The following is a 57,671-nucleotide window of genomic DNA, read 5'->3' as shown; positions in this document are numbered from 1 at the left end:
AGATCCTTTTGATAGACAAGAAACACATCGTTTCTTGATCGTTTTGTAATAATCTGAGTCTCCACGATAAGATTTTCATTTTTAATCTTTTTACGGATTAAGGCAATATTGTCAACTACCTTTTCGTTAAAAGCTTCTTTTGCCCCTTTTACAATCACTTCATTATCTGATTTTTCAATAGAACGGCCATGGGTTTTCGTGGTTTCAAATAAATAGCATTGAGAATCGCCTTCCACAAAGAGTGCAGTGATTCCACCACAGATGAATTCAGTAATTTCTCCAATATTGGAGGACGTCCTTGCCATTGGGTATGAAACAATATCTTGAATCTTTGCTGAAGGTTGCTCGTTTCCCAATAATTTTTCCAATATGCTTTCTTTAATATGCTCTAAGTCGACCATTGTACTTATGAAAATAATAAAGGCACGGCAATTTAGGGCACGGATGGTAAACTCGCGAACTTTGATATCCGTATTTTTAGGAACACTGAAAATGGACTTAAATGTCTCTAAATTTTGATCATAATTGCTATTAATATCTTGTTTTTTTAATTCAATATCCTGTGCATTGGACTGTTCATGAAATTGTGGTTCCGTATTGAGCTTCTTAAAAAGCGGCTTTAAGATCCTTTTCTTCAACTTGAACCACCCCCAATTTTTATATAGTTTTCCAGTTCTAGGGGTCTTTATGTACGAAGTATAAAAACAAACTTACTTTATTTTCACAGTTGTTCAGAAGGTAAAATAGGAGGGTCTAGTTTGATTTTTCGATTTAGAGATATTTTTGAAATGACCGAAGAGAATTCTGCCAACCTTTTAATTTCATTTGCGGGTAATTCCATAGAAACACCGTTAAAGGCAGTTTTATATTTGTGTCTTACGGTATAGGGGACTTGGTTCTTATCTAATAACTCGTGAAGTTCCTTTTGAAACGTTTGATGACTTTCTTCTACCTTCTCCTTCGCTTCCTCTATTGCTAATGGAATCCCCTTTGCTTCAGCTTCAATAACAGCTACTTTCGCTGGTTTTGTTTTAAATTCAATGATAATCGAGGTGGTTTGTTCGCTTGAGAGGTCAATTTCAGGATCTACATGAATTGAAGGGATCATCGTTTCCTCCACCATCTTTCCTTTATCTATAGTGTGATTGTTCTCAAAACTACTTTCCTGACATCCACTCATGATAGTAAGGATGATGCCTGCTGTCAAAATGGCTCCACTATAACACTTCTTCATCATCATTGCGTCTCCTTTTACTGAAGGGAAGTTTTTTTACATTTTATCAGTATTATATGCTTTAGTATTCACCTTTAAGGTCGAAAAAGATAACTGCCTGTCTCTAAAAAATAAGAAACAGGCAGCAGTCGTTTAATAATATTTATGTTTACTGAATCCCTAAGGTCAGCCTCCTGGAAAATCAGTATAGATACGTAACTGTTGAAAACTTACGTAGTTTTCTGCCGACTATCATCCATCTGGTGATTTACAGAGAGTTTGATTTTTTTCTCATTGGATAATAGTAAAGGACGAAAGGAGCAACTAAACCCATAATCAAGCAATATCTGTCCCATCCAACGCTTTAGAAACAGGACCCACATACATGGTTGTATTCACAAATGGAATTTCAAGAATAAACGAAACCAGGTAAGTCATAATGGCAACCCAATTAAATTTTCCATACTGCCCATTTACATCAAAAACATCCCAAACATTGTATTCCCCTCGACGGAGAAGATAATAGTCAATTAAGTTAATAGCAGTCCATGGAACCATAAAATAGGAAAGTAATAAAATAAAACTCTCAAAATTACTTAATTTGTTGGCAGGTACTTTCAACGCTACTCCGTTGAATACGGTCTTATATTCACGTTTCACCTTATAAGAACCAGCTGTGAAGAGGATGAAGAAATTGATGTAAAAGAAATGATACAAGAGAAATCTCTTTTTGAAGCTTTTGGTAATAGGGCTTTAGATGGCGGGAAGGTTGCTCTAATTGTTGGAGCTATGCTGATTACCTATATTGGGTTGCTATCAATGATTAACTACATCTTTGATGGAATTTTCGGGATGAACTACCAAGAAATATTAGGGTATGTGCTCGCACCGATCGCTTTCATAATGGGTATTCCAACAGATGAAATTGTTAGAGCAGGATCAGTAATGGGTTCCAAAGTACCCGCTAATGAGTTTGTCGCTATGCTTGACTTTAAAAAAATGAACCCTCATTTGTCAGTAAAGACTGTAGCAATCGTATCTTGTTTCTTAGTATCGTTTGCTAACTTCTCATCCATCAGTATCATCCTTGGTACTGTCCAAGCTATTAATGGTGAGAAGGCAAGTATGTTAGCTAAAGTCGGTTTAAAAATATTGTTAGTAGCTACTTTAGGCTCTGTTTTGACTGGAACGATTGTTGGCTTGTTCGTCAAGATCAGGAGCGCCTTTAGGGCGCTCTTTGGTTTTTGAAAACATTTTGATTATTTACTTGTTCTTACCGCAAAGTTAAATATAGGATCTACTAACTCAAATTCATAGGTTATTCCATCAACTTTTCCTACTACTTTATTACTATCATATAGATCAAGAAGAAATCCTGCCATTTGCTTTGAGGTGTGAAACTTTGGTACAGCACCTTCATATTGAAATTCATCTATATCTAAAGATCGTTTTGCGAACTCTGTTTCAGTTGCAGCAGGAGCCAAAACTTTCACCTGCATCTTCTCACCTTTTAACTTAAGTTCGTGTGCAAGACCTTCTGTAAATGCACTTACGTAAAATTTAGTAGCACAGTAGGTAATAGAATTTGCAATAATTGTATAACCGCCGCCTGATGAAACATTAATAAGCTGAGTCCCTTCGACATTTGCATAATCACGAACATAAAGAGATGTGAGTATGGTTAATGACTCTATATTCAAGTGTAGCATAGCCTCAATCTTGTTTAGATTTTGTTCAGCAACTGAAGCAAAGTTGCCAAATCCTGCATTGTTAATCCACGTTTCAATTTTGAAATCACGAAGACTTTCGTATAGCTTATACGCATTCTCAGTGACTGATAAATCAGTTGCTCGAATAACAACATCTAGGTTTGGATTGATATCCATGATCTCTGACTTTAATTTTTCCAAATTATCTTTCCTGCGTGCTACAACGATTAAGTTTTTTCCCCGAGATGCAAAAGCTAATGCAGCTTCATAACCAATACCTGAGCTTGCACCAGTTATCACAGTATATTTCATATAAATTCCTCCTGAAAATTTTTTTAGAAATTTGTAATCTTTGCTTGATTTGTTCATTATATTCGTTAGAGTTTACTCTAAGGCAAGCACTTTTTTATCTCTTAAGGCTTATTCTTCAAATTAATGAAAGGAGATTTTTATGTACCAAATTAGCGAGATTGCAAAGTTGTTGGGGATCACTCCTCATACGTTACGATATTATGAAAAAGAAAAGATTATTTTTCCTAATCGAAATGAGAACGGAGAAAGAGTGTATGATGAGACGGATCTACTATGGATGAAATTTGTTATGAAATTAAAGCAGACACAAATGCCGATTGCACAAATAAGAGAATATACTGAATTAGTAAGACAAGGAGAAACTACCACTCAAGCAAGGCTTAAACTACTTGAAGAACATAGAAGTTCCATTAAAAATCAGATAAATAACTTATTATCCACAGAAAAGATGCTTGAAAATAAAATTATTGGTTATAAAGATTACATTAAAACTCACAAACCAATCCCGACCAACAGTCCTTATTGATTTATTAAGAGTGCCCTCTTAGTTTTTTGTATATTCAATAAAGAAGGTGTCCCAAGTATTTAGGGGCACCTAGGGGTAGAAATTAGATTGAAATCTTATTGTACTCTGCTACAATACGTTTCCAAGTTGCTGGACCAATAATCCCATCAGCGAACAAACCAAATTGTTTTTGAAAGGCGATCACAGCACTTTTGGTTCTTCTACCAAAAATACCATCAGCTGCAAGCTTTGGAATTGCTGGATAAACCTTTGAAACAACATTTAGATATTGTTGCATGATCAAAACACTCTCACCCCTAGAGCCTACACGGAGAAGCATTCCAGGATAAGGTGGACCCGTTTCAGGTGGTGGTTCGACTGGTGGCGGCGGTTCAGTTGGTGGAACAGTCCCGGGAAGGGGCTTAGGAATTACCACATTATTTTCAATCCCCTTATAAACCTTATAAAGCATATCCCAATTGGCACGACCAACAACTCCATCAGCTGGCAAATTAAATGTTTTTTGAAACTCGATAACTGCTTTTTTTGTTGTAGCTCGAAACATTGCATCTCGTATGACAGAAGGTACAGTAGGGTAAAACCATGAAATCGTATTTAGAATAAATTGCAGTTGAGCGACAGGCGCACCTTTTGAGCCTTCTATTAAAACGACAGTTGGCGGAACCTCGCCTATATCGATCCATTCGCCTTCACTTTCAAGTTCTCCAAGTTTCTTAACCGCTACATACAAATAAGATATTTTATACCATGTTTCTTTACCGATTACCCCATCGGGCGTTAGTCCAAAAATACTTTGAAATGTTTTTACTGCTTCAGTCGTATCGCTTCCGAACATTCCATTCGGATTTGCGATTTGTGGAATAAGTGGATAGTTGACTCGTATTCTGTTCAAATACCTTTGCATGATCTCAACACTAGGACTCTGACTTCCCTCCCTTAAAGCTACACCGGGATAGGACTCAACTACGCTAATCGTATTGTTCGTTTCTACTATCTCAATGTCATCAGGGTAGTAATGGTCAAGTATTTGAAAAGGATTCATCCCTTGTTCTGCAAGGTCAACTGTACCCCACTGTGATAGTCCCCCTGGGCATGTTGATGTTGTTCCATTGCAGAACATGGTAAAGAACGGTTCTTTATGCCCCTGTCTTCGAACGTACTGGTTAAATATTTTGTCAACAATCACACTTATGTTTTCAAATATTTCTCCACCATCTACAAAAGCTTGGTCAACACTTGTGGAATTTGATATATCAAAATCGTAACCTCTCGACCTATACCATTCTGTGTACACTCTGTTTAAGGCAAAAGTGATTTGAGCATAGATGTTGGCTTCAAGAGAAGCCTGTGGCCAAGTTGGATAGATCTCGCTTGATGCTACGTTTTTGATATAATCAATAAATTTGACGCGAACATTTCTTGCCCATGAGTCAGGGTGAGCAAGATGTACTGTAATGTATTCAGGAATAGCTACATCATGAAGTACTTGAGGTTGTACTTTAGGCCCTTGTTGTTTCCGACCTACTTGAGTTAGAAGTCCGTGTGACGGAATATTTACTTCCCTTTCCAAATTGCTTTGTTCAAACGTTCTCAGGACAGGCGCCATACTCACAGGTAATGTGGATGTTACAGTGTCAAATACCTGCACGCCACGAATTATATTCGAGATAAATCTATCGTGACGAATCTCCACATCATATGTTGAATAATATGGACCTGGATTGTTAGTTCTTAACGTACTAGCTTTATCTGGAGTGTTCAATGGTACCGCTACAGTATTTCCGCTCTCATCGGCTTTCAGTTGGTTAAGAATTTTTCCACTGGAGTCTCTAATAATAATATTTGCACCACTTACCGGTAAAGCGCCACCACCGGTACGCATTTCTATTTTTAAATATCCTACCCCCATTATTAGCCTCCCAGATATTAGTTTTTATTTAATTTTCGCCCTCATTATTCATTATATTTTACGAATCAGATTATATTATTTGATATTCTTTAAAACTTGCTTATTGTGAAATTTGCCAAATAAAAAACCTGAGTTCATATGAATATCGAACTCAGGCTACTGCTTTATATTACTTTTTTACTGTCTACTTGACAGGGTTCACTATATTATCAATGTTACTCAACCACTGCTTTGGTTTTTGGTTGTGTTAAAGTGATATTTTTTGTCATCAAACTCACAACTACCACGACTAGTGTATTAACAAATAGTGCAATGATTCCTACATTCAGATCTTTAATAACTTGAGGAATGAAAGGAAATAGCTGTCCAATCGTAATATTTCCTAAAGACATGGTAGAAACTAACAATCCTCCGGAAATGATTCCGGCAAAAGCGCCATATTTTGTAACAAAATTCCTCTTCAGCAAACTAAAGAAAAACGCAGGAGCAAGTTGTGTAATGAAGTTATATGCGATTAAAGCGATTCCAAAAAGTGTATTTCCACCTTTAAATGTAAAATAAAGTCCTACAAGAGAAAGAACCGGAACTAAGTATTTTACTAATTTTGCAATCTGACCTTCTGTTGTCGAAGGGACGAATACTTGAAAGATATTTTTAACTAGTAAAGTTGATATAACCATTAATAGCATAGCACTTGGTACTAATGCGGCTAATACACCTGTTCCTCCAATTAATCCGACAAACCAAGGATCAAATGTCTCTTTTGAAAGACGAAGCAAAATAAGGTCACTGTCACTCCCTTTTAATCCTGGAATCTGTAAGATAGCTGCAAATCCGACAAAAAAGGCAAACAATAAAATTAATTGATACAATGGCATAAGAATCGCATTTTTACGTAAGGCTTTCTCATTTTTGGCTGCAAAGACATTAGGAAACGTATGCGGCCACATATAAAATCCAATACCACTTAAAATTACGGTAGATATATACCATGTTGTGTTCATGCCTTGATTAGGTAGTATAGAAAAGTTTGATTTTGCATGTTCAATAGCCTCATACATTGGCTGAATCCCGCCATAAAAGTGAATCGGAAAATAGATACCTAAAAATACGACAATCCCAAGAATAAGAATATCTTTCAAAACAGAAGTCCAAGCAGCACCGTGAATACCTGACAACATAACAAAAACAGTTACACCAATAGCTCCGATCCAAATTGCTAGTTTGGAAGAGATGACCCCATAGGAAGTTGCCTCGACGATATACCCCAATCCTTTAAATTGTAATACCAAATAACAGGTACAAGCTACAATACCTACAACAGCAACAAGTACTCCAAGATAAGGACTTTGATATTTTTTTACAAAGAAATCTGATTGGGAAATTAATTTATGTTCCTTTGCATATTTCCAAATAGCAGGAAATGACCAGTAAGAGATGACAGTAGCTAGACAACCGTATGAAACAATACTAAAAATGGCACCTCCATCACTATATGCCGAGCCACTTGCACCTAAAAAAGTAAATGTAGTATACATTTCACCTGCAGCTAAGAGAAAGACAAATAGCGTTCCCATTCCACGTCCTCCAACGGACCACTGCTCTAAGTTCATCTCTTTCCCTTTTTGGGAATATAAACCAATAGCGATAGAAACAACGAAAAAAAACAAGATAAAAAACAAGGAAATATTCATTAAAAATCCTCCTTTTGATTCGCAGGATCAAGTTTATAAATAATCCCCAAGATTCCCGTTGTAAGAAAAGACCAGAGAACAACCCAAAAGTGAAAAAACGGCATTCCAAGAACATAAGGAGTCACTCTATTTGAAAATAACGCTCCTATTACAAAACCAAGAACCGGAATAATTCCAAGCCAATAGACCTTTTTCATACTCTTCCCCCTCGTAGTCTAATTCACTATTTTAAATGTTCCATGAACGAATAACTTTACACCGTCTTGTAATGCCTGCTCATCAAAATCAAATTTTGGGTGATGGTGAGGATACATAATCCCTCTTTCTTCATTACGAGCTCCTATGAAAATATAAGATCCCGGTACTACTTTTTGATAGGCAGAGAAGTCTTCACTTCCCATAATCGGCTTCATAATCTCTCGCCTTTCTTCACCAAATACTTCACAAACCGCTTCGTCAATCAATCGTGTTATTTCTTCATCATTAATGGTCGGAGCATAACCGAACTGATAATTGAATTCATAAGTGGCTCCGTGCGCTTCTGTAATTCCTTTTACTATGCGTTCGATAAAAGTTGGAATCTTTCCCCTCAGCTCCGGATTGAAGCTTCGAACGGATCCTCCAATGCTTACGCTACTTGGAATAACATTAATCGCACTTCCCGCTTGGAACTTTGTCACTGAAATTACAAGAGTTTCCTGAGCATCTCGATACCTTGAAACAATGTGCTGGAGATTTGTGACAACCTGTGTTCCAATTGCAATGGGATCAATAGTTAGTTCAGGCTGTGAAGCGTGCCCCCCCTTACCAACCACGGTAATGTTAAAAGTATCAGCTCCTGCCATCATCGGACCGTAGCTCAAACCTATTTTCCCTAAAGGGAGAGTCGACATTAGATGGGTGCCAATAATCATATCTACTCCATCCAGCACACCAGCTTTCACCATCTCTTGTGCGCCACCGGGCGGCAGTTCCTCAGCATGTTGAAATAAAAAGCGCACTTCCCCTTTAATATGATCCTTTAACTGTGTAAGAATCTTTGCTGCACCAAGCAGCATCGCCGTATGCCCGTCATGTCCGCAAGCATGCATCGCACCTGGATTTTGTGACACAAAGTCCAAATCATTCTCTTCTTCAATTGGAAGCGCATCCATATCTGCCCGCAGTGCTATAACCTTCCCGGGTTGTTGACCAATCAAACGAGCCATAACACTTGTTTTTGTCGGACGCGAAATTTCCAAATCACCAAACGTTTGCAGCGTTTCATAGACAAATTGTGCTGTTTTTTCTTCTTGAAAAGACAGCTCAGGATACATATGTAAATATCTTCGCCATCCAATCACTTCGTCTTTAACATCCTCGATTAAATCTTGAATGAATATCGTTTGAGACACACATTTCAACTCCTTTTTTTATTCTACTTACGAAACATTATCTACTTTAGGGTAATTTAAGGAAAAAATTCCTTAAATGAAGTATAGTGTTTTTATACTTAAATTTCAATAATTTTTAGAAATTTCTAAATAGAAATTAAACAATACACTAAAAATAAAGCTGAAAAATATTCCTTTAAATCTTTTAACATGCTAAATCAAGGGACAAAATAAATAAGCACCCAAAATCATGGGTGCTTATAATAATCGATAAATTTTACTTGGCCTTCCCCGTGTAGCTTGAGCCTCTTCGCCAACGCATTGAGCCAAATCTACTATGCACATATCCGTGACAATACGCCGTACATTGCGCTCTGTCATCTCAAGCTGTGTCGCTAAGTCCTTAGTTGTAAATTCGCGCCATCCCAATCTATGAACAAGAGCTGAGATCTTCTTATACGCTTTTACACTGATATTCCCTTTGTTTAACTTTTCGATAAGGAATTTATCGTGGGTACGACGGGCATATTGCAGCTCCTTTTTTGTGCCTGGTGATTCGACAATCTTGCCATCATCTTGGACAATCACAATTTCGCGATTTTTCATCTCCTTAGAATGTTGAATAGCACGAAAAGCATTGATTTCCGCCGAATACGCGGTCTCGCCAAAGCCAATTCCAACAGCAACGGTAGTATCTGCTTCAAAAGCTAATTTTTGAACGGTATCTTCGAGCGTGATAATTTCTCGTTCAATGGCGCCGCGGGAACTAAAAATCATGTATCTTCCGTTTCCTTTTTCTGAAAAAGAACCATTTATTTTTTCACCCAGTTGAATCAACATTTCTTTTAGCCTGAGCTCCAAATACTGTAAATGATAAGGAGTTTTCATTTCCTCTGCCACTCTGCTAAAAAATTCAACTTCTATGATTTCAACTCCGATTTGTGTGTCTTTAAAGTAGGAAGCCTTTACTTTTTCAGAAAGAATCCGAAGCGTTTGTCGTATTTCCATCTTACTCATCGACATCCGGTAGGCTGGAATTCCATTTTCCCTTAAAGCATGACACACGGATGGAAAACAAGTTATTGCGCCTTCTGTCTTTCCCTTATTCCATAAATCTAAATGAAACTGCAACAATTCATTTGTATCAACATCTAACTCAAACACTTTCGTATAAATCTTTGGAATTTTTATATTTAACTGTGACAAAGCCTCTTCACTAATATTGTTTAAGGACATCGTATCAATACTTAGCTGCTCAATAATTTTTCCTTTTTCATAGATCATCTCTAAAAAAGATTTATAAAAACCTGATTCCGTCGCAGGAACATGGACCATAATTTTATCTGTACCCAGCGTTTTTTTCGCAATTTCATAGGGAAGTGGACCAGAAAAAAGCCATGCATGAACGTGAGAGTTATGTTCTTTTACAATACTCTCTACCTCTTCGGTTTTTACATAGGGGAGAGAGATGAATTCCAACTCATATTTATATTCTTCTGCCGAGTCTAAAATCTGTTCCAGAGAAGTTTTTAGACCGACTAATCCGATTTTATACATTATGTATTTGACTTCCTTTATCAATAAAATCTCGGTAAACGTGAGCAGATGGTAGAAGGTTTTCCTTAAACCATGATATTATTTCCTCCAACCTTTAACAAATCCTTGTCAAGTTGACATCAACAAAAAACGACTTATACTACTTTACTAAGTATAGATGGACATGGAGGTTAACTGTCAAGTGTCTATATGTTTTCAATGTCCCGAAACTGTACTCTAAGTCCACTTGAACTAGCGATTCAAAAGATGAGGGAGTTTCTAGATGGGAAAGTGGGAGCAAATGAGGACATCGTATGTCTATTTAGTAGTTGAACGAAAAGTAGACTTCTCAAAATGAGAAGTCTTCACTTTTTTTGTAAAAATCTGTATATAGACTTACATGTACTTCATTCTCTAATTCCATTCAAAATACAGGGTGTAGTGAATCTTTTCCACAGCCTTCAAAAAGAATCGCACTATTCCGTTTAAATATAGCCCGCCTTCTTAAAAAAGGGCCAATCGCCGCCATTGAGGATACGAAATTCCCACCACCAAGACCACAAAGAGCAGCGAGGGTTGCCATCGTCATGTAGGGCGTATTAGGATTTTGCAAGGCAATCCCCAAGCCGATTACTGGAACAAGAAGAATAAGGGTCGATAAGATCGTCCATGTCTTCCCTCCAGTATAAGTAACTCCTATCGAATAAAGAATTCGAACGACCGCTCCTGTTAAGGCTGGAATTGCAGTGAGAGTAACCACTTGGTCTGTCGTATAATTAAATCCTACATCAATTAACTTTAGTGAAAGAATCGACCAAATTTGCCATACACAGAAGGCAATTAATAAATTGGGGATGGAAATCCACAATTTGCGACTGGCCACTCTTTTCCCTTTAGTCTCCCAAAATTTTGGATCCTCGGATTCCAATAGTTCAAATCCTTCATTTCAATTCCTCATTTCTGTCACTGCAATATGAAGATCGACCCACATAACCTTACTTGGGTGGGTGTTTTTGATCATAAGGAAGGTGTGGCACTTTTTTAGGAGTATAGTTAATGACATCTGAAGAATATATCTCGATGGTTAACTTGTTTCCTACCGTTTTTGATTGTATTAGAATTGGTTGATTGTATTTATTTTTAAAAACAAAATCTGGTCCATTCCAACTAACGGTGGCATCCCGCCCAGGTGGAATGTATGTTACCTTTCTGCTGTGTGAGGAACGCTGAGTAACTTCTAATCCGGCATTATCTACTGCATTAAATAGGGTAGATGATACCTGACAGATTCCACCGCCAATATCTTTTGCTAATTCTCCTCTTAGGATCACTGGTGCAGGCAAGTATCCTTTTCCTGCTGTTCTTTTTCCAACAACTTTATTAAAGGAAAATATTTCACCTGGGAAAAGAACAAAATTATTAATAGCCTCGGTTGCAAGATAAATATTATTGGTTCGTCCTTTGTTAGATATATTGAAGGATGTTACATATCTTCCAATTTTTTCATTTTGGATATTTCCAAGTAATTCACTGTCAACTTTAGGATAAATTTCAAGTAAGGGGACCTCTATTTTAGATGAACCATTGTTAAAATAATAAGAATAAACTTTTTCTGTGAACCTCTGACGATATAAGCGATAACCAACATGTTCGGGTATAATTTTTCCGGACTCATCTTTCATTGCATTTTTAGGCATTTTAGAAACATGTTTGTCAATTTGATCCATACATTTTGTTAACTTTTCTGTGTTAATAATAGGAACTCCAGGTAAGTTCATCGATAAATCAGTACAATTAACAACCGATAAAGGGTGCCCGTTGTTAGTGATTAATAAACTGTCTGGCATATTCACTTGTTGAGATAAAAATAATAGCCCAAATAACCATGTAAAATTCATTTCCAGGATGCCTCCTTTCATTTAATATGAATTGAAATCATCCATTTCATACAATTATATTTGTACTTTGAAAAGGATCTTTTCTGGAATGATATTTGGATGAAAAAAAATCCAGCACAAAGGCTGGGACTTGCACCCTATAGATTGCACCCATGCTGGGCGCACTAAAAAAACATATGGCTGCTGCCATATGTTTTTAGTATATACACTTTAAGGTTTACCCTATAGCATTTTCTCAATAACAGCTTTGGCTGTGTATTCTTTATTGATAGCAGATTCCTTGTACGTCCTTTTAAAATATTCAGCATACAAAAGGTCTAGCAAGTATAACTGGGAGATCTTTGCAGATAAACTACCACCTTGAAGAGGGCCTTCATTAGCCCCGCAGAGTAATGTGATATCGGAATAATAAGTTAGTGGTGATTTAGCAAACCGTGTAATTGCAATAACCTTTGCCCCACTTTCTTTGGCAACCTTCGCCACTTCAATTGTATCCTTAGTTGATCCTGAATAGGAAATAATTACAGCTACATCTTTAGTAGACATCAATGAGGCTGACATGATCTGCAGATGTGAATCTAACGAGCATTCCGTTTTATTGCTAATCCTCATGAATTTATTCTTTGCTTCCATTGCGGTCATTAACGATGCGCCTACTCCAAAAAAATGAATCCTTTCGCTTTTAATCATACTGTCGATTGCATTCGAAATGTGAGTCTCGTTTATTAAATTAAAGGTTTCAGTAAGAGCACTTACGTTTGTTGATAAAATCTTGGAGGATAATTCTTTAATCGTATCCTGCAGCGTGATTTCACCTGACATCTGTGGTGTATCATCCTCTTGGGAAAGACTGTGTGCTAATGCAATTTTAAACTCCTGATAACCTTTTAAGTTCATTGTTTTACAAAATCTAAACACACTTGACTCCCCAACATTACACTCATCAGCAAGGTCTGTAATCGACATATAGATCACATCCTTTATATTATCCAGGATATAATCTGCTACTTTTTTTTCTGATTTTGTAAGTGCATTGTAATTTGAACGAATTAGTGAAAATATATCTACTTTTGACATAAATTACTCCTTTTAGCTCCCGCTTTTTAAATGAAGCGAAACTGCTCCTAGAATTCCAGCTCTATTTCCAAGAGAAGCCTTTAAGACCTTTACATCCGCAAAGCTTTCCATGATAAACTCTTTCACTTGAGCATAAACCATTTCTACAAGTATTTCCTGTTCCATCACGCCTCCGCCAACAATAATGGCTTGGGGGTTAAAGATATGAATTAAGGAGGTCAGACCTAATGCTACTTCAAATACCCAATCATCAAGTACACTTTTGATCCTGGCATCCCCTTGATCGATTTTTTCAAAAATAACCTTCCCATTTACACAACTTGCATCAACCACTTTTGCCATTCTTACCAATGCGGTCGTAGATGCATACTGTTCATAACAGCCTTCCCCGCCGCAGTTACAGTGAGTTCCTAAAGGATGGGTAACAATATGTCCAAATTCTGCAGCTACCCCATTAAAACCCTTATAAATTTTAGAATCCAGAATAATTGCACCACCTATGCCCGTTCCATAGGTCAAACATAGAAAATCCTTGAAATCACGACCAACACCAAAATATTGTTCACCTAATGCGGCCGCATTGACATCATTTTCAATTTTAACAGGGACCTTAAATTTCTCCTCTAAGAGATCCTTTAATCTAGTTCCCGTATAGTTTGGAATATTTTCATTGGCATAAATAATGGTACCTTTATCACTATCAACCTGCCCCGCAGTGCTTATACCTATAGCTTCATAACCATCGTATTCTGATATTATATGAAGTAGCTTTTCAACTAAATGTTTTCCGCCTTTTTTACTTTCAGTATCATATTCTCTAAAACCTTCAATATTTCCTCTTTCATCAGAGATACACATCTTAATAGCTGTACCTCCAATATCGGCAGCTAATATTTTCACGTCACTCACCCTTTATAAAGTCCTTAGAAGGTAAAATCCCGCGAGAAATCTCGAGGGATTTAGTTGCTATTCTAGCTAATTACTTTAACAAATTTTTTTGTTATTTCCATCGGTCTGGTAATGGCGGTCCCCACAACTGCACAATGGACTCCTCGATTGAAAACAGCAATTAGATCTTCAGGTGACCAAATTCCACCCTCAGCAATAATAGGAATATTTATATCTTTTACCAGCCGTTCGATTAGATCGACATCAGGTAGTATCTTGCCACGTGTGTACTCAGTATATCCGCTCAATGTTGTACCAATACAATCAAAACCTAATCGATATGCTTCTTGTGCCTCTTCGTAGGTCGAGCAATCTGCCATAAAGATTTGATCTTTATACTTCTCTTTTATATTCGGAAATACTTCACTGATGGACTTTCCATCAGGTCGAGTTCTGTTAGTCGCATCTAAAGCAATAATATCAACACCTTCTTGGTAGAGCGGATCAATTTCTTCTATGGTTGGAGTGATAAATACATCCGAACCTTCATATTCACGTTTAATAATACCAATAATCGGTAATGTAACAGTTTTTTTAATTTCGCGAATATCTTCAACGCTATTTGCTCTAATCCCACTTGCCCCCCCAAGCATGGCTGCATATGCCATTCTTCCCATTATACAAGGGCTATGAAGCGGTTCTTCCGGAAGGGCTTGACAGGAAACTATTAATTTCCCTTTAATTTGTTTAAATAGACTTTCCTTGTTTATCATAATAACATCTCCATTTATTCTTTCACTGCTCCACCAGCTAATCCCTTAGTAAAGTACTTTTGGAAACAGATAAAAATAAGTAACATAGGAACCGCTGCAACAGTAGCTCCTGCCATCTTATACGCAAAATTTGGATTTAGATCCTGCATTAAGGTTGCGATCCCAACCATTAATGTTTTTGAATTTTCGTCCTGACCGACGATTAACTGCCAGAGGTAATCATTCCAGACTTGAACAAAGTTAAGGATAAATAATGCCCCGATACCTGGTTTAACGATCGGCAGGATAATTTTATAGAAGGTATAAAATTCCCCCGCACCATCAATCTTGGCTGCTTCCCTTAACGAGTCCGGGATGGTATCAAAGAATCCCTTAAGCAAAAATACTCCAAAGGCCGTCGCCACGTTTGGCCAAATCATTCCGTTAAGCGTGTTAACCATGCCTAATTCCTGAATAATTCTGAATAATGGAACGATCATTACCTCTTTTGGAATCATTAAACTTGAAATAAAAATAATATAAATGAAATTTTTCCCTTTGAATTGCAGCTTTGAAAATGCATAGGCTGCAAGGGAGCTCACGATAATAACAGCAACCGTGGAACCTAGTGAAACAACAATACTATTAAACGTCCATTTTAACGCAGGCTGGTTTTGGAAAACTTCGGCATAGTTACTAAAAGTTAGCGACTTAGGAATCCAGTCCGGAGGCATTTTTAATACATCCGAGCTGTTCTTTAATGAACTAGTGAAAAGCCAGTAAAGAGGAAATAGATTTAACACTGCAAAGAAGATGATAATCACATTCGCTACAACGTCGACAGTTTCTCTTTTTTTCTTGTATTGTTTTTTTAACATCCTCTATCACCTCTAATCCTTCTTAAACATCGCTCTTAATTGTGGAACCGATAAAAGCAATGTAATTAAGAACATTATGACACCTACTGCAGATGCAACACCAAGCTGATTATATTTAAAGGCGTTATTGTATAAGAAATACATGAGGGTTGTAGATCCATTGTTTGGTCCTCCGCCCGTTAATAGCTGAATGACAACGAAAATCTTTAATACGGCAATAATGTTCATGATGATAAGGTAATAGGTGGTAGGCTTTACCATTGGAATCAAAATTTTAAAGATAATGGTCATTCTACTTGCACCATCCACCTCTGCTGCTTCAAACAGATCCTTCGGAACACCAATCATCGAAGCAATATAAAGAATAATCGCCTGACCAACATTCGTTGCAAAGGTAACGAAAATAATTACTGGTAAAACGGTGTTTGGATTACCTAAAAAATTCACATTTGAAAAATCTAATTGTTTTGCTACGTATGGAATCAAACCGTTTGCCGGATTTAACAAGAAACTCCAGACCATACTCATAACAACCATCGAAACCATAACCGGAATATAATAACTTCCTCTAATAAAGGAAACATATTTTGCATTTTTATCAAAAACAGCTGAGGCTACAAATAAGGCAAAAATGATGGTTAATGCAACGATAAATACAACAAAAATGACGGTATTAAGAGTGGATTTTAAGAACACAGGATCTTGAAATAGCGTTTTATAGTTATCGAACCCAACAAAGATCTGGTTGGTATAATTAATTCTAAATAAGCTTAATCTTATTCCTTCTATAATGGGATATACGAGAAAGACTAAAAAGAGAATAAGCTGAGGAGCAATAAATAGATATCCTGTCATATTCGCTTTTAAAGAATGCTGGTTTATTTTCATAAGTATCCATTACCTTTCTAAAACTTAAGCCCCAAACATAAGGGGCTTAAGTTTTTAAAGTCTTTAACGTACATGGTTATTGTTTAATGACAGAGTTTGCTCTTGAATCTTTAATCACTTTATTACCATTTGTTTGATAATCTTTCATAGCTTGTGCAGGTGTTTTTTGACCAGTATAGATAGCTTGAAGCTCTGGGTACAGAACTTGTCTTAACTGGCTGTAGCCTGGAACACTTCCTGTAAAGTTAAACAAATATTGCGCGTTTTTATCATAAGCAGCAAATAATGGGTTTTGTGACTTGAGTTCGTTCGCCACAGAAGTTCTTACCGGAACACCATTTTTTGAAGCTTTTACGAGCTCAGGGTCAGTTGAGAAGAATTTAACAAAATCCTTACTTACTTTGATTCTTGTTTTGTCTTTTGTGTTAAATACAGCAGCACCAGATACATATGTGAATGTTAATGGATCGCCGCTTTCTGATGGAATATTCGCAAGCCTGATATCGAATTTAGGCGCTTTGCCTGCATCCATGTCAGCTTTTGCATTGTTAATTAAAACAGAGTTGGTGAAGCTGATGGCAAGCTTTTGGTTTTGGAACATGGCGTTTACATCGTTAGAAGAAACGGATTCTGCACCTGGATTTGTTAAACCAGCATCATAGGTTTTCTTTAACCATTTTGCTGCTTCAACCCCATTTTTATCATCAATCACGAGATTTCCTTTCTTATCAAAGAACTTATTGCCAAACATTCTTAAATAAGCAAGATTCCAAGTATCCCCTTGATTATTAAGAGCGAATAAGCCCATTGGATAAGCATTTGGATATTTGTCCTTTGGTAAGTCCTTCTTAAGCGCATTTAGAATCGTTTCATAATCTTTTAACGTCCAAGTCTTGATTTCATTCTCGCCGCCAATATATTGATCAAGCCCTGCTGCTTTAAACATATCAGCATTGTAAGCTAACGTTCCAGGCAAATGGGAGAATGGATAGAAGTATATATCCTTGCCAAATGTCACACTATCCAAGTACTTTTGATCAATGTCTTTTTTCGCAGCGTCATCCACAATGTCGTTTAATGGAACTAATGCTCCGCGATGTGCATAATCACCCATGGCAAAGGTATTTTCAAAGAAGATATCCGGAGGAGTGCCGCCGTTTAGCTTAACATTCAGCAGCTCATCACGTTGATCACTGGCAATGACTTCAACCTTGACCTTAACATCATAGTCTTTATACTGTTTCGAGAACTTATCAGCAGCTGCTTTAAAGAAGCTGTCATAATCTGCTCCTTTTTCAGAAGGATCCATAACACCCTTCCATTGCGGTGTTAACATCAGCGATAATTCTACTGTCTTTTTGCCATTTGTCCCCTCAACCGGTTTGCTTGTTTCTTTATTTGCACAACCGGCTAAGGCTGATAGTACAAGTACACCTGACAAAGCAGTGGCCAGGAAGCGTTTTTTTAACATTTGTTTTTCCCCCTTTATAGCATGTTTTTTATTTTATTAAAGACAAGCTTTGCTAAAAGCTGGTGTCCTTCTTCATTAAGATGCATAAAATCAATGTTGTTCATTGCGACTAAACCCTTTGTATCAAGGAACTCAGTTCCTTGAATCTGCAATAGTTCCTTCAAATACATCGGCAGATCCTCTGATTTACGATTACAATTCTTCCCCATTGACTTTCCTACTTCTGAATCGTAGTACTCTTCCCCAATTGAAGGAGGAGCAATTACCAGTACTTTAGGAAAATTGCCATTTTTGCCGGCGGGTGTGTTTTTTGCTTTGAATGAAAGTCTTGCAATTCCTTGGGCGATATTATAAGCGGTCAGATTAAACCTTTCCTTCGTATCATTCGTACCAAGCATGATGATGACAAGCTCAAGTGGTGAATGACTCATTAAACAAGGGTGGATATAGGTGAAAGCATTTAATCCTTCAAATAAAGGATCATCTACTACTGCTGTCCTGCCCGAAAGTCCTTCCTCCACTACTTGAAACTCTTCACCTAATAGTACGGCTAGTCGGCTTGTCCACCTAACTCCCTCTGGGAATCTTTCCATTGTACTTGCATCATAACCCCAGGTATTTGAATCTCCAAAGCAGACAACTCTTCTCTTCATTTCATTACCTGCCATATTTAAGGATTGTGTTGTCAATTAACTCTTTAATTCCTGCAATTTTGCTTAAATCTTCACCGTGTACCGGCTCTAATGGTCCGCGGACACTTCCCACATTTACTCCTCTTAATTTAAGAATCTCTTTAATCGTCGAGTACATTGAGCCATTCAGTGAACATAAGGCAATGATGATGTCGTTAATATCTCGTTGAATGCTTCTTGCTTGTTCAAAGTTTCCTGTAGCTACAAACTCTTCTGCTTTTAAAAGCAGTTCTGGCATCGCTGCATACGTACCGCCGATTCCGCTGTCAGCACCGATGACTCTGCCCGCAACATACTGCTCATCAGGACCATTAAATACGATAAAGTTTTCTCCCGCCGCAGCCTTAAAGCGTTCGATATCCATAGCTGGCATCGATGAATTTTTAACGCCAATGACCTTTTTATTTTCAATCAGCTTCTTAAAGAGATTCATTGAAAGATTGTATCCAGTGGTTTGCGGAATGTTGTAAATAATAAATGGCAGCTCTGCTGAATCCATGATTTCCGTCCAATATTTATAAATAGCACTTTCAGGAAGGCTAAAGTAGATCGGCGGAATCGCGGATAAGGCATCATAACCCAGCTCTTCAGCATATTTGGCTAAAATTACGCTATCCCTTGTGGATGGAGCGCCAACATGAGCGATTAATGTAAGCTTTCCTTTTACCGCTTCGGCCACATATTTTAATGTTGCTTTTCGTTCCTCAAGATTTTGGTAAATACATTCACCTGAACTGCCGCCTACATAAAGACCTTTCACGCCTTTTTCATATAGATAGTTACATAAATCCCTTGTTCGGTTTTCTGATACTTCTCCTGCCTCATCATAACAAGCATAAAAAGCAGGAATAATCCCTTTAAATTTTTCTAATGTCATTTGTCTTCCCCACCTGAAATCTATTTAGTGTTAGCGTTTACATGATTAATATATCACATACTATGAATTCTGTAAATAATTTTCTTCATAATTTATATTTTTGAAAAAAATATCCAACATTTCTAATCAAAAAAATATCATGACTGAAATTTAAGCTTCACCTCATGATCCTTTAAAGAAATCAACAATCTACGATTATAATTTTCATTTTCATAGGGGTAATCTTCTCGATAATGGGCGCCCCTGCTTTCTCGTCTTTCCAGCATGGCCTTCAAGAGCAGGTCTGAAAGGATGAGAAAATTCCTCGCTTTAAACGCACTTTTACGTTCTGTTTTATGATTGACAAAAAGACTTAAATCAAAGGACGACTTCAATTCTTCTATTTTATGGATGCTTGATTGGAGATTTTTTTCATCTCTAATGACATTTCCGTTAAACCACATGATTTCGCGAATCTTATCCATCACATCATTTGGCGTGAAGATGCCAGGTTTTGCCGAAAAGGATTGAATTTTTTGGTTAAATTGTCTGACCGCTTCCTGGGTATTGAATGGGGAATTTTCTTGACGATTTATATAATCAAGACAATTCTCGGCTGCTCTTTTTCCAAATACCATACAAGACCCCGTCGAATTTCCGCCAAGTCGGTTGGCTCCTTCAATTCCTCCGGCCAGCTCACCGATCGCATAAAGTCCTTCAACCTGTGTCCTGCCAAAGCTGTCTACCTTCACACCACCGTTACTCGCATGGGCGAATGGAGCGATTTTAACTCGGTCGGTCACAAGATTGACGCCACGCTCTTGCAGCCAATCTAAATAAATTGTATAAAAATCACGTTGATCCTCATAAATTGCCTGATCATAAATAAGCTCAAATCCAGCTTCACTTTTTGTTCTGATAATTTCTGTCATCATGGCAATATCAAAATATTTAGATGGTAAAGAGTTCGTAAACGGCCCATGTGTGCTGCGTTTATCGAGACATTCCTCCTTCGACAGTCCTTCTGGGAGCACTGCGTCTAAGATGCTTTTTCCATTCTCATCCACAAAATCCTCACAATAATTCAGGGTGTGTTCACCCCATAAGGTTTTGTACTTTGGAGTTGTAAAACCCGGAATAAATTGAATGAATTCCATATTTACAAGACTTGCACCTGCTTCAAGTGCGAGAATATGCCCAGACCCATCGACGTCATTCGGATTCAAGTTATGCTTATAAATATTACCGAATCCTCCTGTAGCGAGAACCACAGCTTTACACTGTATCAACATCAAATTATTATGCTTGTCCAACAGGAAAGCACCAGTAATCTTCCCGTCCTTTTTTATTAACGAGATAACGGAAGATCTTTCCATAAGAGAAATATTTGAGTAGTTCTTGAATATTCCCTTAACATTTTCACGAATTTTATCCCAGTCTCTTAACATATAGATCGTTCTGTCATGTTCCGCAAAACATGCCTTTCGGCTTTCAGGAAGTTTATATGGCTCAATCCCGATTTCCGCAAACTCCTCAACGCGGTCGCGAATCTCTTTCACATAGATTTGCGCCATTTCCTTATCATGCATATGATGACTAACAGATTCGATATCCTGTAAAAAAACTTCTCTATCCGAATCATCTTTCGTTACCTGTGTTCCCAAAGAGGCTTTCAAAGGATAGAAGCTTGAGCCTGAACATAACTGCGTTTTTGTCGACATTATCACGGTTTTACCTGCTTTGGCCAGCTCGATACTGACCTTTAATCCTGCGATACCACTGCCCACAACAAGTACATCTGTAGTTATATTTTCTTTCATCATCAAGGGTATCACTCCCTATAGTTTTACTTTAAAGACAACTTTTCTAACCTTTTCAGGACTATCTACCATAATTCCAGTCATATGAACATCTTGAGGATTGCAAATTAGAAATTCCCCCTGCTCAAGTTTTACCTTTGACTGCAGGCTGCCTTCTAATAGAAAATAATCATCCTCCTCATTATAATCCTCTTTTATCTTCATTCGTTCAAATAGCTCATGACCGATGTATTCCTTCCCTTCTAATATATAATGAATATCGATATATTTTTTGTGCGATTCCCAGAAACGTTCATTTGCATTTTTGGTATTATATTCAATTAAATTGAAGAAAAGATTGTCTCCATCCACTCTATGCATACCTGTCTGCATAATTTCGAAATCTGTGTTTAGAATATAGGCAATTGCTTGACCAACCTTTTCATTTACCCCTTTGTAAACATTGTAATTACTGATGTGATCCATAATCATCATTCATTCACCCCTTTTAACGAATTCGTTTTCAAATTAAACATAGCAGACAAAAATAGTTTCGAAAATAATTTCCTCCTTATTGAATATAATAGAAGAAAATTTCCTCCGAAACGAGGAAGGAGGAGTTTAATTCTTGTTGGGACCTCAGGCCATGCTCACTTTGTAAGACAAATTCTATTTTCATACCGATACTCCTTATTACTCAGTGCGGCTTCATCTGCCACAATGACAACATTAGGATGCCTCTGTAAAATTGATGCTGGAAAATCCTCTAAGACGTCCCCGTCCAACAGCCTAGCCAATGGCACGGCTTTCTTTTCTCCAGAAACAAGCAACAAGATTAATTTGCTTTCCATAATCGTTTCAATCCCCATCGTAATTGCTTTGGTTGGAACCTCATTTAGGCTTGAAAAGAATCGGGCATTGGCCCGACGAGTTGATTCCTCTAAATTAACTAAATGTGTTCGGCTGGAAAAAGTTGTTCCTGGCTCATTAAACCCGATATGTCCGTTTAATCCGAGGCCTAACACTTGGATATCAATTTGGCCAGCTGCACGGATTCGCTTTTCATATTCTTCGCATGCCTTCTGCAAATCGGCAGCACTCCCGTAAGGTACATGAGCGTTTTCAGGTAAAAGATCAATATGCCTAAATAGTTTGTCCTTCATATAGAAGTGATAGCTATTTGGATTCTTGGAGTCAATCCCCACATATTCATCGAGATTAAAAGTTGTCGCATGTTTAAAGGATGCTTCTCTCTTACGATATGTTTCAATTAAATGTTTATAAAGCCCTTCTGGCGTTGATCCGGTCGCCATACCTAGCACTATATGTTCATGTTGTTTCATTCTTTCTACAATAAATGAACAAGCCTTTTTGCTCATCTCTTCATAATCTTTTACTTTAATAATTTGCAAATCTATCACCCTTTGTATGCAATTACACCACGGCAAATGGTGTATTCGATATTCATTTCATTGTTCACCAATAAAACATCCGCATCTTTTCCGATGGAAATGCTTCCTTTTCGATTAAAAATCCCTATTTGTTTTGCTGGATTCATGGAAGCCATTTCAATAATATCAGGAATCGCTACCCCCTGGAGATTCAGCATCCGCTTGGCACCTTCATTCATTTTAAGAATACTCCCAGCTAATGTTCCATCCGCTAAAATCGCACGATCCTCGGAAACTGTCACAGGCTGTCCACCAAGTTCATAATTACCTGGAGATAGACCCTTCGCACGCATCGAATCGGTAATCATTATCAATCGTTTACTTCCCATATGATGGAAAATCAACTGCATCATCTCTTGGGAAACGTGAATTCCGTCTGAGATCAGTTCGCCTCTTAATGCGGGTAATTGAAATGCAGCACCCACGACGCCAATATCCCGATGATGAATACCTGACATTGCATTGCACAAATGTGTAACTTGACGAACCCCATGGCAAACAGCATTTTTCATTCCAGCAAAATTCGCATCTGTATGTCCAGCTGATACATTAACTCCGAATGCCGCTAATTCTTTTATAAAGTCCCCATCTGGATCATGCTCGGGTGCCATCGTAATTGTTTTAATCTGATTGCCTGACAAAGACTGCCATTTTTTAAATAAATCGAGATCAGGCTCGATAATATATTGCTGTGGCTGGGCACCTGCCCGCTGCTTTTCTACAAATGGTCCTTCAAGGTGAACACCGATCATTTCCGCCTGTCCCGGTTTATTTTGATATGCTGCAAGATTATCTAAAGCTTTCTCTATGTTTCCTTGCGCTTGCGTGATTGTCGTAGCTAAGAAACTGGTGGTCCCTTCCCTCGGTAAAAAAGATGCCATCGTCTCTATCGCTTCCTCTGTTGCGTCCATGACATCCGCTCCATTTGCACCATGGATGTGACCATCGATAAAGCCAGGTACAGCAAGTAAGTTTGTCCCATCTATTACCGTTATATATTCAGGCAACTCCTCAGGTTCATATGTAAAAATACCGGCGATACTCCCCTCATTTATCAACAAGTATCCTTTTTCAATAATTTCTTCCTCGGTATAAATAGCAGCATTTTTTATTAAAATTGAATTCAATTGGATTCATCCTTTCATTCCAAATGAGGATAGGATTAATAGAGCTTGCTTGCAATATTTTCGGTGATTTCCATTTTTACTTTTTTCGCTTCCGGATAGTTTTTCATCGTAAGTCCAGTACAAATTAAATCAATTAGAAAAAGCTGGGTAATTTTCGATACCAAAGACCCACTATCTAATGGGTTTTCTTTAGCAGCAGAAAGTAAAATAAAGTCAGCATATTTTGTTAAAGGTGATTTTACATAGTTTGTCAATGCTATAACAGTTGCCATCTTTTCCTTTGCGATTTTAACAGCATCAACAATGTCTTTAGTGCTCCCAGTCAGACTAATAGCAACAACAACCGATTTTTCGTTTAGTGAGGAGGCTCGCATCACTTGGAAGTGGGGGTCGGTAATAACACTGACATTTTTGCCAATCCGTATTAACCGGTTTTGCATATCAAAACCCGCAATCCCGGATGAACCAATCCCAAAAATAACTACATCTTGGGATCGGTCGATGGCATCGATACATCCTTCGAGCGCTTGGGCATCTAAAATATCATACGTATCATCAATCGCCTGAAACATATTGGAACGAATCCTTTCCATATAAGTTTCCTCATGCTGCTGATGTGATTCAGCGGCCACTTCTTGGGCAAACAAAAATTTAAAATCTTGGAAGCCTTTATATCCTAATTTCCGGAAAAAACGCAGCACGGTAGCTTCTGCCACCCCGCTTGCTTCCGAAAATTCCGTTAATGATTGATATAGGACCATTTTAGAGTTTGCTAGAATATACTCGTAAATTTTGTTCTCCGACTTCGTAAAATTATGTTTGTTTTGTTCCATTAAGATTGAAGGTTTTGGTCCATTGATTGGCCGCGTTTCCATGTTTGCCCCCGCTACTCTTGTTTAGTTTTTTTATAGGCTATTATTTGAATTTAAATTTTCATGTCAATCAAAATATAGCATTATGAAAGTTCATTGTCAAATTAGTGATTAAAAATGACAGTATACTGTCACACGGAAAACCGTGTAGAAATTAAACAAAAAAGGCGCCTAACCATTGTGAATTAATTTACAAGGGTCAGACACCTATCCTCCAATTGAAGCTCTATTTTGAGGCAAAAATGATTGACATTCTTTTTCAATTGTTTTAAAGTAACAAAGTCAAATTAAATAACAAAATTCATTTGTTTGTGGACTTTTCTAGAGATATCTCTATTTTCGCCACACAGCTTTCATATGAGAGCTGTGTGGCTTTTTTTATGGAATGAAAGGAGTAGGAAAAATGAAAACTTGGCAATATGCACTAATTGTTTTTTTAGGAGGCTGCTGTTACGGAGTATTATCGACCTTTGTAAAGCTTGCTTACTCGGCTGGTTTCACCGTGACACAGGTAACAGGAAGTCAATACTTACTTGGGACCTTGCTAATCTGGGGGGTCGCTCTTTTTTCGAAAAAGAAAAAACTTACTCTACCTAAAATAGGTAAATTACTTTTATCAGGAATTCCAGTTGGTTTAACAGGTGTATTTTATTATCAGTCATTGCAAACCCTGGATGCTTCACTTGCGATCATCTTTTTATTTCAATTTGTATGGATTGGCACTTTTATTGAGTGGATGGTTTATAAAAAAACACCAAGCAACGGGAAAATGGTTTCGATTGGTATTTTAATCATTGGCTCCATTCTAGCTGCTGGTATTATTGCAGAAGGCGGCGTTGAAATATCATGGCAAGGGACAGTTTGGGGTCTGCTTTCCGCATTAACGTATACCGCTCTCATCTTTCTTAGCGGCTCCGTGGAAAAAGATACACCACCTGTGCAGAAAAGTGCTCTACTTTCCACTGGCGGATTGATCACTGTTTTTTTATTTTTTACGCCAACGGATTTATTCCATTTACCAGTTTTAATGGGAGTAGCACCGTATGGATTGTTCCTTGGGCTATTTGGCGTAGCCTTGCCACCGCTCTTATTTTCTATTGGAATGAAGCATATCGGCCCAGGACTTGGAACGATATTAACAGCCTCAGAACTTCCGGTTGCGGTTATCTTGTCATCGCTCGTCTTAGCTGAAAACGTAAGCTTGTCACAATGGCTAGGAGTTATCCTTATTTTAGGCGGAATTGTGGCGGGCAATGTTAAAATGCCCACAACAAAAGTGGAATCTGTCTCTTTAGAAAGTGAATCTTTGTCATAGAATTGTCGGGTGGGATTCTCCGCCCGAAGAATTCAAAATAAAACTGGCGAACAGTGCCAAGCACTGTTCGCCATAATTATTGCCTACTATTCTTTCAATGGGCGAATTTTTGAGATATATGGGTGAATTCCGGGTTTTTATGGGCGGATTTTGAACCTTAATGGGCGAATATGGTGTTTCAATGAGCGAATCCTTGATCTTTATTTTATTTCATATTTTCCAATATGTTTCGTATTTTATCAGTATAGACCTTAGCTAAGCCTTTCTTACTGTATTCATTGTTTCGGGATACCCATGTTTACTAATTGAATATCTAGTTTTTCAATGACAAAACGCTCATCTTCATCATTTTTTACTCCACCCACTTGAGTCAAATCAATCTTTGTACCATCATTTAGTTCAATTATGTAAAAGAAATCACCCTTTGAGTGTTTAAACAGAGAAGGACGCCTCTTACCGTACACTCCTGTATTAATCTTAACAATCTCCACAAGGCTATATTCCCTGCCTTGTGGAGCTAGAAATGAATAATCGATAATCTTGTCGTGGGTTATTACAGTAACAGCTGAAATAACCGTATATATCAAAACAACTTTGAAGGTTATAGTCGAGAGCCCCACCCTTTGGATTTGTCATAAAAGGCTTGTACTATTTATAACCTTTTAAAAAGAAGGTAATAATTTTTAGCTGGATATAAAGGAGCGGAACTATGATTCTCTCTAAATTTGTAGATGAACTCCCTATTCCCCCGATTTTAAAACCTCGATGGAAAGATCATTTATATACTTATTATGAAGTGAATATGACCGAATTTAAGCAATCACTCCATCGCGAGTTAAATGATACAACTGTTTGGGGGTACGAAGGCAGCTATCCAGGACCTACGATTGAAGTTGAAAGCGGAGAAAAAGCGTATATCAAATGGATCAACAATCTTCCAGATAAGCATCTCTTACCTGTTGACCATACGGTGCACGGGGCCCATTTGGATGTACCGGAAGTACGAACGGTGGTACACGTTCACGGTGCTTGTGTGGAATGGGAAAGTGATGGCTACCCGGAGGCTTGGTTTACAAACGGATTCAAACAGGTCGGTCCCTATTTTAGTAAACAAGTCTATCGATATGATAATTGCGAACAAGCATGCACCCTCTGGTATCATGACCATGCCCTTGGTATCACGAGGCTTAATGTCTATGCTGGATTGGCCGGATTTTTTCTCATTAGAGATCAACGCGAACGGTTATTGAATTTACCGAGTGGGAAATATGATATTCCTCTTATTATACAAGACAAGACTTTTCATAAAGATGGTTCACTTTATTACCCGAAACAGCCAGAAAAACCCGTCCCCGAATTAGAAACATCGATCGTTCCAGAATTTTTTGGGGATACCGTCTTGGTGAATGGCAAAGTATATCCCTATTTAAAAGTGGAACCGCGTAAATACAGATTGAGGCTGCTAAACGCAGCCAACTCTCGTTTCTTTAGGATTAAGCTTGATTCAGGACAGCTGATGTATCAAATTGCGACTGATGGAGGACTTATGCAGCACCCGATAGGTGTAAAAGAAATCATGTTAGCACCTGCAGAACGAGCAGATGTCATCATTGATTTTACCAATCTTGAGGGTAAAAATATTATCATGAAAAACGATGCTCCTGCTCCTTTTCCAACCGGAAATCCACCGGATGATAATACAGGCACAGTGATGCAGTTTCGAGTGACTCTTCCCTTGGCCAGTGTTGATACTAGTGTTATACCGGCGTATATGATGCATATTCCCAAAATGAATGAACAATCAGCTTCCAATTCACGATACTTAACTTTAAATGACAATATGGACCCGTTTGGTCGGGAATGGATGCTGTTGGATAATAAACAGTGGGATGCCCCAATCACTGAAAATCCAAAATTGGGCTCCACTGAAATATGGTATATTATTAGCTTAACGAAGGATTCCCACCCAATTCATCTACACTTAGTTGATTTTCAAATCTTAGACCGTAGAGATTTTGATGTAGAAAAGTATAAAAAGGAGAAAATCATCGATTATATGGGTCCGGCGATCCCTCCCGAACCACAAGAACGAGGCTGGAAGGATACCGTTCAAGCTAATCCTAACCAAGTCACTCGAATTATCATGAAGTTTGGCCCTTTTACAGGGTTGTATGTTTGGCACTGTCATATCTTGGAGCACGAGGATTATGAGATGATGAGACCGTTTATTGTGATCCGATGATAGACGGTGTTCTGTCAAAAATACATTTTATATCAAAAAAGCTGGTTTTTCCTAGTTATAAAGGATACCAGCTTATTATTTATTCTTCCATTCTCTTGATCATATACTGAATCAAGTCAATATTGTTATCAATGAAGTTCAATCTTTCTCGGGCAGTAGTGGACCATTCTGAACTATGATTCATAGATGCGGTAATATGCCGATAGCTAAATGTATATCTCGAATAAAGTTCAGAAATCACAAAGCTTATTCTGAGTTTGGTTTTCTCCTTTTTTGCTATACTTTCAAGGTCATCATTTAACCAAGTAGGAGCATTCTCAATCGCTTTATTTACTAAATTTAATTCATAATCTTCGTTTGTCATCGATGTATCTCCTTTTAAAAATAGGTTTATAAAGTTCTAAATTATTCTAACAAATCACGCACTTTCATTTCAATGTCTAGTTACTACCTATCGTTAGCACATTTCGTATGTTTGGATTCAGTATCTGCGTGTGATACAACCGTATCCTTAGAAGGTATACGTTTAAGTTTCCTTTGGTGCCTGCAAATATGCAGAGATTATTGAAAAAAAATAGCCATTTCCTAGGCTGTGGAATGCTTAGCAAATAACTGGCTTTGTTTCACATACAAACAACAAATTTTATTAAAAGTAAGTAAATAGGCGAACAGTGAATGTCACTGTTCGCCCTAAGTTTATATTTTATTTTTCCATTGAATCGAGCCTGTATCACTATGAGGATGACAATTCGACTTTAATCTTTTGTATTCATTTTCTAAATCGGTTAAAGGTAACTTCAAAAGCTGTTCCTCACTATCAAAGATTTTAAAGGTAAGCAGAATGTTAATTAATGTTTTCCTTCTTTGTTCCACAGCATTCCGAAGTATATTTTCCATGAAATCCTCTCCTTTATTTGCTTTAGAGAAAAGTTTACTTAGCAATCCAATCATTCAAATTAAAATCTTTTTTACCAAATGATTTTTCCACTTTCGTAAGTTCCAGCTTTCATCTGACTCACTAATTGTCTCCATAGAATCAGCTCCTTTAATTTAGATAAAAAAAGAGACTTCTCAGGGGTGCGAGAGGTCTCTATCCGAATAGTCGACTAGTGTATGAATTTTTATAAACAAAAAGAAGACACTTGAATTTGTGTCTCCAGTTGACTGGCTAACTATGTTTATTTTATTAACAAGTGCAAATGCATTTCGATCCACCATTTTTAATTCCGACAATACTCATCTGATTACTTAATACGATATTAACATCCTTGGATTTACCCTGTCAATCAATAATTGGAAAATTTACAATTTTTTTCAGGTCTATTTTTCTCGTAATTTTACAATATAATGCCGCATCGATCTTGGTATCCCATCCCTTTTATCTCAAGGAATCCGCTATAAATCAAATAATTTCCTCTCCCTGCTACCTTTATAATCCTTATCTTTAAGAGAACTTGGACAAAAGTAATTGAACGGAATCAAGTACACTCTTTTCTAACTAAAAAAGACTTATCCCAAGTCAGGAATGATCCTAACAAACAGGGATAAGTCTCTTTTATATCCTTGGGGGAGAGGGGCTAGTAAACTATTTTTAAGATACTTTTGATGATAGAACCGGGTATCCTAATTTTTTCATGGTTTCTTTGATTTGATCTGCTTTCACGTGCACCTCATCAAATTCTACTTTTACCTTACTTGTATTAAATAGCACTTTAGTAGATTCTACTCCATTCATTTTGTTGAGCGTTGTTTCTATCTTTTTAATACATGATGGGCAAGTTAACGGTTCTAATTGAAAAACTGCTTTAGACATTTTCTTATTCCTCCTTGATTTCGTATGACTTCATCTTACTTCATACTCTTTTATAAAAAATTGATAAGAAACAAGATTTTGCTGTGTATTTTATTGAGATTTATGATTTTTTTCCGATTTTTCTCTTCAAGATAGGTGATTAAAGAAAGGTGTCAGGCACCATGTGAATTTTTCACATGGTGCCTGACACCTTTACTCCTCTACGCCTTTACGAAGGATTGACCACTCAACGACAATGAAATTGATGATCAATCCGACCCATATATTTACATTCAGAACTTCTTCAATCATTTTCTCTCTTCCTCCGGGAAGGGAGAAGTTATTTAAGGTGTAATATGTTAATAGCAAAAATGGCACCACTATTCGGCCGCTTACTGCCACTAACGTGACACCAAAGCTTCGAATCATCCATTTGCGATGATCTGCAAATTGTTTTCTTACTGCAGTACGATATCCTTTCCAACAGGTAAAAAGCCAGATAAGTGACAATACAAGAAAAGAAGTGGCTTTCGAAAAATTTTCAATATACGAAACATATACTAGACCAAGCCCACCGCTTATTAAGACACTGCCTACATACACTCTGCCAAGAAAGCGATGGACTTTTGGTGTTTTGATTCGAAAATGTTCTACGAATTGGAAAAAACCGGATAGTAGTGCCAAACATGCCGTTACAATATGTGCAATTAATAATGGAAATTGCATGCCAGCCGATGTGATAGATATTCGGCTATTGGCGGGATTTAGTGTTAAATAAGGAACCACAAAAGGAATGATGACTCCTAATGAGATAATAAATAAAATCCACCAACTTTTTTTAGGTTTCACTTCTTACACACTCCAGACTCTTCAACCGAATCTCTTCTGCTGTTCCCTTTTTTTTCCTAATTCCTTATTCATGTCTCTTCTCCCCTTCATCTTCAAGCAAGGTACGATGCTTTTTTCTGTTTTCGCTGTCCCCATGGTTTAAACACAGAAATCACGAACATCGCACCAAGCGAAATAATCTGAAGGATAATTCCGATCCATAGCTGCCATTTGTTTACTGTGAACGATGGATCCGTAAGTGCGTTTAGCCCTCCACTAGTTGTCAACGTTACCGCTTTTAGCGTTAAGGTATACATTGCGAAAGGACCCAATAAAATTGAGAGGACTGTCAAACCTTCTTTGACGATAATCCAGTAAAATTTGAACAAGCCCCATTGCGTCAATACAGATAGTAAAATCCCCGTTACCACCGTACCAATCGTGGATGCACGAACCGATGTCTGGGCTAGCATATGCATACTTATATAACACGCCTTGAGCACACCAGCATCGGTCGTGTTAGCCGCAGTTATACTCAGAAATAAAAAAACAATGGCCACCCCGAACATGATTGCTGCAAATAATAAGTGTAAGATAATCAGCCATCTTCTCTGGGTAAGATTCAATTTCCTCATACCTTTCCCCCCTTGTTATACATTAAACCGATACCCGACACCCCAAATCGTCTCAATATATTGTGGCTTTGACGGGTTCGTTTCAATTTTTTCACGTAATTTTCCAATAAAAACAGTCACCGTGGCATTGTCCCCGATGGAATCCAATCCCCAGATCTTTTCAAACAGCTCGTCTTTGCTGAACACCTGATTAGGATGGATGGCCAAAAATAGTAATAAATCAAACTCTTTTGAGGTAAAGGGAATTTCGGTTTCATTCACGAACACTTTTCGAGATAACTTATCAATACGAATTCCTCGAATCGTTATTTCGTCTTTTTGTCTCGCGAAGTTATCTGTCATTAACCGGTCATAACGTGCCAGATGTGCCTTGACCCTTGCCACCAGCTCGCCGACACTGAAGGGCTTGGTCACATAATCATCTGCCCCGAGGCCAAGCCCGCGTATTTTATCAATTTCTTCCCTCTTGGCGGAAACCATTAAAATTGGGATGTTTTTCGCTTGTCGGACGTGCCTGCAGATTTCAAATCCATTTATATTGGGAAGCATGAGGTCGAGAATGATCAAATCATATTCCTCCTCCAAGGCCTTTTTCAGACCCACCTCTCCGCTAATGGCGATTTCTACCTCATAGCCGCTTGCTTCTAAATAATCTTTTTCCACTTCCACAATAACCTGATCGTCCTCGATGATTAAAATTCGTTTCACTCGTCCTCACCCTTATGATTGATCTTTGGTAATGTAAAATAAATGCTGGTCCCTTCCCCTAATTGACTTTCAGCCAAAACGGTTCCACCTTGTCCTTCGACCATCTGTTTGACAATAGCGAGACCAAGGCCTGTGCCTCCCGATTCTGTATTTCTCGAAGGTTCTGCCCGGTAAAAACGTTTGAAAATATGGAGTAGTTCCTCGCTGTCAATTCCCGGTCCGTTATCCCGGATGTGTACTGTTGCTTTTGCTTCGTCGTCGAACAATTCCACCCTGATTTCCTTTTGCTCGCTGTTCATATATTTTAAGCTGTTGTCGATTATATTCATCATTACCCTACTCAGCTTTTCATGGTCTCCCATAACGAGAAACGGTCTGTCGCTGACGGAAGAGAACGTAATCTTAATATTCTCCATTCGCGGGTCGAGACGTAATTCTTCTATATAATTCCGCAAATACCCACGAATGTCCAGAGGTTTCAAAGCAAATGGCAGTCGTTTTAGATCAAGCTTAGAATACAACATCAATTCGTCTATCAATTGATCCATATCGTCCGCTTTTTTCGCGATCATATTTATATATTTATCCCTCTTCGGAACCGTATCTGCGATTCCATCTTGAATGCCTTGAACGCACGCTTTAATTCCGGTAATCGGCGTTTTCAGATCATGTGAAATGTTTGAAATTAGTTCTTTCCGGTTCTCTTCATACTGTAGCTGAAGATGGATCGATTCGTTCAAGCGGGCGCGCATTTCATCAAAGGAAGCCCCCAATTCTCCGAATTCATCTCTGCGGTCCAACTTCACCTCATAAGCAAGGATCCCTTTTTTAATTTGTTCCGCAGCATGTTTTAGCTTGTACAAAGGTTTGATAAAACTTCGGGAAACTAAATAGGTAAGAATACCATTCGTAAGGCCAATAACAAGTAGCAGCGACAATACCAGCAGCGGGAAAAACTTTCTTGCTTCCTTGAAAAAAGGATATAAATCAGAAAATATATATACCGTACCTGTAGTGTCATCGCTAAGAGTGATATCGTACTTTTCCACTGAAAAACGACTTTTTCCCCATCGGCCATGAGTCTGTCCCCTTTGCGTCTCCTTAATCTCAGTAATATTTAGATCAAGGCGGTTCACGAAAGGGGAAGTGAAGCTAGTTCGATTATTTTCCATTATCACGAGTCCTGAATGAACACGATTCAATTGTTCGTCCGTGCTTTTCAGGAACTCTTTGTCGTTGAAGCGGTCAGGGTCTGTTTGTGTCATAAACTTCACGCCTGCAATCAGGGCTCGGCGTTGATTGGCCGTTTCCCAAAAGGCCGGCATTCCCTTTCCATCCCCAGTTCCTGCCATATCTTTATAAAAAGCTGAAACAAGCGTAGTTGCAATTAAGGCGAACAACACGATAGGAATAAAGGTCATGGCCATATAGGATAGCAGTAGTCTCGTCTTAATAGACATGAGCAAATCTCCTTAACGCTGTTTTTTTTCGAACAGAAATTACCTGTCTTCTGTTATTTATCATAACCGCGAATTATAAACCCCTTCTAAACCAATTCTAAAAAAAGTATAAAAATTATTTAAACAGTGTAGTTGATTCCAAAAAGGGCTATCATTGAATTAGCTCAATGTATAAGACCAATTGAAACCGATAACCTTATCTTTGCATTGAGTGAACATTTAAGCTAATTACTGTTTGTTTTCGAGGAGGACAATGATATGGAAAATGTATTTGATTATGAAGATATCCAATTGATTCCGGCAAAAAGTGTAGTAAATAGCCGCTCTGAGTGTGATACCACAGTATCCTTAGGCGGGCATACATTCAAGCTGCCAGTGGTGCCAGCAAATATGCAGACGATTATCGATGAAAAAATAGCTATCTACTTAGCGGAAAATAGTTACTTTTATATCATGCATCGTTTTGAACCAGGTAAGCGATTATCTTTTATCAAAGATATGAAATCTCGAGATTTATTGGCATCTATTAGTGTTGGAGTGAAAGAGGAGGAGTACCGGTTCATCCAACAATTAGCTGAGGAACAGATTTCACCAGAATTCATTACGATTGATATCGCACATGGTCATTCCAATGCGGTAATTAAAATGATTCAGCATATTAAGAAGTACATACCTAACAGCTTTGTCATAGCTGGAAATGTCGGAACTCCAGAAGCAGTCAGAGAATTAGAGCATGCTGGTGCGGATGCGACTAAAGTTGGGATTGGACCTGGAAAGGTATGTATCACCAAGATTAAGACTGGATTTGGGACTGGGGGCTGGCAGTTAGCTGCACTGCGTTGGTGTGCAAAGGCAGCAAGTAAGCCGATTATTGCTGATGGCGGGATCCGGACACATGGCGATATCGCCAAATCCATTAGATTCGGAGCAACCATGGTGATGATTGGCTCCTTATTTGCTGGGCATGAAGAATCCCCAGGTGAAACGATCGAGAAAGATGGTAAGTGTTATAAAGAATACTTTGGATCAGCATCGGAATTTCAAAAAGGGGAAAAGAAAAATGTAGAAGGCAAAAAAATGTTTGTCGAGTACAAAGGCTCGTTAAAAGAAACGTTGATAGAAATGGAGCAAGACCTTCAATCCTCTATTTCTTACGCAGGAGGAAATAAGTTAGCCGCCATCCGTAATGTCGATTATGTCGTCGTTAAGAATTCCATCTTTAACGGGGATAAAGTTTATTAACAAAAAAAGCAGAATGATGAACTAGTCATTCTGCTTTTTTTGATTCATACGAGAGCAGGAGAGATTTCTTTTTCGCAAACAAACTTAAAATGTTTCGCAGCGCTCAGTAGGACTCACTACGTCAGGCGAAAAAAAGAACCGCTCCTATTCTCCTGAAACGATTCCCCGGTAAATTGAAAACTACTTTTGAAATTCGGAAACTTTATTCCCCTTTGCAAATGGCCAAGTAAACACTTTCTGACCCTCACCGCTCCCGCCAAATTTAAAGACGACAATTCCACCGACAATAACCAACACACCGATCAACTGATTGACAGTAAACGGAACCTTATTCAACCCTAGCCAGCCTAATGTGTCCCCTAATAGAGCAACCACGAGCTGTGATGTCAGTGCGATAGCGATGGCATAGGTTGGTCCGAGCCGCTTGATCCCTTGAACGAGACAAACAACCACTCCTACTCCGATCAGACCGCTGAACCAGTACCAAGTCTGCATATTTTGCAAGTGAAATAACTTTCCCCCTTCAAAGAGGAGCCCAAACGTCAATGAAGCAAGGAATCCCATCCCTAATACTAAGGTAGTCGTTGCCCAAGATCCCGCCCGTTCATTAACTTTACTGTTAAAAATATTTTGCAAAGCTACCAGCGCACCGGCAATAATCGCAAACAATAATCCTAGAATCATCCGATTTCTCTCCCTTGTGTTGATATTTTTTAAGGCTATTCGTAAATATTACCCCCGGCGAGATCCCTTAATCCATTCCTGTCCTTAACTAAAATGGACCCTCGATTACGCTCAATTAGACCATCTTCACAAAATTGTGTGATGACCCGATTTAAATGACGATAGCTCGTTCCAATTAAATTAGCTGCATCCTTGATACTGATGCTAAGTTGGTTTTTATTAAGTGAATCGGATTCATCAAAGGAAACAGACAATAGATAACTAGCCAAACGCACCTCTACGGGATACATGATATTGAAGCTCATCGAGTTGTTTTTTAGATGGAATTTCTTCGTAATGATATCCAATAAAAATTGCAGGAGAGGTGCATGGTCACTTCCATATTTCTTTAACCAGCGATGGTGAATACCAATCATCCAAACAGGGGATACCGCCTCAACTGTGTTAATAATGTCAATGCCCTGTACATACTCAATATCGCCGATCACTTCAAGCGGTTTCTTAAAAGAAAGAATGAGTGTATTACCTTCTGGCGAGCTGGTGTAGATTTTAACCTTCCCCTTCACTAGTACATACAAATACTGTGATGCTTCCCCTTGAGAACAGATGAGCTCCCCTTGCTCAAAGCAGTACAGCGACAAATGGGGAATGAATGGTTCATGAAAGATCGTTTCTAGTTGATATGTCTGGATATAAGCGTCCAATTGCTCCTGATCATTCAGTTCTTTCACTCTTATTCACCTCTGCCTTTCACCTTCTACATTCCAAAAGACACTTTTTATGACCTTAGTATCACCACACCAACGATCATCATCCCGATGCCGATAATCTGTGGCAGCTTCATCTTCCGCTTCTCCAGGCCAAACCATCCTTTACTGTCTATGATAAATGTCAGCGTAAGCTGGGCTATCAGGATCGCTGATATACTTAGGGTCACACCGATTCTCTGAATAGAGGTGACATTACTGAAAATGACAATCGCTGCAAAGGCGCCCCCCATCAAATATAACGGCTTCACTTGTTTGAAGCCTTGCCCTTTACCGTCTCTAACGAACATTAAAATAATGAGAGCCATTATAAAACCAGTAAACTGGGTAATAGTTGCTGCTTGCCACGTGCCAATGTCTTCACTAATCCGTGTATTGGCAATCCCTTGCAGGGTAATAAAGGCCCCGCCTAATAATGCAAAGATAATCCCCTTCATTGTTTTCTCCCCTAATTTAGATTTCTCTACTATATTAAAGGATATTTCCAAGTAGTTTGGATAGGACATATGTCCTCAACTCATTTTCATTTTTTTATTAATGGATGTACCCTTTTCTAAGCCGTGGAAAAAAGTGTATCTGATAAACTAAATTAATAGTGGTACACTTGAGGGAACGTTCTATTAAAAAAGGAGCTTAGAAATTACTAATTATATCTAAATAAGTTTATAATAATTAAAAAATATTTATGAGGTGAATAGACATTGGATTTTCATTCAAATTCGAATCAACAATTAGAAAAAGTTGATGATGAAGAATATAAAGAAAGAGATTACGCTACTAGACATAAAGCAGAAGAGGAAGAGGAACAAGAAGAAAGAGGATTTAAACAATGGATTATGGGATGGAAAAAGAAAAAAGTAGATGAAGATGGCGAAGCGAGAGTAAATTCGCTATCCAGATCCAGATCCTCAAATAAGAAAAAGAACGGGGGCATGTTCTCATTAAAACTAGTCTTTAAGATATTTGTAGTAGCAGCTGTTTGTTACAACTTCAATTTCATTTGGAATTTTATGAAAGATCCTATTGGTAATTTTACGTTTTATCATACATTATATGTACTAGGAATATGTGCAGGTATTAATTTAATTGCCGTTTGGATTCTGTTTTATAAAAGTTCGTTTATGAGATTTTATCTTTCCTTATTAGCAATTTTAGGATCGTTTGGGTATTACTTTTACGTAAATTACACTAATCACTCCTTTATGGGGAATAATATCAAAACTTCGTTGCTTGTTATGATATCAGTTTTGATCGTCATTAATCCTAAAGTAAATTATTACCTGAAAAGCATCGTACTTCTGTTGATACCTAGTATAGGTATCTATTTAAGTGGTAATAAATTCGCACTTGTATGGGCTTTAATGTTGAGTGCGGGATTTGTACTATTATTTAGAGTGTCAAAATCAAGAGGAAAATCAAAATCAAATAAAAAGGAAAGTCGAGCAAGAAGAAACCAAAAGCAATCCGCATAATATTTATTATTGGTAATTAAAAAATGCAGGTTATGGCGGTATATTTATTGAATGAATATAAGCCGAAAATGTACAAGTGGTGAATAAAAACTTGTATTTTTTCGGCTTTTTAAATTTTAAAAATGGAAGAAAAGTATTGTTAGCTTAATTAGAAACTAACCATAGCAAATATGAGCTTCATCAAGGAAATCCAGTGGCAATTATAAAAAAATGATTAATATACATTTCTTATTTGAAATAACCCGAAATCAAAATGTAAATATTCTGTCACTGTAATACAGTTGATGTTAGGCATTTGAAAGGATAAACTTTACTTACTATTTGAGGAGTGATTAAAGTGAAAACAGTAACCGTGGATAAGCTAACATTCAAGAAAAATTTATCGATGATTGAGCAATTTGCAATCAAAGATTTCCTGTTTAAATGGGTTGGTCGACCAACAGAAGGATTAGATGATTTTCTACCACTTGAGTACACAGAAAATGTCTTTGCCAAGATGGAGGCAAAACAGGTAAATGCTTTTCTCATTAATGGGGATAAACATTTCAGGTATGCCACAATAACAGAAGACAATCAAATTGTAATAGGAGTTTTAGATTCGAATGAAGAGTTACATCATAGAGTCATTTCTCTGGATGAGGTTTTAATAGGTAAGGACTTGTAAAGTGCTTGCCTATTAACTTTTCTCTTGCTTTCTTCTCGGACAATGACTTGAATTCCATCGTGTGAAACCTTCCTTCCTTCCTTCTTTTCTTCTTCAAGAGAACAAATGTTCTGTTTATATTTCCATTATACCCATGAATTTCATAGAATATATAGTAAAATTAATGCATTATCCTAAAAAATCGAACAAAAAAGCAGCGTAAAACCCCATATCTAAATCTAGGGGTTTTACGCTGCTTTTTGATAAACAAAGAAGGTTATTGTAAAGTTTTGTAAAATTTAATAAATTTTCAAATTTGTGATGAAACACTTCAATTGTGATGGTATAATTTTCCTGGTTTAACAATTTCATAACATTTGGAGGTTATTTATGACATGGTTTACCAAATGGGCATTGCGGAATAGACCTGCTCTCGTTTTTTCCGTAATTGCCTCGATTATCTTCGGAGTTTTTAGTTATACCAGTATCCCAATGGAGCTCATGCCATCAGCAGACCAGCCGTATATTACGATTTCGGCAGTAGGTAACGGCATGGACGCCGTCAGTATGGACGAACAGGTCACACAGCCCATTGAACAGGCATTAACCGGCATCAAAGGGAAACGAAATGTGGTGGCTGAAACGGGCAATAACTTTTCTCAGATGACGGTGACGTTTGAATCCGACACTAATCTGAAAGAAGCCAAGCAGCAGATTCAAGACAGCATCTCGATGGTCAATCTGCCAAATGGAGTCATGAAACCGTATGTTGTACTACTCAATACATCGCAGATTCCGGTTGTCTACTTAGGGCTAACGTTCGATAAAGAAATTGGAAATAAAGAACTGAACCTCTTCGACAACGACATCCTTCCTCTGTTCAAGGATATTAAAGGGGTCGGAAATGTCATCACCTACGGAGGAAAAAATCAGCAACTTTCGATCAAAGTGGATGAGGTAAAACTGGCAGCTGCCCATTATCCTCTCGAAAAGCTGTATACCGTCCTAAAAGGAAAAAATGCATCGGTTGCCGTAGGCGAACAAACCCTGAATGATCAAGAAACCAGCATCATCGTGACAGGGAAATTAGAAAATCTTGAAGACATTCAGAACCTACAGTTAAACAAGACCACCAAACTGAAAGATGTTGCTGACGTGGCGATAGAGAAAGATACTACTAGTATTACACATATGAATGGAAAGAATTTTATTGAAATAGTGGTACAGAAAGATTCAACGAGCAATGCTGTCACCCTCGGTAAGCAAGTGGCAGATGTAGCAAAGGACATTAACCATGACTATAAAGGAACATTAACCGCAACGGTATTTATTAACTTAGCCGATACGGTTCTCGATTCGATTAATTCGATGACAAGAGAAGTGCTGACAGGAGCCTTATTTGCCACTTTGATTATCTGGCTATTCCTGAAAAGCTTCCGCATGACCTTAATTACGATCATCAGCATTCCGCTATCTCTTTGTATTACAATGATTTTATTATCCTTCTTTGGTGTCACTTTAAATATTCTGACACTAGGCGGGATAGCCGTATCCGTTGGACGACTCGTAGACGACAGTATCGTAGTGGTGGAAAACATCTTCCGAAGAAAACAAGGAAAGGAACTTACACCATCATTCATCGTGGAAGCGGTAAAAGAAGTGGCAGCTGCCATTACCTCGTCTACTCTTACGACCGTAGCAGTGTTTCTTCCGATGACACTTGCTTCTGGTAGTTTAAGAGATTTAATCGCCCCGTTTGCGATTACCATTACCTGTTCGCTGTTGTCTTCACTCCTTGTGGCATTAACCGTAGTGCCTGCACTCAGCGGCCGATTGATGAAAAATGTCAGAACAAAAGAACACAAATCAGGAACCTTTTATCCTTCTGTTCTTCGTTGGTCTTTGAATCATAAATGGCTTCCGATTGTCCTATCGGTTGTTGTGGTCATCGGTGCCGTCGGATTATTCACCATGATTCCAAAAGGCTCGGTAGACCAAAAAGACAGTGCGTATCTTTCCGTTCTTTTAAAGTATGAAAACGGGGCGAAATTTGAAGACATTCAAAATGGTCTTTCCAAGATGGAAACCATTCTTTCAAATGAAAAGGGTGTGAAAAATAACATTGTTCAAGTCGGCAATAATGCCGATGCGGCACAGTTTGGGGAACTTCAGGACGGGAATCAAATCCAGTTCATGGTGTTTTTGAAAGAAGGCGCCGATTCTGCGAAGATTGCACAAAATTTGCGAAAAACAAAAGATCAATTCCCTAAAGCTGAGTTAACAGCTAATACAGCTGGTCTAATGGGTGAAAACAAAACCACCGTCTCCGTGGATGTGTTAGGTAAAAACGATTTGGAAATTAAAAAAGCAGCCGATATCATCATAAAAAAATTAAACACCATCAAAGGTGTTCAAAAAGTGGAAAGTAATGATGAGAACCAAAAACCAACGGTGACCATTACAGTGGATCCGAAAATCGCCAACGCTGAGGAAATTTCTGGTTCTCTTCATGCGATGCTGAAGCCGGCTGTCATCGGAAGCATGAAGATCGACGGACGTACCACTATGGTGAAACTCGGTGCGTTAAAGGAAGTCCATACATCGAAAGACTTGGAAAACTTAGAAATTATGACACAAGACGGTCCGGTATTGTTATCAAAAGTGGCAAAAATCGAACAGATCAAACAACCGGGCACCCTTTATTCCAAAGACGGACATCACTATCTTCAGGTGAGCGCCACGGTCGATCCGAAGAAAATGGTCAACGTTGCCGGAGAAATCAAGAAACAATTACTGACATGGGAAAAAGACAATGCGTTTGGGAATGAAACAAGCGCTGAACTCACAGGATCTTCTATGCAGTCATCTGATGATTTGAAGGAACTTGGAAAGCTTGCCTTGTTCTCGATCGGAATTGTATTCATGATTCTTTTGATCACCCTGAAATCATTCCGTGCCAGCTTTGCTATCTTGCTTTCCCTTCCGCTTGCCGCCATCGGTTCTCTATTAGGACTCGTTGTATCAAAATCAAGCATTGATATCTCATCTGGAATTGGCATGCTGATGCTTGTGGGTATCGTCGTGACGAACGCCATTGTCTTAGTCGACCGAATCCGCCATAACGAAGAAAGTATGGCCATTCGGGAAGCAATTATAGAAGCAGGAACCGTGCGTCTTCGTCCAATCTTGATGACGGCACTCGCCACCGTATTTGCCATGGTTCCGCTACTCTTTGCGCACGAATCCGCCATGAGCATGAATCTTGTTTCCAAAGGGCTTGCTGTCGTGGTGATTTTTGGACTGATTGTGTCTACATTACTTACACTGATTGTCATTCCAACGTTCTACGAACTGTTCCATTTCCGAAAAGCCAAAAGACAGAACCAAAATGGGGTAAAGAAAAGGACTGCAGAAAATCCGAACGGGTTTTCTTTATAAGAGAAAAAAATAAAATAAACATTTAAATGACATTAAAAACAGCAAATCCTGGTTTGCTGTTTTTTCTTGTTTTATCAACATTAATTAAATACAACATTTTTAGCACAGATTGTATAATTGGGGTCCTTCTTCTGAAAAATATGGAAGTAGCTCTGTTACATTTAACTCCTTCTCTGTTCACTATGGTATACTTTAGAAAGTTTGTTTTAAGAGTGGGAGGTTCTAATAGTGGAGTTACTAAAATCATATACTCAAACGAAATCGACCTATATATTTTGGCTTGTTACGGGGATTATACTGGTAGCATTTAATTTGCGCCCAGCCATCACATCATTAGGGCCGTTAGTTGGAATGATACAGAAAGATGTTGGACTAGCACATTGGAGTACAGGTTTATTAATGAGTTTGCCATTACTTGTTTTTTCCATCATGTCACCCATCGTACCAAAGCTCGCCAATCGGTTAACAAATGAGGTGACTTTGCTTATAGGTTTGTTCACTCTATTAATCGGTATAGGTCTAAGATCCATCCCAATGACGTTTTTCCTTTTTACTGGGACTCTTTTTATTGGAGTGGGTATAGCCGTTGGAAATGTTCTTTTACCAGCCATTGCAAAGGACAAATTCCCACAGCACTTCGGTCTTATGACAAGTGTTTATTCTACATCTATGGGATTGTTTGCCTCATTAGCGTCAGGAGTTAGTGTTCCTTTAGCAGACGGCATGCACCTGGGCTGGCAGGGAGCTTTAATTGTTTGGGGAATTCCGGTCGTAATAGCCATCTTAGTATGGGCCTTTCTTTTCAAATATAATCATGGAAGTCAAACAGATATAAAAAGGCTTAGTTCTAAATCTAATCAAACCTGGCGTTCACCACTTGCTTGGCAAATTGCCATATTTATGGGGTTTCAGTCTTTTTTATTTTATGTAACAATTTCTTGGTTACCAGAAATCCTGCATAGTCAAGGAATGAGTATGGAGAAAGCAGGGTGGCTGCTTTCAATCGCTCAAATAGTCGGACTACCTTTCAGTTTCTTCATTCCTGTCATTGCAGGACGTTTCCAATCACAAAAATGGATCGCATTCCTGTTAAGCCTATGCTCTATTATTGGTTATGGAGGTTTACTGTTGGGCTCATCCTATCCCGTTTTAATTGTTAGCATTATTTTCATTGGGATGGCTTTGGGAGGAATCTTTCCATTATCACTAACCTATATCGGACTTCGCACCAAGAATGCCAGCCAGGCTGCAGAGTTATCTGGAATGGCACAATCAACTGGGTATATCCTTGCAGCAGCGGGCCCCTTTTTTATTGGATATTTATTTGATCAGACCCATTTATGGACAGTTCCACTTAGCGCACTCATCCTTATTTCTTTAGTCGTTATGGTATTTGGGATGTTAGCGGGTCGCAATCGACACGTATAAAAAGCGAACAGTGCCAGGCACTGTTCGCTTTTTGTGTATTTTACTATATTTTACTATATTTTACATGACATTTGATGTATTTACATCTGATAGGTCTGAATTTTCAATCTCTTTAGGACGGACGGCCAGCCAAACTAGTCCACCGAAAACAAGAAGGATTAGCCCGCATAATTGGAACGCATACTGGAAGCCAGCGGCTGGACTTGCTGAGTGTTCAATGAAATACCCTGTTACATAGGGGCCGACAATCCCACCCAATGAAGTAAGCGCCATAAACCACCCCTGAATTTTACCTTGATGTTTAGGTGCAACCAAATCTACTAGAATCGCTGGTCCCATGACCAAGGTAATACATCCAAATGTTAACCCAAGTGATAATAATACAATGGCAAGAAGATTAGAGCTGACCATTGCTCCGAAAAAGTAGCTGACGGCTCCCGCTAACATTACTGGTCCAAGGACAAAAATCCGTCCCTTTACCATACTTTTCGTCTTATGATACAGTCGGTCAGAAATGGTTGAAAAGGTAATTTGCGAAAGGGTAATCAAAATCCAAGGCAATGCTACGACAATTTTTAAAGTACCTTCGCTGAGGTGGCGGACATTTTCCAAATAATTAGGAAGCCAGTTCAGCCCAATCGTAAAGGACCAATAAGTGGCAAAACCACATAAGGCAACGAAGATGAAATTTTTCGAAAACAAGGCAGAGGTGAAATTTGTTTCGTTTTGGATAGTGGATAACGGGGTACTGCCTTTTGTTGCAACCAACTCAGTATCTGTAACCGCTTTCTCTTTTGCGATCCATAACCACACGATAATCCAAATAAAGCCTACTACTCCAGTTGAGATAAACGCCGAGCGCCATCCATAGCTCATGATGAGATGCATTAAGACCGGTGCTGAAATGGCAACACCAAGCGGTCCGCCCACTGAAACCAATGTTAAACCAATCCCCAATTTTTCCTTTGGAAGATACTTTGAGGCAGCTGTCATCGCTAAAGCGTAGGAAGGTCCTTCCCCAGCTCCTAAAATGATTCTGGTTACCAATAAATAAGTAAAGCTGCTGACAAAGATCGTTGAAAATTGAACGATGGACCAAATTGCGACCATACCAGCAATGACTTTTTTCGCTCCAATTTTATCCGCAAGACTGCCGCCTAAAACAGCTGAAAGCGAATATAGTAAGAAGAAAACACTCCCGACAACTCCCCATTGCTCTGGCGATAATCCCAATTCCTTGATAATTGATACTGAGGCAAACCCAATAATCGCCTTATCCGCATTACTAATGACCGTTAATAAAAATAACAGGAAGATGATCACCCATGTTTTTTTTGAAACTGCACTTTTCTTTTGCTCCATATAAGGCCCTCCTTGAAATTTCTCCCTTTTCCCCTCGTTCGTTTTCATAGAATGATACCACTTTGACTTCAAGACCTTTCCACCCCATCAATGAAAAAGTCCTTTTAGGTCATTACTTAAATGTAACTTCCACCTTACCAATATGTGAAAATCCAGCAGTGAACCGATCCCCTTTTTCGGCCACTACTGCTGCAGATAATGCCCCTGATAAAATCACTTCTCCCGCTTTCAAAACAACCTGGTATTCGGATAACTTATTTGCCAGCCAGGCCACACATTTGGCAGGATGGCCTAGCACATCTGAACCATATCCTGTATTAATCAGTACACCATTTTTAAACAAATTCATTTCAATCGATGGTAAGTCGATATCCGTTAACGAGAATCGCTCCTCACCAATGACAAACAATCCGCTTGATGCATTATCGGCAATCGTGTCTGCTAAGGTAATCTTCCAGTCGGTTATCCGGCTATCGACGATTTCTAAGGCTGGGGCTATATACTCTGTCGCATCAAGGACATCCTCGATGGTCACAGATGGACCTTTCAAATCCTTGCTGAGAACAAAGGCAATCTCGCCTTCAACCTTTGGCTGAAACATGGCATCTAAGCTGATGACCCCGTCATTACTTACTTCCATGGAATCCAATAGATGACCGTAATCTGGTTGATCCACACCTAACAGCTGCTGCATGGCAACAGAGGTTAACCCAATTTTTTTCCCAACAATACGCTGGCCATCTCCAACCTTCTCATTAATTGCGAGAAGTTGGACTTGATACGCCTCATCAACGGATAATTCTTGATACAAATCAGTAAGTGGTGTAATGGATTGCTTAGCGGCTTCTGCCTGCTGCAAAAGCTCATATACATGTTGAACACGATGAATGACTTGATTGCTCATAGTTAAAACTCCTTTTGTAAAAAAATAAAGCACTATTTCATAGATTCAATAACCTGTTAACCTATGAATCAATCAATAGCGCTCTCAAAGTGTCGTCTTATTATTTTGTTACCAAAGATGCGTCGTTTTGATTAGCAGCTTCTTTTCCATTTTTCAATAAGAAGTCTATTAATACTGTGTTAAACTCTTCAGGTTTCTCCCACTGCGGCCAGTGTCCGGCATCTTTGATGACAACCAACTCACTAGCTGGAATCATATCCTGAATCGGTTTGGCTTCTTCAACGGTTGAAGTTGGATCATGGTCTGTCCATGCTAACAATGTCGGAACATTGATTTTACCGCACCATGATGGATCCCAGCTGTACAGCTTTCTAACTTCAATATCCTGCAGGCAGACGATATGATGAACGGCCTCTTGATATGATGGCTGTGTATAGATCTTGTAACGAGATTCAATTAGTTCATCGTTTACTTGGCTCTTATCATACATTAACCACTGAAGTCTGGTTTTTACATTTTCATAGTTGGCTTCAAGAACTGCTTTTAACGTGGAGTCTTTCAGTTTTTGCATAACTTCAGGTTTGTTATTAACGTTCCCTGGCGTATTTAACACCATTGCTTTCACATACTCTGGATGTTCAGCCGCAAACCAGGCAGCAACCCAGCCTCCTAATGATTCACCTGAAAGATAAACCTTTGATAACTCTAATGCTTGGATAACACCCAATAAATGCTCGCTATAATAATCAATTCCGTATGGGCGATCTGGTTTAGCTGTGTAGCCATGTCCTACCATATCGATGCAAATCACACGAAAATGTTCACTTAAGCCTCGGATGTTTCGGGCATAAGCCTCAATATGGCCACCCGTACCATGAAGCAAAATCAAGGGCTCTCCTGTTCCTGCTTCTAATACTCTCGTTTTAATATCGTTTGCATTAACATAATAGAGTTTATATTCCAAATCAGCTAAGTCTGTCCAGATTGTCATTTAAATCTCCCCTTTTTAAAAAATAATAGTTACATAGTGGTGTTTTACCTTGTCCACCACTGATGTTGTTGAGCCTTTCATTTTCGAGAGTGGTTCCCGCTGCTAACCTTAAATGCTTACTTTGTTTTCAGATGCTTGTTCAGGATGAATTTGGTCAACCGGCTGACTAAACTGAACAATCGCCATACCTGTTACCCATTCCGGGATTGGCTCATAGCATGCGACACTTGCATCCAAGCTTTGCAATGCACCAAGCAGGACAAGCCAGTTATGAATTTCCTGACCGCCATTACCTAGATGCTCCTCAATATAATCGGCACTCCAGTTTCTTAATGCAGTAAATTCCTTCTCGGTAACCAATCGTAAAAATTCACGGTCCATTTGTTCATTAACGGGCCCTGATTTAATTCTTGTTACATTTGTTTCCCGTAACTTTAAATATTCATCAAGCTGGTCTATTTCCTGACGGCCATTTTTTAATACTTGTATCAAGGATTGGTCTTCTGGTTTTTCACTCTCAATCTTTGGAATCGGCACCCAGTGAGATAAACCACCCGAAGCGACAATTGCAACCTTAAGATCTTTATCCCATGACTCAATCGCTTTACGAATTACTTCGCCGACTTGGAAACAGCGGTCCATCGTTGGCAGCGGCGGCGCCGACGTATTCACAGCTATTGGAACCACTGGAATTTTCAAATCTGGATTTAAGAAGTAAATTCCTTGTGTATGGCCGTGATCGACTTTCATTTTTAACGTAAAGGCAAAATCAACATTGCTGTCTAAACCGGTGTGAAGGATATGCTTCGCTAAGTCTTCTTGCACAGGGATATGGTATTTCGGCAGCTGCCAGTCTCCCCAGCCTTCACATTCGCCTATCCCAATGGTAAATGCAGGCATTTGGTCGTAGAAATAACTATTGAAATGATCATCCGATATCAATACAATCACGTCTGCTCCTGAATCCTCTAGTACCTTCTTCATTTCAGACGCAGTATGGAGGAAGTGCTGTCCTTTATCTCCGCCTCCCGCCTCATTTGTCATGATCATCGGACTATGAGACATTGCGACGCCTGCAATAATTTTAGCCATTTGATCCTCTCCTTTTTTAAGATATCCTTAATTTCCTAGACTCAGCTATTCCTTTATGCCAAATAATGGATAGTTTCCCCTTTAAATATAAAGGCATAACATCGATACATTTGAGCGTTGTACCATCAATCATTACGGCTACTTTTGTTTGAAAAGAACCTCTTTCATTTTTTAAGGTAACCTCATAGCTTCCTGGACCTGGAAGAGTATAGTATGGGTAGAGTGTGAATGATTTTTCATCCCATTCGCCTGGTGTTTCATAGAATCGACCGAGTAAATCGTGCAGTTCCGCAACCTTCCCGTTTAACAGCCGATCACGAATACAGGTGGAACTTATTTTCTCGCCCCGGAGCTCTACTTTTGCTACCTTCGTGACATCAATTCGTCCGCCTGAGTCCTGTTTTAACCGTTCCAAATTACCAGCACCACGAGAGCCATATGAAAAATCAAATCCTGCGACTGCATGAACAACACCAAGACCATTCAAGTATTGCGCAGCAAACTGTTCTGGCGATAATCCGGCAAACTCTTTATCAAATTCAACAATATAAAACGTATCGACTCCCATGTTCCGAAGCTTCGCCTCTTTTTCCGCTAGCGGCATTAAATAATGGACGTGAATTTTCCCATTGGAGATAACGGTTTTCGGATGTGGGAAGAAACTCATGACAGCTAAAGGCACTTGTTTTTCGCTTGCCTTTTGATAAGCGGTGTTGATGACTGCACAATGTCCATGATGGAGACCGTCGAAACATCCAAGGGCCATCACATTTGGCCTCGCCTTTTCCTGCCATTCTGCCAAATTACTCCGGTTTACATGAATTGTTTCCATAACAGTCTCCTCTCATCATCCTTAGATTGTCACAGGCAATACTTCTACTAATGAACGGTACTTTCCATTATAAAATATCAGTGGCTCTGTATCTTCAAGGTGAATATCCGTTACTTTGCCAATAAACAAGGTGTGGTCCCCTTCAACATGTTCAGCTGATACTTCACATGCAACTTGTGCAACGGCACCAGATAATACCGGCTTTCCATCAAGGCGGTCAAAGACCACTTCTTTGTGCTCCTTCAATTGTCCAGCGAAAATCATCGAAAGCTCTTGCTGGTCAGCGGCTAAGATATTCACAGTGAAAATCTTGCTTTCTTTTATTTTGTTTAAGATTTTTGCCTTTTCCCCGATAGAAATAACGATAAGTTTTGGGTCAAGCGACACAGACATGAACGCATTCGCTGTCATTCCGTGGACGTCTCCCTCTACCTCTGTGGCAATAACGGTTACCCCTGTGGCAAACTTACCCATTGCACTGCGAAACTGACGATCATCCATTTTAAAAATCCTCCTGTGATAAAAATTTCTATAAAGCTTGTTATCTATGATTCGTACTCTTCGAATTTAACCCCTAACTCCACTGTTAAAACCAAATAACTCCTGACCATAGGCAGCAACCGAATCTTCGTATAAAGAAGTCTTATGTGTGGCAACAGCGATGATATCCCTTAAGAACAATTCCATTGGTCCACCTTTATAAAGAGCTCCTCCACCAAGAGTTAACAGAGATCTTACGGCAATATCCGTGCAAATCTTAATCGCTTTTGTGCGGATCGCAAAGAATTCAGATGGAGGAGTTTTACAGCCATCTGTTTCATAGTTTTCTAGCAGATTAATATATTTTTCTAGCAAAGCTTCCGCCACGTGGAAATCTGTTGTCATTTCGGCTAATACCCGCTGACTTCTTGGTGACTCACTTTCCCTTACTCCATCCATTAAGCGCACACGTTTTTCAGTTAGCACTTTAAATTCCTTAAGTATCCGTTCTGCCCCGCCCAGGGCCATGTAACCGAATCCCAAATAGAAGGAAGGAAAGAATGGGACATGATAAAAAGGATAATCTGTGTCATATTCTTCTAGCGGTGGTCTTCTTGTAAGCTCTGCTTGATCTAAACGTAAAATCCGCTCCATTGGGACATACACTTGATCGGCAATAATTTGGTTACTGCCTGATCCTCTTAAGCCAAATGTATCCCAGTTATGGACCACTTCCACCTCGGATGTTTTTAGCATTGGCAAACAATATACAGGTTGTTCGCTGTCAGGGAACTGAATCATAACCCCAACACCAACCCAATCACTATAATTGACACCACTGACAAAACTCCACTTGCCACTGATACGATAACCATCGCCATCCCGTTCTGCTTTTCCTAATGCAGCAAAGATATCGCAAATTAATCCGCCCTGATGAATGATTTCGTCTGCACCATTTTCAGGAAGAAAAGCTGGAAGCATATTGTGAAGCGGATAAAGATAGGTAAGCCAAGCTGCTGAAATATTGTAATTCGCCACCTTACGAACAACCTTAGCAAACGTTTTCAAATCTGCCTGTGGTCCGCCATATTTTTTTGGAAGCATCATCCGTGAAATTTGCGTTTCTTTGATGAGGTTCACCACATTTTGTGATATCGTCGCATTTTTCTCTGCTTCTAGTGCTTCTTGCTCTGCCAATTTTCCGATTCGTTCCGCTCCGGCTAGTAAATCTTCAACTATGACATCTTCCCCTTTTAATACAAAACTTGCCATCGTTCTACACCCCTTCTGTTTGATTAGATATAATGGTTGAGAAAAATAATAGGTTATGGACTACCGTCCGTTGGTCAATTTAGCTGGCACCGCTTACATTTGAAATTGAACTAGGTTTACACTATTTGAACCTTGTAAATAAAGTTTATATAATTTGGAATTTTCATACTAGGGCAAAAAGTGTCTATGTTTTTTAATTTACTAGACAAAATTTGTTCATCACAGAGAAATAAACGGTGGAAAAAGGCAGAAGAAAAACCACCCAGCTTAATCCGGATGGCTCTAATCTAATGTGAGTTCCCCTATGGCAATCAACGATTTTAAAATCAGTAGTAATTGATGCATTTCATCTGAATCGCGAAGGTCTTTTTCTAATAAGCTTTCGATCCGGCTGATCCTATGCCGGAGCCCGCTCATCGATAAAGACAAATCACTCATCGTTTGCTCCAGTTTCCCGCCATTCAATAAAAAACTATACAAAGTTTTTAGAAGTTCCAGGATTTTTGGATCTGTCATGTTATATAGAGGTCCTAATTCTTGCTCAGCAATCAGTTTAATCCCACTGATATTTTTCGCGTTAATCAGTACCCCCACGATTCCTAATGATTGAAACGGGACGATATGCTTCTTGACTGCTAATCGTAAAGCAATGGTTGCTTCCTCGTAACATCTGGATGCTTGGCAAATATCATCCACTAAATGGCTGATACCACATTTAAAATGACCTTGTGGATATTTTTTTAACATATAATCGAGGTATTCTTTTATCACATCATAGATCGTTTTCTTTTGAATGGTTTCATTGGTAATCAATAAAACCATGTTGCCATCACGGTGTCCAACCAAGATATTATGCTTTTTCTCATTGAAATAATGAAAGGTCGTTTCAAAAATCTGTTCCTGCAGAAGAAACTCATCTTCAATCGAACTTTGAATTTTTTTATATTCAACTACCGATAGATAATATTTCTGCTCAAGATCTACACCAGTATATTTCCCACGATTGATGATCTCATTTGTAGACAGCCGGCCCTCTACTATTTGTTCAAGAAAATTCCCCTTCATTCTCTCAAACGTTTCTACCTTTGTTTTCTCATTTAAGAGAATAAGTGAGGCCGCATTGGCAAATCGGTCTAAAAACAAATAATCCTCTTCGTGATGATGATTTTTCATTTCATCATAAAGCAAAGTACAATAACCGATTACTTCTTTTTGTAAAAGGATTGGGGTGATGAGACGTTCCTGAATCGAAGTTTGGATTACTTTTTTTCTAAAGGGTAAAAGTGACTTCGTGCCTAATCGATTTTCTTGAAGATAACTTTCCATATCGTCTCGATAATCCAAATATTTTTCCTTCGATAGCCCTGAATAGGTAATCGTTCGATGTAACGTATCCTCAACGATAATGGGGATTTGCATCATTTTATATACCATATCAGCTAGGGTTTGCAAATCACTGCCATTAATAATCTCTTCGGTTAATTTGTTTTGAAAATTGGCCAAGCGAGTGACGACATTTTTTTGATCCAATAATTGGTCATAGGTTAACTCAAGTTCTTTTACAATCGGTGTTTCATTATAATAATCGAGTTCATGCTCATCTAGAAGTTCCTTTTCCCATTCCTTTTTGGGCTTCATCACCCATCGGCACTCCGAATCGCCCTTCCCCACACAAGTGATTTCTCTCGACAGAAGCGATTCTCCAAATATCGTTGTCATATAACCGCTCGCAAATCCGCTCAATGTGTGACAAACCGGACCATTAGAAACTCCGAGATGCTTTATATGTTCCTCAGCCTCATAAGAATCAATCCATGTTCCGGATGAATAGAAATAATGGATCCGGCGTTGTTCATCTAACTCATAAGAGCAATCATGTTTAATCCCTCTTATATGCCCATTTTGAATGTGGAGAATCGGCCCATGTTTGATGAGATTTTCTAGTGAGGACTCGGTCTGCACCACTTCATTGGCAATTTTAACACCCATTTCCCAGCCATAATGAAATAAAAATCCCTTTATCCTCTTAATGCCAATATTCTTTGCCAGTTGCTGCCTGAGAATCCCGAAAACGGATGCGGATGTAACAATCTTACGGTCACCTGCAACTACCTCGTGGCTATAACTCTCCTCCGAAACTTTGACGTTCATGCTAAACACATCCTGGTTTCATGATAGATAGCATACGTCCTTCTAGTTGAAAATAAATCTTTTCGTATGCCTTAAATTTCAGTTAATTTAATCATAAAGCTTTTCAAATAGACCATCAATCAAATTCCACCATTTTTCCACGAAGAGCACCTTAACCTAGAGGATCTTCTCCAAATCGTTCCCATAGATTTGGAAACATCTCTTCTAGATCATCTTCGTCTTCCCAATCAAATTCAATTTCAGTAGGATCGACCCATCCTTTTTGAGATAGCAACTCTAGCATCTCATCATACAAATCTTCATCCCATACTTCTGGGTCGCCACCCTTTTTCAGTGTGTAGGCATCAAAACCTACTTTTAGAAAATCCTCGTATTCCGGAACACCAAATTTTCATCAGTTATATAATTCGCCAAAAATTCGGGGTCCTTCAGTGTTTTCTCGTATACCTCTTGTCCTTGTGAAATCAGCCATCCTCTAAAATAATCAAAAGAATCATCCGAGCAGCCACCCATGATTAGATAGGCAGCCCCCCATAGGTGAGATTGATAGCTTTCCTTCATGTAACTTTCGAAAATAAACTCAAAATCCACGATCTCATCTATCGACTTCTTACTAAGTACAAATGATATATAAAATTGTAAGGGTACAATAGCCAGTTTATCCCCACAAATTCTATTACATTTCCGCATACAAATTAGCAGAATTTAACAAAATAAGAAATAGGAAAATAAAAGCTTGTGAAAGAATGTACTTAAACTAACGTAAGCAGTATAGTTGAAAAAGGAATTTAAATTTATATCTCGAATATCTAATTTAATCGGATAGCTAAAAATTTGATGACAGACAGGAGTTAGATAAGATGATAAAAGGTTTCGGAGGAATATTTTGGAGAACTAAGAATCTTGAAGTTATAAAAAAATGGTACAGTGAAGTGTTGAAGATTGATGAAATAGAAAATTGGAATGGGACTGTGATAAAACCCCAATTAGGAAATGAGACTATCTTTTCTTTCTTTACCGAGAATGACAGTTATTTTCCAACAGAACAACAAGTGATGTTAAATTTCCAAGTACATAATCTAAACGAGACTATTAAGCATCTTGAACATATTGGTGTACCTCTTGCAAAGAAAAAAGAGATTAGTGAATTTGGAAAGTTTATTTGGATTGAAGATCCTGAAGGTCGACTGGTCGAGCTTTGGGAGAAATAACGAGTTGTAATTCATTTGCTATTGAGCTAACGGGTGCAAGAGTTAAATAAGGGACCGCTGCGGCGATCCCTTTTTCTTGTTGTGCTCCCTCAGTAAGATACAATTATCTCTCGAATACTCACTAATTCGCAGGATTTCAAAACACTTGAAAGGACTATAAGGGTTTGATTGAATGAGATTTAGACACGAAGGCTGATTGAAGGCGTACTTAAATAAAGGATTCAGTAATAAATCCAATGTTTTCCATATAATGTACGTATTCTCCACGCTACCCCTGGAGGTTTTCACTCCCATGTCTCAACGGGTCAAATGCCCTATCATTCCTTCGTTACACCTATCCAAGTGGTAGAGGCCGGTCTTTCTAACGGAACGGGTCTGAGCCCTTTTGCACAATAAATCCAGTACTCGTACTTTCTTTGAAATCCTACGAATAAGCCAATATTCGAAAACTCAGCCATCCGTGTAGCGATGCCGGGAATTGAATCTAATCGTTCTATATCTTCTTGATAGGAACTTACTCTTTGGGCGACCTCTTGATCTAACATTTCGATTTGTTCACTTAGGAAATCAATGTGCGTTAAAATAGTTTTTAACATTAATCGTTGATGAGGGTTTACATACCCTTTAAGTGCGATCTCAAGTTCATCTTTTTTTCGTTTCAATGACCGTTGAGCGAAGTTTGCTAGTTTCTCAGGATCATCTTCACCATCTGCAATTGCACGAAGCATATTTTTCGAAGAAACTCCCATAATATCAGAAACAACCGATCCCAGTTTGATATTCGCTCCTTCTAATACTTTTTGAATACGATTGTGCTGTCTCGCACGTTCTTCAATAATACTCCTACGATAGCGAACAAGTTCTCGTAACTCACGTTGATTTCGATCTGGTATGAAACTAGCTTTGAGTAATCCATGACGTAGAAGTTGGGCAATCCATTCCGCATCTTTGACGTCTGTTTTACGACCTGGGAGTGCTTTCATATGTTGGGCATTTACGACTAAAAACTCAATTCCTTCGGACTCAAGTAAATTAACAACTGGTTTCCAGTAAACACTTGTACTCTCCATTGCAACGTGGGTACACCCGTACTCCTTAATCCAATCAATTAATTTTAATAAAAAAACAGTTTTAGTTGAAAACGTTTGGATCTCCTTTCCTTCTGGGGTCATAATACAGGCAGTAATATTGTCCTTATGGACATCCATACCACATGCTCGTTCAATGATTACATCCATTGAAAATTTCCTTTCCACGACTACTATTTTTAGAGGCTGGTGCAACAACCAGAATAGGATTAATCTACTATGAGTGCTTCCAGTAAGGGAGCGACAGTCTGTGATGCACCGAGGTCGTTGGAGTCAGACTAACGGATGGGCTCTAACGCACCATAGTGTATCGACCTTCCTCTCCCAGCCGTAGAATTATTATTGACGGTTTTAAACAATTTTCATTCTCTGTGGTGCAGCGCTTGCGCTGCATGGGTGGCTAACGGGTGCGAAGTTGAAGAATGGGGTTGCTGCGGCGATCCTTTTTGTTATTGAGCTAACGAAGCGGGTTTGTTGAAAAACAATAATAAAAACCAACCCAATATAGGATGGTTTTCAGTGAAATTTTATCAATTAGATAATTCTCTACGATCAACCGAATGCGGTGGTTTCTCGAACCATTCATTAGCAATCATGATTTCCGCACAGTCTTCCGCGAGTTTGACATCATTTTTAATTGCAGAAGCATATTTGAGTCCTAGATCGCGCCGCATGGAACCGGACAAGGCAGTTCCATAATATGCCATGGCAGATTGAATAAGAAAGGCACAATGGAAAATCATCAATTTATCGGAAAAAGGTGCTGTCTCGGAATCGGTGATATGGGTATCCCAGGAAATCGACGAACTGATAAAGTCCTCATGCAGGATTGAACGAAAAATCGAAAGATGCTCTTTTGTCTGTTCCACCACCCGTTGGAAAAAAGTCCGAATTTCTTTCGACTCAGCAGTTTGGGTAAAACCTAAGATTAAATCTTTTGCGAGTGTACTCTTCTGTAAATTAAAATAAAGACTGCTGATTTCAATAACGTTCAAGGGTCGATGGTCCCCTAACCAACCGGCAAGAAAACTTTGTTTTTTAGCAAATTCCACTTCTTCTGGCAAGGAGATGGTAGGAACCCGATCCGATAGTCCCTTAGATTTTAACATGTCTAAGGTCGTATCATATATCTCAGAAGCGCCTTTGAATGCTTCTAAATAAAATCTTCGTACGTCCAGCCTGTGAGATATGGTCATTCCGAGTGAATAAGCGGTTAATCCATGGGTAGTCATTCCGTGAAGATAAAACAGCCAAAATTCATCAGAAAATAAGCGAGGAGCATCAAGATGGACATCTTTCTCCGTAAATCCATGCGGAATCGGAAACTGTTCTTTTTGAAAAATCTCAGTGATCATTTGAAGGAAATGATTGGACAGTTGTTGTGCTTTTTCAAAAATGGAATAGATGTCGGAATCCATAATGGTTTTTAAAGCATAGGAATTGACGCACCGTGCCATCGTGTTGGTGAGATAGGGGGTCCAAAGATTCGATACATCCAGTTCTATTATAAGGACCATATAATGTACTAACCAATAGACCGCCCAATACTCCACCCAGTAATCCTGCTAGAAAGGGGGTTCCAAGATAGGGTCTCCAAAAAAATGGAGGTCTCCAGAAAATAGGAGGTCTCCAAAAAAAAGGTCTTAGAAAAGGCGGTCTAATGAAAATTGGTCTCCTTATAATTCGTTCATCTGTATTTGTTATATCTATTTGTTGTGGCATAACCTGTACTTCTGAATTCATAAAAACAGTCCTCATTTCTTTTTGCTATTAAGAATATGCGTTTACCTATCCCGTTTCTTGTGCTTTTATCATTGTATTTTATAATTCCAACCATTAATGCCAAGCCAAGTTTTCAATAAAACAAAGGACCACGCGTTACTTTTATTGAGGTATTTGGAAACCCTTCAATATCAAAAAAGAGAAAAACATGGGTACCAATTGTTTTCGTTAATCCCAGGGTTATATGTTATAAACTTGTTACTATTTGCACATTTTAAAAGGTAAAAGAGGGTGCTTATTTTGGGATGGATTTTTGGACTTTATTTATTAAATACTGTTTTTATGATAATTATGGCGATTCGAGAGGTACGGCGACCAGCAGTGGCTTTAAATTGGATAACCATTAGTTTTATATTCCCTGTAATTGGATTTGGGCTTTATTTAATTACATCAAATCCCATACGTAAGAAGCACCGTAAAAAGCCGACTTCTACTTCTAACGAATCAGACACGCTGCCTGATTCCCTTGGCGGTTCAGCTCAGGTGATCGCACAAGCATTGAAACATTTGACCGTGGATGGATTGAGGACTGGTCATGTACAGGTGCTCATAAATGGGATTAAAACCTATGATATACTAATGGAATCTATACAGAACGCAAAAAAAACGATTGACCTGGAATATTACATATATAAAGACGACCAAATTGGAAGGCGTATTACGGACTTACTGATTGAACGGTCAATGGACGGTGTGAATATCCGTTTTATAAGAGACGGTTGGGGGAGCAGAAAATTATCTAAAACTCAGATTTTTCGGATGATGGATGCAGGAATAGAATGTCGGACTATTTTTCCTTTACGTCCCCCTTGGATTTTTTCAACTTTGAATAACCGGGATCATTGTAAGATTGTTCTAATCGACGGTAGGGAAGCTTTTACCGGTGGGATTAATATTGGGGATGAATATACCGGATTAAAGCCAAATGTAG

At 38.6% G+C, this 57,671-nt stretch carries 57 protein-coding genes and 1 pseudogene (2 of these 58 running past the window's edge); 11 read left to right on the top strand and 47 right to left on the bottom strand.

From position 1 onward, the window contains the following. The 3 genes from CCK98_RS05060 to CCK98_RS05050 all read right to left on the bottom strand — a co-directional run. On the bottom strand, positions 1 to 638 hold the 5' end (the start) of the coding sequence (locus CCK98_RS05060) for a spore germination protein (protein ID WP_088085574.1). 904 nt of this gene lie to the left of the window's left edge; only the first 638 of its 1,542 coding nucleotides appear in the window; the start codon lies at positions 636 to 638; its stop codon lies beyond the left edge, outside the window. 83 nt (positions 639 to 721) lie between these two features. Continuing rightward, complete coding sequence (locus CCK98_RS05055) at positions 722 to 1,240, bottom strand: protease inhibitor I9 family protein (RefSeq protein ID WP_256942260.1); 519 nt, start codon at positions 1,238 to 1,240, stop codon at positions 722 to 724. Between the two features lie 309 nt (positions 1,241 to 1,549). After that, positions 1,550 to 1,873 carry a cytosine permease gene (locus CCK98_RS05050; protein WP_179195718.1) on the bottom strand — a complete coding sequence of 108 codons (324 nt, stop codon included), beginning with the start codon at positions 1,871 to 1,873 and terminating at the stop codon, positions 1,550 to 1,552. Positions 1,874 to 1,921: 48 nt separating this feature from the next. Here CCK98_RS05050 and CCK98_RS05045 point away from each other — a divergent pair, with 48 nt between their 5' ends. Next, entirely contained in the window at positions 1,922 to 2,461 is a 540-nt protein-coding gene (locus CCK98_RS05045; protein ID WP_088085572.1) for a nucleoside transporter C-terminal domain-containing protein, read from the top strand. Positions 2,462 to 2,472: 11 nt separating this feature from the next. On the opposite strand, the gene CCK98_RS05040 is transcribed toward CCK98_RS05045, so the two are convergent. Continuing rightward, the gene (locus tag CCK98_RS05040; protein WP_088085571.1) at positions 2,473 to 3,234 is read right to left on the bottom strand and encodes an SDR family oxidoreductase; all 762 of its coding nucleotides are present in this window, start codon (positions 3,232 to 3,234) and stop codon (positions 2,473 to 2,475) included. A gap of 139 nt (positions 3,235 to 3,373) precedes the next feature. On the opposite strand from CCK98_RS05040, the gene CCK98_RS05035 reads away from it, so the two are divergent. Continuing rightward, positions 3,374 to 3,760 (top strand): MerR family transcriptional regulator, encoded by a 387-nt coding sequence (locus tag CCK98_RS05035; protein WP_088085570.1) that lies wholly within the window; start codon positions 3,374 to 3,376, stop codon positions 3,758 to 3,760. A gap of 82 nt (positions 3,761 to 3,842) precedes the next feature. Here CCK98_RS05035 and CCK98_RS05030 read toward each other — a convergent pair whose 3' ends face one another. The 20 genes from CCK98_RS05030 to CCK98_RS04935 form a co-directional block, all read right to left on the bottom strand. Continuing rightward, positions 3,843 to 5,669 carry a peptidoglycan-binding protein gene (locus tag CCK98_RS05030; protein ID WP_218780147.1) on the bottom strand — a complete coding sequence of 609 codons (1,827 nt, stop codon included), beginning with the start codon at positions 5,667 to 5,669 and terminating at the stop codon, positions 3,843 to 3,845. A 215-nt stretch (positions 5,670 to 5,884) separates the two neighbouring features. After that, positions 5,885 to 7,363, bottom strand: coding sequence for a sodium:solute symporter (locus CCK98_RS05025; RefSeq protein ID WP_088085569.1), 1,479 nt, complete (start codon positions 7,361 to 7,363; stop codon positions 5,885 to 5,887). Further along, complete coding sequence (locus CCK98_RS05020; RefSeq protein WP_088085568.1) at positions 7,363 to 7,560, bottom strand: DUF3311 domain-containing protein; 198 nt, start codon at positions 7,558 to 7,560, stop codon at positions 7,363 to 7,365. The genes CCK98_RS05025 and CCK98_RS05020 overlap by 1 nt, the downstream gene beginning before the upstream one ends. 18 nt (positions 7,561 to 7,578) lie before the next feature. Next, positions 7,579 to 8,757 (bottom strand): M20 family metallopeptidase, encoded by a 1,179-nt coding sequence (locus CCK98_RS05015; RefSeq protein ID WP_088085567.1) that lies wholly within the window; start codon positions 8,755 to 8,757, stop codon positions 7,579 to 7,581. Positions 8,758 to 8,994: 237 nt separating this feature from the next. Next, a complete protein-coding gene (locus CCK98_RS05010; protein ID WP_088085566.1) occupies positions 8,995 to 10,293 on the bottom strand; it encodes a hypothetical protein in 1,299 nt (432 codons plus the stop codon). Between the two features lie 403 nt (positions 10,294 to 10,696). Then, positions 10,697 to 11,200, bottom strand: a complete 504-nt coding sequence (locus tag CCK98_RS05005) for a hypothetical protein (RefSeq protein ID WP_088085565.1) — start codon at positions 11,198 to 11,200, stop codon at positions 10,697 to 10,699. Positions 11,201 to 11,267: 67 nt separating this feature from the next. Beyond that, a complete protein-coding gene (locus tag CCK98_RS05000; RefSeq protein ID WP_088085564.1) occupies positions 11,268 to 12,170 on the bottom strand; it encodes a VanW family protein in 903 nt (300 codons plus the stop codon). 222 nt (positions 12,171 to 12,392) lie between these two features. Further along, a complete protein-coding gene (locus CCK98_RS04995; RefSeq protein WP_088085563.1) occupies positions 12,393 to 13,247 on the bottom strand; it encodes a MurR/RpiR family transcriptional regulator in 855 nt (284 codons plus the stop codon). A gap of 12 nt (positions 13,248 to 13,259) precedes the next feature. After that, on the bottom strand, positions 13,260 to 14,147 hold the full coding sequence (locus tag CCK98_RS04990) for an ROK family protein (protein WP_088085562.1): 888 nt from the start codon (positions 14,145 to 14,147) through the stop codon (positions 13,260 to 13,262). A 71-nt stretch (positions 14,148 to 14,218) separates the two neighbouring features. Next, entirely contained in the window at positions 14,219 to 14,908 is a 690-nt protein-coding gene (locus CCK98_RS04985; RefSeq protein WP_088085561.1) for an N-acetylmannosamine-6-phosphate 2-epimerase, read from the bottom strand. A gap of 14 nt (positions 14,909 to 14,922) precedes the next feature. Continuing rightward, the gene (locus CCK98_RS04980; RefSeq protein WP_088085560.1) at positions 14,923 to 15,765 is read right to left on the bottom strand and encodes a carbohydrate ABC transporter permease; all 843 of its coding nucleotides are present in this window, start codon (positions 15,763 to 15,765) and stop codon (positions 14,923 to 14,925) included. Between the two features lie 12 nt (positions 15,766 to 15,777). Beyond that, positions 15,778 to 16,653: a carbohydrate ABC transporter permease gene (locus tag CCK98_RS04975; protein WP_088085559.1), complete on the bottom strand. Its 876-nt coding sequence runs from the start codon at positions 16,651 to 16,653 to the stop codon at positions 15,778 to 15,780. 76 nt (positions 16,654 to 16,729) lie between these two features. Then, entirely contained in the window at positions 16,730 to 18,124 is a 1,395-nt protein-coding gene (locus CCK98_RS04970) for an ABC transporter substrate-binding protein (protein WP_088085558.1), read from the bottom strand. A 14-nt stretch (positions 18,125 to 18,138) separates the two neighbouring features. Next, on the bottom strand, positions 18,139 to 18,777 hold the full coding sequence (locus CCK98_RS04965; protein ID WP_088090302.1) for a GDSL-type esterase/lipase family protein: 639 nt from the start codon (positions 18,775 to 18,777) through the stop codon (positions 18,139 to 18,141). A 4-nt stretch (positions 18,778 to 18,781) separates the two neighbouring features. After that, positions 18,782 to 19,693 (bottom strand): dihydrodipicolinate synthase family protein, encoded by a 912-nt coding sequence (locus CCK98_RS04960; protein ID WP_088085557.1) that lies wholly within the window; start codon positions 19,691 to 19,693, stop codon positions 18,782 to 18,784. Between the two features lie 137 nt (positions 19,694 to 19,830). Next, positions 19,831 to 21,495 (bottom strand): FAD-binding protein, encoded by a 1,665-nt coding sequence (locus tag CCK98_RS04955; protein WP_088085556.1) that lies wholly within the window; start codon positions 21,493 to 21,495, stop codon positions 19,831 to 19,833. Positions 21,496 to 21,510: 15 nt separating this feature from the next. Continuing rightward, the gene (locus tag CCK98_RS04950) at positions 21,511 to 21,966 is read right to left on the bottom strand and encodes a YhcH/YjgK/YiaL family protein (protein WP_088085555.1); all 456 of its coding nucleotides are present in this window, start codon (positions 21,964 to 21,966) and stop codon (positions 21,511 to 21,513) included. 155 nt (positions 21,967 to 22,121) lie between these two features. Continuing rightward, positions 22,122 to 22,883, bottom strand: a complete 762-nt coding sequence (gene nagB, locus CCK98_RS04945) for a glucosamine-6-phosphate deaminase (protein ID WP_088085554.1) — start codon at positions 22,881 to 22,883, stop codon at positions 22,122 to 22,124. Between the two features lie 5 nt (positions 22,884 to 22,888). Continuing rightward, positions 22,889 to 24,049, bottom strand: coding sequence for an N-acetylglucosamine-6-phosphate deacetylase (gene nagA, locus CCK98_RS04940; RefSeq protein ID WP_088085553.1), 1,161 nt, complete (start codon positions 24,047 to 24,049; stop codon positions 22,889 to 22,891). Between the two features lie 35 nt (positions 24,050 to 24,084). Beyond that, the gene (locus CCK98_RS04935) at positions 24,085 to 24,924 is read right to left on the bottom strand and encodes a MurR/RpiR family transcriptional regulator (protein ID WP_088085552.1); all 840 of its coding nucleotides are present in this window, start codon (positions 24,922 to 24,924) and stop codon (positions 24,085 to 24,087) included. A gap of 400 nt (positions 24,925 to 25,324) precedes the next feature. Here CCK98_RS04935 and CCK98_RS04930 point away from each other — a divergent pair, with 400 nt between their 5' ends. Next, the gene (locus CCK98_RS04930) at positions 25,325 to 26,236 is read left to right on the top strand and encodes a DMT family transporter (RefSeq protein ID WP_088085551.1); all 912 of its coding nucleotides are present in this window, start codon (positions 25,325 to 25,327) and stop codon (positions 26,234 to 26,236) included. Positions 26,237 to 26,511: 275 nt separating this feature from the next. On the opposite strand, the gene CCK98_RS04925 is transcribed toward CCK98_RS04930, so the two are convergent. Further along, a complete protein-coding gene (locus CCK98_RS04925) occupies positions 26,512 to 26,727 on the bottom strand; it encodes a hypothetical protein (RefSeq protein ID WP_142292132.1) in 216 nt (71 codons plus the stop codon). Between the two features lie 218 nt (positions 26,728 to 26,945). Here CCK98_RS04925 and CCK98_RS04920 point away from each other — a divergent pair, with 218 nt between their 5' ends. Continuing rightward, on the top strand, positions 26,946 to 28,478 hold the full coding sequence (locus tag CCK98_RS04920) for a multicopper oxidase family protein (RefSeq protein ID WP_088085549.1): 1,533 nt from the start codon (positions 26,946 to 26,948) through the stop codon (positions 28,476 to 28,478). A 79-nt stretch (positions 28,479 to 28,557) separates the two neighbouring features. On the opposite strand, the gene CCK98_RS04915 is transcribed toward CCK98_RS04920, so the two are convergent. The 7 genes from CCK98_RS04915 to CCK98_RS04885 form a co-directional block, all read right to left on the bottom strand. Next, on the bottom strand, positions 28,558 to 28,842 hold the full coding sequence (locus tag CCK98_RS04915; RefSeq protein ID WP_088085548.1) for a hypothetical protein: 285 nt from the start codon (positions 28,840 to 28,842) through the stop codon (positions 28,558 to 28,560). Between the two features lie 332 nt (positions 28,843 to 29,174). Then, positions 29,175 to 29,375 (bottom strand): Fur-regulated basic protein FbpA, encoded by a 201-nt coding sequence (gene fbpA, locus CCK98_RS04910; protein WP_142292131.1) that lies wholly within the window; start codon positions 29,373 to 29,375, stop codon positions 29,175 to 29,177. Positions 29,376 to 30,069: 694 nt separating this feature from the next. Next, positions 30,070 to 30,291 (bottom strand): heavy-metal-associated domain-containing protein, encoded by a 222-nt coding sequence (locus CCK98_RS04905; protein WP_088085546.1) that lies wholly within the window; start codon positions 30,289 to 30,291, stop codon positions 30,070 to 30,072. A gap of 192 nt (positions 30,292 to 30,483) precedes the next feature. After that, positions 30,484 to 31,119, bottom strand: coding sequence for a DUF2306 domain-containing protein (locus CCK98_RS04900; RefSeq protein ID WP_088085545.1), 636 nt, complete (start codon positions 31,117 to 31,119; stop codon positions 30,484 to 30,486). Positions 31,120 to 31,211: 92 nt separating this feature from the next. Continuing rightward, positions 31,212 to 31,733, bottom strand: a complete 522-nt coding sequence (locus tag CCK98_RS04895) for a hypothetical protein (RefSeq protein ID WP_088085544.1) — start codon at positions 31,731 to 31,733, stop codon at positions 31,212 to 31,214. Between the two features lie 15 nt (positions 31,734 to 31,748). Beyond that, a complete protein-coding gene (locus tag CCK98_RS04890) occupies positions 31,749 to 32,441 on the bottom strand; it encodes a response regulator transcription factor (protein ID WP_088085543.1) in 693 nt (230 codons plus the stop codon). Then, positions 32,438 to 33,901, bottom strand: a complete 1,464-nt coding sequence (locus CCK98_RS04885) for a cell wall metabolism sensor histidine kinase WalK (protein WP_088085542.1) — start codon at positions 33,899 to 33,901, stop codon at positions 32,438 to 32,440. Before CCK98_RS04885 ends, CCK98_RS04890 begins: the two co-directional genes overlap by 4 nt. A gap of 258 nt (positions 33,902 to 34,159) precedes the next feature. Between CCK98_RS04885 and guaC the strand changes: the two genes are divergently transcribed. Further along, positions 34,160 to 35,143: a GMP reductase gene (gene guaC, locus CCK98_RS04880; protein WP_088085541.1), complete on the top strand. Its 984-nt coding sequence runs from the start codon at positions 34,160 to 34,162 to the stop codon at positions 35,141 to 35,143. Between the two features lie 180 nt (positions 35,144 to 35,323). On the opposite strand, the gene CCK98_RS04875 is transcribed toward guaC, so the two are convergent. The 3 genes from CCK98_RS04875 to CCK98_RS04865 are packed head-to-tail and all read right to left on the bottom strand — an operon-like array spanning position 35,324 to position 37,031. Beyond that, positions 35,324 to 35,827: a DMT family transporter gene (locus CCK98_RS04875; protein ID WP_088085540.1), complete on the bottom strand. Its 504-nt coding sequence runs from the start codon at positions 35,825 to 35,827 to the stop codon at positions 35,324 to 35,326. 35 nt (positions 35,828 to 35,862) lie between these two features. Next, positions 35,863 to 36,558, bottom strand: a complete 696-nt coding sequence (locus CCK98_RS04870) for a Crp/Fnr family transcriptional regulator (protein WP_088085539.1) — start codon at positions 36,556 to 36,558, stop codon at positions 35,863 to 35,865. 47 nt (positions 36,559 to 36,605) lie between these two features. Beyond that, positions 36,606 to 37,031: a DMT family transporter gene (locus tag CCK98_RS04865; RefSeq protein ID WP_088085538.1), complete on the bottom strand. Its 426-nt coding sequence runs from the start codon at positions 37,029 to 37,031 to the stop codon at positions 36,606 to 36,608. Between the two features lie 264 nt (positions 37,032 to 37,295). On the opposite strand from CCK98_RS04865, the gene CCK98_RS04860 reads away from it, so the two are divergent. The 4 genes from CCK98_RS04860 (at position 37,296) to CCK98_RS04845 (ending at position 43,575) form a co-directional block, all read left to right on the top strand. Continuing rightward, positions 37,296 to 38,066 carry a hypothetical protein gene (locus CCK98_RS04860; protein ID WP_088085537.1) on the top strand — a complete coding sequence of 257 codons (771 nt, stop codon included), beginning with the start codon at positions 37,296 to 37,298 and terminating at the stop codon, positions 38,064 to 38,066. A gap of 337 nt (positions 38,067 to 38,403) precedes the next feature. Further along, positions 38,404 to 38,730, top strand: a complete 327-nt coding sequence (locus CCK98_RS04855; protein WP_088085536.1) for a hypothetical protein — start codon at positions 38,404 to 38,406, stop codon at positions 38,728 to 38,730. Between the two features lie 369 nt (positions 38,731 to 39,099). Then, the gene (locus CCK98_RS04850) at positions 39,100 to 42,147 is read left to right on the top strand and encodes an efflux RND transporter permease subunit (RefSeq protein WP_088085535.1); all 3,048 of its coding nucleotides are present in this window, start codon (positions 39,100 to 39,102) and stop codon (positions 42,145 to 42,147) included. Between the two features lie 228 nt (positions 42,148 to 42,375). Beyond that, positions 42,376 to 43,575, top strand: a complete 1,200-nt coding sequence (locus tag CCK98_RS04845) for an MFS transporter (protein ID WP_088085534.1) — start codon at positions 42,376 to 42,378, stop codon at positions 43,573 to 43,575. 60 nt (positions 43,576 to 43,635) lie between these two features. Here CCK98_RS04845 and CCK98_RS04840 read toward each other — a convergent pair whose 3' ends face one another. From CCK98_RS04840 to CCK98_RS36065, 10 genes are all read right to left on the bottom strand, one after another. After that, positions 43,636 to 44,937 carry an MFS transporter gene (locus tag CCK98_RS04840; protein WP_179195717.1) on the bottom strand — a complete coding sequence of 434 codons (1,302 nt, stop codon included), beginning with the start codon at positions 44,935 to 44,937 and terminating at the stop codon, positions 43,636 to 43,638. 112 nt (positions 44,938 to 45,049) lie between these two features. Next, a complete protein-coding gene (locus CCK98_RS04835; protein ID WP_088085532.1) occupies positions 45,050 to 45,841 on the bottom strand; it encodes a 2-keto-4-pentenoate hydratase in 792 nt (263 codons plus the stop codon). 100 nt (positions 45,842 to 45,941) lie between these two features. Continuing rightward, entirely contained in the window at positions 45,942 to 46,832 is an 891-nt protein-coding gene (locus tag CCK98_RS04830) for an alpha/beta fold hydrolase (protein ID WP_088085531.1), read from the bottom strand. Between the two features lie 108 nt (positions 46,833 to 46,940). Beyond that, a complete protein-coding gene (locus CCK98_RS04825) occupies positions 46,941 to 47,924 on the bottom strand; it encodes a hypothetical protein (RefSeq protein ID WP_088085530.1) in 984 nt (327 codons plus the stop codon). A gap of 16 nt (positions 47,925 to 47,940) precedes the next feature. After that, positions 47,941 to 48,756 (bottom strand): FAD synthetase family protein, encoded by an 816-nt coding sequence (locus tag CCK98_RS04820; RefSeq protein ID WP_088085529.1) that lies wholly within the window; start codon positions 48,754 to 48,756, stop codon positions 47,941 to 47,943. A 21-nt stretch (positions 48,757 to 48,777) separates the two neighbouring features. Then, positions 48,778 to 49,257 carry a flavin reductase family protein gene (locus tag CCK98_RS04815; protein ID WP_088085528.1) on the bottom strand — a complete coding sequence of 160 codons (480 nt, stop codon included), beginning with the start codon at positions 49,255 to 49,257 and terminating at the stop codon, positions 48,778 to 48,780. 66 nt (positions 49,258 to 49,323) lie between these two features. Next, positions 49,324 to 50,508, bottom strand: a complete 1,185-nt coding sequence (locus tag CCK98_RS04810; RefSeq protein WP_088085527.1) for an acyl-CoA dehydrogenase family protein — start codon at positions 50,506 to 50,508, stop codon at positions 49,324 to 49,326. A 282-nt stretch (positions 50,509 to 50,790) separates the two neighbouring features. Further along, positions 50,791 to 52,659 carry a XylR N-terminal domain-containing protein gene (locus tag CCK98_RS04805; RefSeq protein ID WP_088085526.1) on the bottom strand — a complete coding sequence of 623 codons (1,869 nt, stop codon included), beginning with the start codon at positions 52,657 to 52,659 and terminating at the stop codon, positions 50,791 to 50,793. Positions 52,660 to 52,810: 151 nt separating this feature from the next. Next, positions 52,811 to 52,954, bottom strand: a complete 144-nt coding sequence (locus CCK98_RS36070; RefSeq protein WP_256942259.1) for a molybdate metabolism regulator — start codon at positions 52,952 to 52,954, stop codon at positions 52,811 to 52,813. A 62-nt stretch (positions 52,955 to 53,016) separates the two neighbouring features. Then, on the bottom strand, positions 53,017 to 53,220 hold the full coding sequence (locus CCK98_RS36065) for a DUF4240 domain-containing protein (RefSeq protein ID WP_256942529.1): 204 nt from the start codon (positions 53,218 to 53,220) through the stop codon (positions 53,017 to 53,019). Between the two features lie 299 nt (positions 53,221 to 53,519). Between CCK98_RS36065 and CCK98_RS04795 the strand changes: the two genes are divergently transcribed. Then, a complete protein-coding gene (locus CCK98_RS04795; RefSeq protein WP_088085525.1) occupies positions 53,520 to 53,870 on the top strand; it encodes a VOC family protein in 351 nt (116 codons plus the stop codon). 449 nt (positions 53,871 to 54,319) lie between these two features. On the opposite strand, the pseudogene CCK98_RS04790 reads toward CCK98_RS04795, so the two are convergent. Together CCK98_RS04790 and CCK98_RS04785 are read right to left on the bottom strand one after the other, a co-directional pair. Next, a pseudogene (locus CCK98_RS04790) lies at positions 54,320 to 55,108 on the bottom strand (IS110 family transposase); the annotation flags it as partial. Positions 55,109 to 55,488: 380 nt separating this feature from the next. Continuing rightward, complete coding sequence (locus CCK98_RS04785) at positions 55,489 to 56,511, bottom strand: DUF3231 family protein (protein ID WP_088085524.1); 1,023 nt, start codon at positions 56,509 to 56,511, stop codon at positions 55,489 to 55,491. A gap of 469 nt (positions 56,512 to 56,980) precedes the next feature. Here CCK98_RS04785 and CCK98_RS04780 point away from each other — a divergent pair, with 469 nt between their 5' ends. Then, a protein-coding gene (locus CCK98_RS04780) for a phospholipase D-like domain-containing protein (protein WP_088085523.1) crosses the window boundary here: on the top strand, positions 56,981 to 57,671 show its 5' portion. 812 nt of this gene lie beyond the right edge of the window; the window shows 691 of its 1,503 coding nt (coding positions 1–691); the start codon lies at positions 56,981 to 56,983; the stop codon falls past the right edge of the window.

Source organism: Bacillus sp. OV166, assembly GCF_900177675.1.
Classification (GTDB): Bacteria; Bacillota; Bacilli; order Bacillales; family Cytobacillaceae; genus Neobacillus.
The sequence above is the reverse complement of the archived record's forward strand: the minus strand, read 5'-3'. Positions and strand labels throughout refer to the sequence as shown.

Coding starts and splice junctions, on each gene's coding strand:
- CCK98_RS05055 (WP_256942260.1), bottom strand. CDS start 1,240: ATGATGATGAAGAAGTGTTATAGTGGAGCCATTTTGACAGCAGGCATC.
- CCK98_RS05045 (WP_088085572.1), top strand. CDS start 1,922: ATGATACAAGAGAAATCTCTTTTTGAAGCTTTTGGTAATAGGGCTTTA.
- CCK98_RS05040 (WP_088085571.1), bottom strand. CDS start 3,234: ATGAAATATACTGTGATAACTGGTGCAAGCTCAGGTATTGGTTATGAA.
- CCK98_RS05035 (WP_088085570.1), top strand. CDS start 3,374: ATGTACCAAATTAGCGAGATTGCAAAGTTGTTGGGGATCACTCCTCAT.
- CCK98_RS05030 (WP_218780147.1), bottom strand. CDS start 5,669: ATGGGGGTAGGATATTTAAAAATAGAAATGCGTACCGGTGGTGGCGCT.
- CCK98_RS05025 (WP_088085569.1), bottom strand. CDS start 7,363: ATGAATATTTCCTTGTTTTTTATCTTGTTTTTTTTCGTTGTTTCTATC.
- CCK98_RS05020 (WP_088085568.1), bottom strand. CDS start 7,560: ATGAAAAAGGTCTATTGGCTTGGAATTATTCCGGTTCTTGGTTTTGTA.
- CCK98_RS05010 (WP_088085566.1), bottom strand. CDS start 10,293: ATGTATAAAATCGGATTAGTCGGTCTAAAAACTTCTCTGGAACAGATT.
- CCK98_RS05000 (WP_088085564.1), bottom strand. CDS start 12,170: ATGAATTTTACATGGTTATTTGGGCTATTATTTTTATCTCAACAAGTG.
- CCK98_RS04995 (WP_088085563.1), bottom strand. CDS start 13,247: ATGTCAAAAGTAGATATATTTTCACTAATTCGTTCAAATTACAATGCA.
- CCK98_RS04985 (WP_088085561.1), bottom strand. CDS start 14,908: ATGATAAACAAGGAAAGTCTATTTAAACAAATTAAAGGGAAATTAATA.
- CCK98_RS04980 (WP_088085560.1), bottom strand. CDS start 15,765: ATGTTAAAAAAACAATACAAGAAAAAAAGAGAAACTGTCGACGTTGTA.
- CCK98_RS04975 (WP_088085559.1), bottom strand. CDS start 16,653: ATGAAAATAAACCAGCATTCTTTAAAAGCGAATATGACAGGATATCTA.
- CCK98_RS04970 (WP_088085558.1), bottom strand. CDS start 18,124: ATGTTAAAAAAACGCTTCCTGGCCACTGCTTTGTCAGGTGTACTTGTA.
- CCK98_RS04965 (WP_088090302.1), bottom strand. CDS start 18,777: ATGAAGAGAAGAGTTGTCTGCTTTGGAGATTCAAATACCTGGGGTTAT.
- CCK98_RS04960 (WP_088085557.1), bottom strand. CDS start 19,693: ATGACATTAGAAAAATTTAAAGGGATTATTCCTGCTTTTTATGCTTGT.
- CCK98_RS04955 (WP_088085556.1), bottom strand. CDS start 21,495: ATGATGAAAGAAAATATAACTACAGATGTACTTGTTGTGGGCAGTGGT.
- CCK98_RS04950 (WP_088085555.1), bottom strand. CDS start 21,966: ATGATGATTATGGATCACATCAGTAATTACAATGTTTACAAAGGGGTA.
- CCK98_RS04935 (WP_088085552.1), bottom strand. CDS start 24,924: ATGGAAACGCGGCCAATCAATGGACCAAAACCTTCAATCTTAATGGAA.
- CCK98_RS04930 (WP_088085551.1), top strand. CDS start 25,325: ATGAAAACTTGGCAATATGCACTAATTGTTTTTTTAGGAGGCTGCTGT.
- CCK98_RS04920 (WP_088085549.1), top strand. CDS start 26,946: ATGATTCTCTCTAAATTTGTAGATGAACTCCCTATTCCCCCGATTTTA.
- CCK98_RS04915 (WP_088085548.1), bottom strand. CDS start 28,842: ATGACAAACGAAGATTATGAATTAAATTTAGTAAATAAAGCGATTGAG.
- fbpA (WP_142292131.1), bottom strand. CDS start 29,375: ATGGAAAATATACTTCGGAATGCTGTGGAACAAAGAAGGAAAACATTA.
- CCK98_RS04905 (WP_088085546.1), bottom strand. CDS start 30,291: ATGTCTAAAGCAGTTTTTCAATTAGAACCGTTAACTTGCCCATCATGT.
- CCK98_RS04895 (WP_088085544.1), bottom strand. CDS start 31,733: ATGAGGAAATTGAATCTTACCCAGAGAAGATGGCTGATTATCTTACAC.
- CCK98_RS04885 (WP_088085542.1), bottom strand. CDS start 33,901: ATGTCTATTAAGACGAGACTACTGCTATCCTATATGGCCATGACCTTT.
- guaC (WP_088085541.1), top strand. CDS start 34,160: ATGGAAAATGTATTTGATTATGAAGATATCCAATTGATTCCGGCAAAA.
- CCK98_RS04875 (WP_088085540.1), bottom strand. CDS start 35,827: ATGATTCTAGGATTATTGTTTGCGATTATTGCCGGTGCGCTGGTAGCT.
- CCK98_RS04865 (WP_088085538.1), bottom strand. CDS start 37,031: ATGAAGGGGATTATCTTTGCATTATTAGGCGGGGCCTTTATTACCCTG.
- CCK98_RS04850 (WP_088085535.1), top strand. CDS start 39,100: ATGACATGGTTTACCAAATGGGCATTGCGGAATAGACCTGCTCTCGTT.
- CCK98_RS04840 (WP_179195717.1), bottom strand. CDS start 44,937: ATGGAGCAAAAGAAAAGTGCAGTTTCAAAAAAAACATGGGTGATCATC.
- CCK98_RS04835 (WP_088085532.1), bottom strand. CDS start 45,841: ATGAGCAATCAAGTCATTCATCGTGTTCAACATGTATATGAGCTTTTG.
- CCK98_RS04830 (WP_088085531.1), bottom strand. CDS start 46,832: ATGACAATCTGGACAGACTTAGCTGATTTGGAATATAAACTCTATTAT.
- CCK98_RS04825 (WP_088085530.1), bottom strand. CDS start 47,924: ATGGCTAAAATTATTGCAGGCGTCGCAATGTCTCATAGTCCGATGATC.
- CCK98_RS04820 (WP_088085529.1), bottom strand. CDS start 48,756: ATGGAAACAATTCATGTAAACCGGAGTAATTTGGCAGAATGGCAGGAA.
- CCK98_RS04815 (WP_088085528.1), bottom strand. CDS start 49,257: ATGGATGATCGTCAGTTTCGCAGTGCAATGGGTAAGTTTGCCACAGGG.
- CCK98_RS04810 (WP_088085527.1), bottom strand. CDS start 50,508: ATGGCAAGTTTTGTATTAAAAGGGGAAGATGTCATAGTTGAAGATTTA.
- CCK98_RS04805 (WP_088085526.1), bottom strand. CDS start 52,659: ATGAACGTCAAAGTTTCGGAGGAGAGTTATAGCCACGAGGTAGTTGCA.
- CCK98_RS36065 (WP_256942529.1), bottom strand. CDS start 53,220: ATGAAGGAAAGCTATCAATCTCACCTATGGGGGGCTGCCTATCTAATC.
- CCK98_RS04795 (WP_088085525.1), top strand. CDS start 53,520: ATGATAAAAGGTTTCGGAGGAATATTTTGGAGAACTAAGAATCTTGAA.